At 53.5% G+C, this 57,418-nt stretch carries 54 protein-coding genes (1 of these 54 running past the window's edge); 26 read left to right on the top strand and 28 right to left on the bottom strand.

Annotation, left to right across the window (positions count from 1 at the left end; genetic code table 11):
* Positions 1–304: the 3' portion of a hypothetical protein gene (locus IE092_RS07045; RefSeq protein WP_189356312.1), read on the top strand. The gene continues 92 nt to the left of window position 1, outside the view; only the last 304 of its 396 coding nucleotides appear in the window; its start codon lies off the left edge, out of view; it ends in the stop codon at positions 302–304.
* Between the two features lie 93 nt (positions 305–397).
* On the opposite strand, the gene IE092_RS07040 is transcribed toward IE092_RS07045, so the two are convergent.
* Positions 398–877, bottom strand: a complete 480-nt coding sequence (locus IE092_RS07040) for a hypothetical protein (protein WP_189356311.1) — start codon at positions 875–877, stop codon at positions 398–400.
* Positions 861–1,214, bottom strand: coding sequence for an NIPSNAP family protein (locus tag IE092_RS07035; RefSeq protein ID WP_189356310.1), 354 nt, complete (start codon positions 1,212–1,214; stop codon positions 861–863). The genes IE092_RS07040 and IE092_RS07035 overlap by 17 nt, the downstream gene beginning before the upstream one ends.
* A gap of 116 nt (positions 1,215–1,330) precedes the next feature.
* Here IE092_RS07035 and IE092_RS07030 point away from each other — a divergent pair, with 116 nt between their 5' ends.
* Positions 1,331–1,789 carry an Lrp/AsnC family transcriptional regulator gene (locus IE092_RS07030; protein ID WP_229793074.1) on the top strand — a complete coding sequence of 153 codons (459 nt, stop codon included), beginning with the start codon at positions 1,331–1,333 and terminating at the stop codon, positions 1,787–1,789.
* Here IE092_RS07030 and IE092_RS07025 read toward each other — a convergent pair.
* Complete coding sequence (locus IE092_RS07025) at positions 1,780–2,178, bottom strand: GFA family protein (RefSeq protein ID WP_229793073.1); 399 nt, start codon at positions 2,176–2,178, stop codon at positions 1,780–1,782. The two genes, IE092_RS07030 and IE092_RS07025, sit on opposite strands and share 10 nt — an antisense overlap.
* Before the next feature lie 58 nt (positions 2,179–2,236).
* A complete protein-coding gene (locus IE092_RS07020; RefSeq protein WP_189356309.1) occupies positions 2,237–4,150 on the bottom strand; it encodes a DUF3857 domain-containing transglutaminase family protein in 1,914 nt (637 codons plus the stop codon).
* Between the two features lie 630 nt (positions 4,151–4,780).
* Here IE092_RS07020 and IE092_RS07015 point away from each other — a divergent pair.
* The 3 genes from IE092_RS07015 (at position 4,781) to IE092_RS07005 (ending at position 7,959) form a co-directional block, all read left to right on the top strand.
* Positions 4,781–5,884, top strand: a complete 1,104-nt coding sequence (locus IE092_RS07015; RefSeq protein ID WP_189356308.1) for an acyltransferase family protein — start codon at positions 4,781–4,783, stop codon at positions 5,882–5,884.
* Positions 5,885–6,441: 557 nt separating this feature from the next.
* Positions 6,442–7,047 (top strand): O-methyltransferase, encoded by a 606-nt coding sequence (locus IE092_RS07010; protein WP_229793072.1) that lies wholly within the window; start codon positions 6,442–6,444, stop codon positions 7,045–7,047.
* A gap of 60 nt (positions 7,048–7,107) precedes the next feature.
* Positions 7,108–7,959: a hypothetical protein gene (locus IE092_RS07005; protein ID WP_189356307.1), complete on the top strand. Its 852-nt coding sequence runs from the start codon at positions 7,108–7,110 to the stop codon at positions 7,957–7,959.
* A gap of 216 nt (positions 7,960–8,175) precedes the next feature.
* On the opposite strand, the gene IE092_RS07000 is transcribed toward IE092_RS07005, so the two are convergent.
* From IE092_RS07000 to IE092_RS06990, 3 genes are all read right to left on the bottom strand, one after another.
* Positions 8,176–9,330: a PepSY-associated TM helix domain-containing protein gene (locus tag IE092_RS07000; RefSeq protein WP_189356306.1), complete on the bottom strand. Its 1,155-nt coding sequence runs from the start codon at positions 9,328–9,330 to the stop codon at positions 8,176–8,178.
* Between the two features lie 81 nt (positions 9,331–9,411).
* A complete protein-coding gene (locus IE092_RS06995) occupies positions 9,412–11,568 on the bottom strand; it encodes a TonB-dependent receptor (RefSeq protein WP_229793071.1) in 2,157 nt (718 codons plus the stop codon).
* Between the two features lie 119 nt (positions 11,569–11,687).
* Positions 11,688–13,544, bottom strand: coding sequence for an IucA/IucC family protein (locus IE092_RS06990; RefSeq protein WP_229793070.1), 1,857 nt, complete (start codon positions 13,542–13,544; stop codon positions 11,688–11,690).
* A 309-nt stretch (positions 13,545–13,853) separates the two neighbouring features.
* On the opposite strand from IE092_RS06990, the gene IE092_RS06985 reads away from it, so the two are divergent.
* The 5 genes from IE092_RS06985 to IE092_RS06965 all read left to right on the top strand — a co-directional run bounded on the left by IE092_RS06985 (position 13,854) and on the right by IE092_RS06965 (position 18,726).
* Complete coding sequence (locus tag IE092_RS06985; protein WP_189356304.1) at positions 13,854–14,384, top strand: hypothetical protein; 531 nt, start codon at positions 13,854–13,856, stop codon at positions 14,382–14,384.
* Between the two features lie 109 nt (positions 14,385–14,493).
* Positions 14,494–15,021 (top strand): hypothetical protein, encoded by a 528-nt coding sequence (locus tag IE092_RS06980; RefSeq protein ID WP_189356303.1) that lies wholly within the window; start codon positions 14,494–14,496, stop codon positions 15,019–15,021.
* A gap of 435 nt (positions 15,022–15,456) precedes the next feature.
* Positions 15,457–17,085 (top strand): methyl-accepting chemotaxis protein, encoded by a 1,629-nt coding sequence (locus IE092_RS06975; RefSeq protein WP_189356302.1) that lies wholly within the window; start codon positions 15,457–15,459, stop codon positions 17,083–17,085.
* Positions 17,086–17,216: 131 nt separating this feature from the next.
* Positions 17,217–17,999, top strand: coding sequence for a DUF695 domain-containing protein (locus tag IE092_RS06970; RefSeq protein ID WP_189356301.1), 783 nt, complete (start codon positions 17,217–17,219; stop codon positions 17,997–17,999).
* A 349-nt stretch (positions 18,000–18,348) separates the two neighbouring features.
* Entirely contained in the window at positions 18,349–18,726 is a 378-nt protein-coding gene (locus tag IE092_RS06965; RefSeq protein ID WP_189356300.1) for a hypothetical protein, read from the top strand.
* 9 nt (positions 18,727–18,735) lie between these two features.
* Here the strand turns inward: IE092_RS06965 and IE092_RS06960 are convergent, their stop codons facing one another.
* The 7 genes from IE092_RS06960 to IE092_RS06930 all read right to left on the bottom strand — a co-directional run bounded on the left by IE092_RS06960 (position 18,736) and on the right by IE092_RS06930 (position 27,445).
* Positions 18,736–19,359 (bottom strand): hypothetical protein, encoded by a 624-nt coding sequence (locus IE092_RS06960; protein WP_189356299.1) that lies wholly within the window; start codon positions 19,357–19,359, stop codon positions 18,736–18,738.
* 226 nt (positions 19,360–19,585) lie between these two features.
* Positions 19,586–20,755 (bottom strand): vWA domain-containing protein, encoded by a 1,170-nt coding sequence (locus IE092_RS06955; RefSeq protein WP_189356298.1) that lies wholly within the window; start codon positions 20,753–20,755, stop codon positions 19,586–19,588.
* Positions 20,752–23,067 carry a DUF5682 family protein gene (locus IE092_RS06950; protein WP_189356297.1) on the bottom strand — a complete coding sequence of 772 codons (2,316 nt, stop codon included), beginning with the start codon at positions 23,065–23,067 and terminating at the stop codon, positions 20,752–20,754. Before IE092_RS06950 ends, IE092_RS06955 begins: the two co-directional genes overlap by 4 nt.
* Positions 23,068–23,077: 10 nt before the next feature.
* On the bottom strand, positions 23,078–24,157 hold the full coding sequence (locus IE092_RS06945; RefSeq protein WP_229793085.1) for an ATP-binding protein: 1,080 nt from the start codon (positions 24,155–24,157) through the stop codon (positions 23,078–23,080).
* A gap of 8 nt (positions 24,158–24,165) precedes the next feature.
* Positions 24,166–25,686 (bottom strand): DUF5691 domain-containing protein, encoded by a 1,521-nt coding sequence (locus tag IE092_RS06940; RefSeq protein ID WP_189356295.1) that lies wholly within the window; start codon positions 25,684–25,686, stop codon positions 24,166–24,168.
* On the bottom strand, positions 25,683–27,014 hold the full coding sequence (locus IE092_RS06935; RefSeq protein ID WP_189356294.1) for an SWIM zinc finger family protein: 1,332 nt from the start codon (positions 27,012–27,014) through the stop codon (positions 25,683–25,685). The genes IE092_RS06940 and IE092_RS06935 overlap by 4 nt, the downstream gene beginning before the upstream one ends.
* Positions 27,015–27,106: 92 nt before the next feature.
* The gene (locus IE092_RS06930) at positions 27,107–27,445 is read right to left on the bottom strand and encodes a hypothetical protein (RefSeq protein ID WP_189356359.1); all 339 of its coding nucleotides are present in this window, start codon (positions 27,443–27,445) and stop codon (positions 27,107–27,109) included.
* 116 nt (positions 27,446–27,561) lie between these two features.
* On the opposite strand from IE092_RS06930, the gene IE092_RS18780 reads away from it, so the two are divergent.
* The 3 genes from IE092_RS18780 to IE092_RS06915 all read left to right on the top strand — a co-directional run bounded on the left by IE092_RS18780 (position 27,562) and on the right by IE092_RS06915 (position 29,233).
* Positions 27,562–27,918 carry a transposase gene (locus IE092_RS18780; RefSeq protein ID WP_308427118.1) on the top strand — a complete coding sequence of 119 codons (357 nt, stop codon included), beginning with the start codon at positions 27,562–27,564 and terminating at the stop codon, positions 27,916–27,918.
* A gap of 357 nt (positions 27,919–28,275) precedes the next feature.
* Entirely contained in the window at positions 28,276–28,911 is a 636-nt protein-coding gene (locus IE092_RS06920) for a hypothetical protein (protein WP_189356293.1), read from the top strand.
* Positions 28,892–29,233, top strand: a complete 342-nt coding sequence (locus IE092_RS06915) for a hypothetical protein (RefSeq protein WP_189356292.1) — start codon at positions 28,892–28,894, stop codon at positions 29,231–29,233. Before IE092_RS06920 ends, IE092_RS06915 begins: the two co-directional genes overlap by 20 nt.
* Here the strand turns inward: IE092_RS06915 and IE092_RS06910 are convergent.
* The gene (locus IE092_RS06910) at positions 29,198–30,316 is read right to left on the bottom strand and encodes an acyltransferase family protein (RefSeq protein WP_189356291.1); all 1,119 of its coding nucleotides are present in this window, start codon (positions 30,314–30,316) and stop codon (positions 29,198–29,200) included. The two genes, IE092_RS06915 and IE092_RS06910, sit on opposite strands and share 36 nt — an antisense overlap.
* 672 nt (positions 30,317–30,988) lie before the next feature.
* On the opposite strand from IE092_RS06910, the gene IE092_RS06905 reads away from it, so the two are divergent.
* Genes IE092_RS06905 through IE092_RS06895 form a run of 3 tightly spaced genes read left to right on the top strand, consistent with a single transcriptional unit; the run spans position 30,989 to position 33,943 of the window.
* Positions 30,989–32,011: a phospholipase C/P1 nuclease family protein gene (locus tag IE092_RS06905; RefSeq protein ID WP_189356290.1), complete on the top strand. Its 1,023-nt coding sequence runs from the start codon at positions 30,989–30,991 to the stop codon at positions 32,009–32,011.
* Between the two features lies 1 nt (position 32,012).
* Complete coding sequence (locus IE092_RS06900) at positions 32,013–33,374, top strand: peptidylprolyl isomerase (RefSeq protein ID WP_189356289.1); 1,362 nt, start codon at positions 32,013–32,015, stop codon at positions 33,372–33,374.
* Positions 33,371–33,943: a hypothetical protein gene (locus IE092_RS06895; RefSeq protein WP_189356288.1), complete on the top strand. Its 573-nt coding sequence runs from the start codon at positions 33,371–33,373 to the stop codon at positions 33,941–33,943. Before IE092_RS06900 ends, IE092_RS06895 begins: the two co-directional genes overlap by 4 nt.
* A 152-nt stretch (positions 33,944–34,095) precedes the next feature.
* On the opposite strand, the gene nhaR is transcribed toward IE092_RS06895, so the two are convergent.
* The 6 genes from nhaR to IE092_RS06865 form a co-directional block, all read right to left on the bottom strand.
* Complete coding sequence (gene nhaR / locus IE092_RS06890; protein WP_189356287.1) at positions 34,096–35,004, bottom strand: transcriptional activator NhaR; 909 nt, start codon at positions 35,002–35,004, stop codon at positions 34,096–34,098.
* Between the two features lie 42 nt (positions 35,005–35,046).
* A complete protein-coding gene (locus IE092_RS06885; protein WP_189356286.1) occupies positions 35,047–35,622 on the bottom strand; it encodes a DUF2062 domain-containing protein in 576 nt (191 codons plus the stop codon).
* A 72-nt stretch (positions 35,623–35,694) separates the two neighbouring features.
* Complete coding sequence (locus tag IE092_RS06880; protein WP_189356285.1) at positions 35,695–36,189, bottom strand: tellurite resistance TerB family protein; 495 nt, start codon at positions 36,187–36,189, stop codon at positions 35,695–35,697.
* Positions 36,190–36,197: 8 nt separating this feature from the next.
* On the bottom strand, positions 36,198–36,575 hold the full coding sequence (locus IE092_RS06875; protein ID WP_189356284.1) for an HPF/RaiA family ribosome-associated protein: 378 nt from the start codon (positions 36,573–36,575) through the stop codon (positions 36,198–36,200).
* Between the two features lie 310 nt (positions 36,576–36,885).
* On the bottom strand, positions 36,886–38,157 hold the full coding sequence (locus IE092_RS06870; protein WP_189356283.1) for a sensor domain-containing diguanylate cyclase: 1,272 nt from the start codon (positions 38,155–38,157) through the stop codon (positions 36,886–36,888).
* A gap of 29 nt (positions 38,158–38,186) precedes the next feature.
* Positions 38,187–39,131, bottom strand: coding sequence for a hypothetical protein (locus tag IE092_RS06865; RefSeq protein ID WP_189356282.1), 945 nt, complete (start codon positions 39,129–39,131; stop codon positions 38,187–38,189).
* A gap of 313 nt (positions 39,132–39,444) precedes the next feature.
* Between IE092_RS06865 and IE092_RS06860 the strand changes: the two genes are divergently transcribed.
* Positions 39,445–40,899 carry a 3-hydroxybutyrate oligomer hydrolase family protein gene (locus IE092_RS06860; protein WP_189356281.1) on the top strand — a complete coding sequence of 485 codons (1,455 nt, stop codon included), beginning with the start codon at positions 39,445–39,447 and terminating at the stop codon, positions 40,897–40,899.
* A 291-nt stretch (positions 40,900–41,190) separates the two neighbouring features.
* Here the strand turns inward: IE092_RS06860 and IE092_RS06855 are convergent, their stop codons facing one another.
* The 4 genes from IE092_RS06855 to IE092_RS06840 all read right to left on the bottom strand — a co-directional run bounded on the left by IE092_RS06855 (position 41,191) and on the right by IE092_RS06840 (position 45,662).
* Positions 41,191–41,889 (bottom strand): hypothetical protein, encoded by a 699-nt coding sequence (locus IE092_RS06855; protein WP_189356280.1) that lies wholly within the window; start codon positions 41,887–41,889, stop codon positions 41,191–41,193.
* 297 nt (positions 41,890–42,186) lie between these two features.
* Positions 42,187–43,239: a hypothetical protein gene (locus tag IE092_RS06850; protein ID WP_189356279.1), complete on the bottom strand. Its 1,053-nt coding sequence runs from the start codon at positions 43,237–43,239 to the stop codon at positions 42,187–42,189.
* 577 nt (positions 43,240–43,816) lie between these two features.
* The gene (locus tag IE092_RS06845; protein ID WP_189356278.1) at positions 43,817–44,863 is read right to left on the bottom strand and encodes a hypothetical protein; all 1,047 of its coding nucleotides are present in this window, start codon (positions 44,861–44,863) and stop codon (positions 43,817–43,819) included.
* A 604-nt stretch (positions 44,864–45,467) separates the two neighbouring features.
* The gene (locus tag IE092_RS06840; RefSeq protein ID WP_189356277.1) at positions 45,468–45,662 is read right to left on the bottom strand and encodes a hypothetical protein; all 195 of its coding nucleotides are present in this window, start codon (positions 45,660–45,662) and stop codon (positions 45,468–45,470) included.
* Between the two features lies 1 nt (position 45,663).
* Between IE092_RS06840 and IE092_RS06835 the strand changes: the two genes are divergently transcribed.
* The 7 genes from IE092_RS06835 (at position 45,664) to IE092_RS06805 (ending at position 52,810) form a co-directional block, all read left to right on the top strand.
* Entirely contained in the window at positions 45,664–46,773 is a 1,110-nt protein-coding gene (locus IE092_RS06835) for an S-(hydroxymethyl)glutathione dehydrogenase/class III alcohol dehydrogenase (RefSeq protein WP_189356353.1), read from the top strand.
* 12 nt (positions 46,774–46,785) lie between these two features.
* Entirely contained in the window at positions 46,786–47,622 is an 837-nt protein-coding gene (fghA, locus tag IE092_RS06830) for an S-formylglutathione hydrolase (protein ID WP_189356276.1), read from the top strand.
* Positions 47,623–47,751: 129 nt separating this feature from the next.
* Positions 47,752–48,630, top strand: a complete 879-nt coding sequence (locus tag IE092_RS06825) for an AraC family transcriptional regulator (protein ID WP_189356275.1) — start codon at positions 47,752–47,754, stop codon at positions 48,628–48,630.
* Between the two features lie 11 nt (positions 48,631–48,641).
* Positions 48,642–49,076, top strand: a complete 435-nt coding sequence (locus tag IE092_RS06820; RefSeq protein ID WP_189356274.1) for a GyrI-like domain-containing protein — start codon at positions 48,642–48,644, stop codon at positions 49,074–49,076.
* An 88-nt stretch (positions 49,077–49,164) separates the two neighbouring features.
* Positions 49,165–49,356 (top strand): hypothetical protein, encoded by a 192-nt coding sequence (locus IE092_RS06815; protein ID WP_189356273.1) that lies wholly within the window; start codon positions 49,165–49,167, stop codon positions 49,354–49,356.
* Between the two features lie 195 nt (positions 49,357–49,551).
* A complete protein-coding gene (locus tag IE092_RS06810) occupies positions 49,552–51,816 on the top strand; it encodes a putative bifunctional diguanylate cyclase/phosphodiesterase (protein ID WP_189356272.1) in 2,265 nt (754 codons plus the stop codon).
* Positions 51,817–51,970: 154 nt separating this feature from the next.
* Complete coding sequence (locus IE092_RS06805; RefSeq protein WP_189356271.1) at positions 51,971–52,810, top strand: substrate-binding periplasmic protein; 840 nt, start codon at positions 51,971–51,973, stop codon at positions 52,808–52,810.
* Between the two features lie 225 nt (positions 52,811–53,035).
* Here IE092_RS06805 and IE092_RS06800 read toward each other — a convergent pair whose 3' ends face one another.
* Positions 53,036–54,034 (bottom strand): threonine ammonia-lyase, encoded by a 999-nt coding sequence (locus tag IE092_RS06800; RefSeq protein ID WP_189356270.1) that lies wholly within the window; start codon positions 54,032–54,034, stop codon positions 53,036–53,038.
* 338 nt (positions 54,035–54,372) lie between these two features.
* The gene (locus IE092_RS06795) at positions 54,373–54,858 is read right to left on the bottom strand and encodes a cache domain-containing protein (protein ID WP_229793068.1); all 486 of its coding nucleotides are present in this window, start codon (positions 54,856–54,858) and stop codon (positions 54,373–54,375) included.
* A 40-nt stretch (positions 54,859–54,898) separates the two neighbouring features.
* On the opposite strand from IE092_RS06795, the gene IE092_RS06790 reads away from it, so the two are divergent.
* Positions 54,899–55,123, top strand: a complete 225-nt coding sequence (locus IE092_RS06790) for a hypothetical protein (protein ID WP_189356269.1) — start codon at positions 54,899–54,901, stop codon at positions 55,121–55,123.
* 95 nt (positions 55,124–55,218) lie between these two features.
* Positions 55,219–56,121 (top strand): HD-GYP domain-containing protein, encoded by a 903-nt coding sequence (locus IE092_RS06785; protein ID WP_189356268.1) that lies wholly within the window; start codon positions 55,219–55,221, stop codon positions 56,119–56,121.
* A 62-nt stretch (positions 56,122–56,183) separates the two neighbouring features.
* Here IE092_RS06785 and IE092_RS06780 read toward each other — a convergent pair whose 3' ends face one another.
* Entirely contained in the window at positions 56,184–57,122 is a 939-nt protein-coding gene (locus IE092_RS06780; protein WP_189356267.1) for a CAP domain-containing protein, read from the bottom strand.
* Between the last annotated feature and the right edge of the window lie 296 nt (positions 57,123–57,418).

Here is a 57,418-nt window from a genome sequence, read left to right as displayed (position 1 = left end):
ACAGGGAAAAACCGATGCAACAAATCCGGCTACCCGCGCCTGGTACCTGAATGAAATGCGTCCGGCGTTTTCACGTCTGGTCGGCCCTGCTCTGGTGGAGTGCGTAGGAAAAACCAATTATTCAATGGCGAACGGTATCGGCCTGGTATTCAGCGTTACTCCGACTGGGGAAGCAAAGCAGATTTTCTGGAAAGCGGAAAATAACTTTACCGGTTGTGTCAGCGAAAAAATCAAAACGCTGAAATTCCCTGCAGCACCGGTAGATGAATTCTATTTCGGACTCGAAATCGGTGCGATGCAATAAGCAATGATAAAAAATATCTGCTGGCGCTGATGAATAGCTATCCGTCTGATCACAGCGCCTGCTTCATTTTCAGCGTCCTGAACACACAGCAGATCACGCAGGGCGGCGCATCAGCATTATCCAGTTGGTTTCCCAGCTTTGGCCCTGATCAACAGACATTGCCTGCTCCCAGCGCGGTGTGTCGGTGTGGGTATCAGACCAGATATAGCGCACCAGTATCGGTTTGCCGTCCAGTGTATCTTCGCCGGTGAAAATACCGGTACCATTCTCAAAGCGGCCAACCACCGGCGGTTGTAAATGCCCGCGGGTATCCAGACCGCCGCTCAGATTATCCAGCCAGTAAATGGACCATAACTGCGTGCGCGGGTCAAATATCCTGAGTGACATGCCGGTAAAGCCGGGCTTCCAGTCTTCGGCCACAAAATCATCATAGTTCCCGATACCGCCGGGCAATGCTTTGTTATGCTGTACCGCTGTGAATGTTTCCCATTCCTGACATCCCTGCAGACGCGCTTTCAGGCGCTGATTATGCACCGTCCAGTGGCCCAGAAAAAAATCAAAGTCCTTGCTCATTGCTTTCCTTTGTAAATAACTGATTTAATAAAGAGCGTTGCTGCAAGAAATCAACCGAAGATTCGATACAGTCGAGAATTGCAGCACGTGGTCCCTCGCGCCATGCGGCACTGCTGTAAAACGCTTGCTGGCTTTGTTCCCGGTCTGCCTGATCGTGGTAAGCACGTATCAGCACATAGTGTTCCGGATGATCAAGTGAAGCACCGGCATACACGACTTCGCATCCGCTGCTGCGCAGTAAAGGTAAGGATTGCTCCCGCATCAGTTGATCAAACATCTGCGCTTTGCCAGCGCGCAGCCGGTAACAGCGTATTTCTATCAGTGGTTTTTCATGCATATCTGCTCCCTGTGAAAGCAAACATGGTAAAGTCGGCGGCGGTTTCCACCCATAGAAGAAACAAGGTTTTCGGCGGGTTCAGGCCACAAAAATGAAAGAAAAACAGGAGGCAGACTTTGAATTTTGAACTGGACACGTACGACCGCAAAATTCTGGCGCTGATGCAGGAAGATGCCCGTATCAGTTACTCAGAACTGGGGCGCCGTATTCATCTGACTTCACCCGCTGTGGCAGAGCGGGTCAGGCGATTGGAAGAGCAGGGCGTGATACGTGGTTATGGTGTGCAGCTGAACTTGCGTAAGCTGGGATACAGCTTTGAAGCGCTGATTCAGGTGACGGTGCGCTCGCATGCGGAACTCGATAGCTGGGCAGAAAACCATCCGGAAGTGCTGGCAGTTCATGCCACCACCGGCACGTATTGTGCCTTGCTGCATGTGGCGCTGTGTTCGCCGGAGCATTTACAGTCAGTCCTGAAAGCACTGGGTGAGCTGGGAACCAGCACTACCTCGGTGGTGTTGTCCAGCCAGCATGAAACGCGGCAGCGGTTGCCTGCGGATCAGATTCGCTACGAATGATGTTCCACGTCGCCGGGTATCGTTACCCAGCGATGTTTGCGCTCTTCATACACGGAAAACGCCGGTGGCGGAAATGCCGGATCGGCAAAAGCACCGACCGGTATCGCGATATGCGGATCGTCATCCTGTGCGTAGTAATACACGGTGGCACCGCAGTGCGCGCAAAAATGAAAATCCACGGCATTGCCGTCATCTGAAATCCGCGTGTAAATCCGTCTTTCACCGCAAATCTGCACTTGCGCACGCGGAAACCGTGCTTGCATACCAAATACGCTGCCGGTGCGGCGCTGGCAAGCCAGACAATGACAGACCGATACTCTGACCGGATCACCGCTGGTTGTTACTTGCAATTGCCCGCAACTGCAGGCGGCGTTTCTGGTTGTCATCATCGTTTTCCTTTGAAGGATGCAGCGCCGCCGTGTTGCACGCATCAGCATACTGGCATGCTTACGAAGTCTGCTGTTTTGCCGGTTTCGTTTTGTGTTTATCTGCGTTGCCGGAGCGCAGATACAGTACTCTTGCCTCCAGTGCTTTTTCCACCAGTTTCATGGCATTCTGAAAGCGCGGATATTCTTCCGCTGCACACCATGAGCGCTCGGAATCAATACCAAAATGGCGTTTCGTAATAATGGTTTGTCCGCGTTGCTCGTAACGAATATCTGCAAATACCGGGCCGCTGTTCAGACGCACATTTTTCGGCAGGTAAATCGCTTTCAGCGATGGTGCCAATACCATTTCGGTTTCATCCCTGATTTCAAATGAATTGCATTTGAAGTCGGTAGAGCGCTGACTTTCATTGTAGCGTTTCATAATGCCATCCAGATTCACCGGACCATCCAGTGCAGGCAGCATTAACACAGCTGCCGCTTCCGGCTGAGAAATCATATTATTCAGATTCTCTTCGAAGCGATAATCAAAGCCTGTTTTTTCTGCAGCAGTTTCAGCAATCAGTTCCGCAGAACCGGACAGCGTATTACTGTTCAGATAATTGCGCGCCCAGGTTGCTTCATTGCCGCGTCCTATGCCATCCAGAAATTCGCGGTTAAGCACAGCGGCAAGTCCTTTGCCGCCGATGCGGGTCACCCGTTTCCATTCACCATTGATGCCGACACTTGTCTTTGTCTGGCGAACTGCACTCAGATCGGCTGCGCGTAAGGCAGGCGTTTCCGTGACTTTTTCAAAGCCCTTAGTGATCAGTACCGGATGGCCGCGGTCATATTCCGGCAGCATGCCGAAAGGCGTGGTATCCGACGTGGAATCCAGATACATATGCAGACCCGGCAGATAATTGATCGCGTGGTTAAACCAGAACACCGGCAGCGGTGGCAAAGTGTAGTTGTCATTGTCGGCATCGATTAAGACCTGAGATGCTTCAATACCGGCAGCACCGAGCATCGCTTCCAGCAAGGTCGCGTGGTCTTTGCAATCGCCGTATAAGCGTTCAAGTATCGTATCCGTATCATTCGGCACCATGCCGCCGTCACCGATATAGCTGGCGACGTAACGGATGTTTTTGCGCACCCAGTCATACAAAACACGGGCTTTTTCACGGTCCTCCGTGATGCCCTCCGTCAGTTGTGCTGTCAGTTTTCTGACCTTCTCACTGAGGATGGTTTTTTCAGCGGCGCCCTGTTGATACGCCTGCGCAATCGCTTTCCAGTCAGCGAAAGTCGTCGTCATCAGATGCGGTGTGTACTGCCAGTTATTGACGACACCAAAATCACCCTGCGTCACTTTCGTGTTTTCAAACTGCCATACCAGCTGACGCGTGCCGTCTTTGGTCTGATCCTGCACCGGCTGCAGTTCATGGGTCACGAATTGCAGTTTCAGTGCCGCCGGAAACTCCAGCGTGAACCGGGTGTTTTCACGAATCACATCGCGACCGAAGTAATAAGCGTCGGAATGGCCGCCCGGTAAATCAGATTTTGTGCGCTGATACACATAATGCACATGAATCGCATCGCCCACCGCCAGCTTGGGAAAAGTCATCTGTGTCAGCTGTTGCTCGGGATAGGAAACGCCGCCCAGCATACCCTGTTGCACTTTCCGGTCGGCATCCGGTACCGGAATCACCGTACCATCCGCTTTCAGTGTTTCCGCCGCTGTAATCGTGAGCAGGTTTTTATCTTTGTTTGCGGTCAGATACTGCTGGATTAACTGCTTGACCCCCGTGTCATCAATCGCACGGATAATGAAATCCCTTTCCGTACGTGGCAAGCCGTCGGCATTCAGTCTGATCGTGTAATGGTCTTTCAGATAGCGGATGTGACCCTGATCGGCTGCTTCCTCAGCAGATGCGGTGTTGATGGTGAAAACGTGAATGAGAAGGCTGCCAAGGCATGCGATTCGAATTAGTTGCATGAGGTTGATGAAAACTGTGTTCAGAAAAATGATGATAAGTCTAATGGATGCCGGGTGCAGAAAATTAGTTTGCTGGTATTAATCTGTGATCGCACCTTAACTGTTGTTGATGTGTTCTGCGACCTTTATTGAATTGTATTCTTCATTCCTGAAAAACAGCATGAATTCCAATACACCATTGTGGGGAGAGGTCTGTCGTTGACTCTAACACCTGTTTGTCACTTAATACGTGCTTGTAACCGGTGAATTATGTTGTTTGTCCGCCCGGATTGTATAAGATTGCGTAACTTTATGATAAGAAATATTAAATAGATTCATTCCATAAACTTCTCATAAAACGGTTTATTAAGCATCTTATTGTGCGTTGTTATGTTAACTAATTTGAATTGGCCCCAGAATTAGTGCGAAAATTTCCTTGAGATGGCATTATTTATAAATAATGGAAATATATTTACATTCACAAGAATGTTTCCGTCAAAAAAGTTATAATTCTCATATTATTTACTTTATGTTGCAATTCGACGCATAGAGATACGTGCAACAGGGTCATCTCATCTTCAGTGAACAATATTTGTGATGTGCTGCATCTGATCTCTGTTTTACCGAATGTCGCCGGATTGCTTTCTTTTCATGCGACTTTCTGATTTATCCAGTAGTAAAGACAATAACTACAATCTCATCCGGTTTATCGCTGCATTTGCCGTCTTTTTAAATCACTGTTTCCCCCTGACAGGGCAAGCTGAGCCTTTCGGTGCATGGCTGGGGATGACCGCGGGTACCTGGGCCGTGGATGTATTTTTCATCACCAGCGGATTTCTGGTGACGCAGTCTCTGATGCGCAGCGACAGTGCCAGAATTTATCTGCTGTCGCGAACAATCCGTATATACCCGGCCCTGATTGTCGCGGTTTTGTTCACCACATTCGTGCTCGGATCAGCCCTGACCCGTTTACCTGTCACCGAATACCTGAGGCATCCGCTTAGCTGGAGCTACGTACTCAAAGGCAGCACTTTGCTCGGCGGTATCGGAATGCAATTGCCCGGCGTATTTGAAAATACGCCGTTTCCCGATGCGGTTAACGGATCGCTGTGGACGCTGATTTATGAAGTCAAAATGTATCTGGCTTTGCTGCTGATCTGGGCACTGACCCGGCGCTGGCAAGGGCCCGGACGGGGAGGCATATTCATGGCAGCACCGGTGCTGGCGCTGGTTGTGGCCGGACTCGCTTACTTTTTTGTGCGTTATTTTCAGGGCAGCGCAGAAAGCCATTTAAATCGCCTTAGCTGCATGTTCTTTACCGGCACGGCATTTTATTTGCTGCGTCGACGTATCGTACTGAAAAACTGGCTGGCAGCGGCGTTGGCAGTGCTGATGGCGGTATCTGCATTCGCCGGCGCAAAAGTGTTCACGGTTGTTTATGTTCTGACCTTGCCGTATTTATTATTCTGGTTCGCTTATATTCCGTCAGGAAAAATCCGCTTGTTTAACCGGGCCGGAGACTATTCTTACGGGATCTATATCTATGCTTTTCCGGTACAGCAGACGCTGGTGTCGCTGTACCCGACGATGAGCGCATTCACGATGATGCTGACCGGAACGCTGGTAATTTTGCCGCTGGCGATACTGTCGTGGCACGGTGTCGAAAAACGGGCGCTCGCCCTGAAGCCGCGCTTCAATCTGTGTGCACGATCATCGTCGTCTGCCACGGCTTCCCACGATCAGCGCCCGGTTTAATGATCCGGCAGCTCTGAGAAGTCGTAAAAACCGGTGTCCTGCACACCGGTTTTTTTATTCTTTTTAGCGGTTTTCCCTCTGAAGGTGAGGAATTCGAATAGCTTATTTTTATCTCAGGTGAGGAAAAAGAATACGCTGGCGCAGTATGCAATTTCCGGTCAATTCCGCGCCGGAAAGCAGGTTTCGTATCATCCGTATGCCCGCGAAACCCCGATTTAAACGATTGCGCAGCCATTTTCGGGCTTGGAGAGCGGCTTTTACTCTGCGAATTATTTGCAAAAGGAAGGGAAAGGTTGCGCAGATTTTTTCAAAGGTGAGGAATTTGAATAGTCCGGCGTCAGGTTTTTCGCCGGAAACCCTGCCGGATGGCAAAAAAAGCCGGAATTTGGCCATTTTGCGGATTCCGGCATAGCAATCCGGCTGTCGTCGGCAGAAAGTCTGGCTCTCCGTAAAACGCCAATGCGGTGTTCTGCATACTGTATGGTCAAAAACTGCGCGGCTGTTACTGTTTTTTTAAGTGATTTTCAGGCAAGGTGGATGGCGGATTTGTTCTCACCATGAAAACGAAGGAGCCTGCGATGGATCAGAACCTGAAAGACTTGTTGTCGGAACTTGAGCAGTTTGGCAAAGACAATGATGCGCAACACAGCGAGCGCCCGCGCCGCATGCTGAACATCACCCGCGATACCGGCGAACTGCTGGCGGTGCTGATACGCTCCGTCAACGCGAAACGGATTCTGGAAATCGGTACCTCGAATGGCTATTCCACCCTGTGGCTGGCGTGGGCCGCCCGTGCCACCGGCGGGCGAGTCACCACGCTGGAATATTCTGAAAGCAAAGTTGCCCTTGCCGCCGCCAACTTCCGCCGCGCCGGTTTGCAGGATCTGATTCAGCAACAGCACACCGAAGCCGGTGCATGGTTGCAGGGCATGGCGGATCACAGCGTCGACTTACTGTTTCTGGATTCTGAACGCAGCGAATACACTGGCTGGTGGCCGCAACTGAAGCGCGTGCTGCGCCCCGGTGGTTTGCTGGTGGTTGATAACGCCACGTCACACGCCGCCGAAATGACGGAATTTTTTGCGCTGGTCACCGCGGATACGGAATTTACCTGCTGCACCGTGCCCGTGGGGAACGGCGAGTTTCTGGCGACGCGGGCATAATTGCCAGCCGCATTTGCCTGCGGCAATCGTCTATGTACGGATTCTTATTCTTTCGACCCGATGAATACTTTAGACAAGCGTGCTACCAAAATCCTGTTCGACAGTTTCTGGAAGAATGGCTGGATTGATCCGGCAGCCAGAACCACCACGCCCGACGACTTTGCGTATGCAAAACAAAAAGGCCTGATGTTTGATCCGCTCGATATCTCCCATGATGCGCTTGTTGCGCAGATTCTTTCGCTGAGAAAACAGATACCCGAAGAAAAACCCGCGGCAGCCTTTCTGAGCAGTCTTTCTGCTAATCGCGCAGACTGGCGCTCCGGCATTGCATCCTGGCATTTCGCAGCACAGCTGACAGCGCATGAATACCTTGATACGAGTGCTGCCGGTGCAAGTGCAACGCAAATCGTGTTTCAACGCGCACACACACCGCATCATTGCGCGATTTGCGGTGCTGAGCGTGATTATCAGGCTGAAGATCTGAATGTTCTCAATTTCGAACGTGTGAAGTGGGGTGGCGTTCGGCATGGCGAATTAATGTATGTGCTTCTTGATTTGCAATTACTCAGCCAGTGCGATATCCCGGAACCGTCTGCTGCTGATATTGATATTTTCAGGAAAATACTCGCGGAGATTCAGGCCAGTGCGCCGAAAGATCAGCCCGGTGCTTTGCGTAACCGGCTGACAGACATTGCCGCTTTGAGTAAAGACCAGCGCTCAGTGCTGCTCGAAATTCTGGCAATTATCGGCGTTCTGAAAGCCCGGCGTACAGACAGACCCGCACGCGGCAACGGCGGTGACTGGATGTATGTGGCGGACTGGCGTGGAGAGGATGGATACGATGCCGGTGCGGTAAGCCGGTATTTCGGTCGCTGGGGTTTCGCATCGGATGAAGTGGTGTCACCGGTTTGATGTAATCAGGCAGCTGAGTGGGGTGACGGTGCTGTGCTCTGGATGGCGTAATACAAAGCGCCGTTCGCTTGAATACCTGACAGTGCCTGCAACGGGCGCTGTCATCGCCTGTTTTTGCCCCAAATGCGGCATTCCGCACAGACATGCGCTTGTCGTCGGCAGAAAGTCTGGCTTTCAGGAAATGGCAGGTGCGGATTTTTGCACAGCGATGGGACATCAGCGGCGTGGTTTACGGCGTTTCCACCAGAGATACAGTCCGGACAGAATCAGAAAAGTCAGTGCGATGCCGCTAACGGAAATCAGGACTTTTCCCGCGAATCCGAAGGCTTCGCCGCTGTGCAGCGGGTAAAACCAGCTGACAACGGCTTCTGCACCGCTGGCCAGTTGCGGATCTTTGATGGCGCTGATGCGCTGCTCTTTCAGGCTGTAGCTGATGCGGGTATTGCCTTCGTGCAGGCGCGGTTCTGCCGCTTGTAACACACGCAGTTCAGCTTTACCACTGGCGCTGGCGGGCAGTTGCAGGCGCGTGATGCGGCCTTGCGGGTAGGCTTGCTGGGCCTGTTGCAGCCAGTGTTGTATGTCAGCGGCATTCCAGACGGGGACCGGTTCTTTTACTTTCGCGCGTTTTTCTTTGGCTGCGGCAACCGGTTTGTCCGGCAATATGCCTGCGAACCAGCCGGGCTGGTTGAAATAGCAGCCAGTGATGCCGAGCATGATCAGCACCACTGTGACAATCGCGCCGCTGCTTTTGTGCAGCGAATACAGCAGGGCATGTGTTGAGCCGCGCCAGTGCACGCTGAATGCGCGTCGCCATGCGGAAATGCTATTGCGCGGCAGCCATAACAGCAGACCAAGCAGGCTGCTGAATGCCAGCACCAGTCCGCTGACCGCCATGATGGTTTTTCCGGTATCACCGAGCAGCAGATAGCGGTGCAGTGCAAACAGACCCGGCATCCATTGCGCCTTCTGCCATCCGGCTTCGCCCCAGATCCGTTCGCCCAGAATTTGTTGCCGGTAAGGGTCCAGCATCACTTGCCGTTGTCTTGGTAAACCGGATTCAGACGACGGCAGTTTGTACCACGCCACCATGGCCTGATTCGCATGCAAGGGCAAGCTGACCATAGACGGCGGGCCGTAACCGGATTGTTGCGATAACCACGCAATGCTGGTCGCCTGACAATGCTGATCACAGCCATTCGCTGTTGGTGGCGGTTGCACACGCATCAGCGCCGGAATCAGTACGGCATCCAGTTCATGCCGCCATGCGAGCACGCTGCCTGTCAGTCCGGCCAGTAGCAGCATCAGGCCGAATAGCAGCGCACTCCATAAATGCAATTGCCGCAGGATGCGGCGCAGGGTTGCAGAAATCATAGAAAAAAAGGCCGGCATGACACCGGCCCAAGAGTCAACAGAGTAAAAAATCGATCAATACGGCACGCACTGTGGCTGCATTCAGAAGCGATAACGCAGGCTGGCAGTCAGGCTGCGCGGCGCGCCGGGCATGTTGTAATCATTCGCACCACTGTGAGCGGCAACGAAGTATTTGCGGTTCAGCACATTGCCCAGTGTCAGGCTGACATCCAGTTTTTCTGACTGGTAACCGGCACCGAGTTGCATCACGCCATAGCCCGGCAGCGTCAGCAGATTGTCTGCGGAAGCAAAACGCGCAGATTCTGCACGGCCACCCACCGCCACATACCATTGCGGAGTCAGCTGATGGCGCAGCCACAGATTCATGCTGTGGGTTGGTGTCAGCGAAGCGGTATTGCCCTGAAACGGGGTTTTGGCGGACGTCAGTTCGGTGGACTGATCAATGCGCCCGCGCATCCACGCATAACCGGCCAGCACCTGCCATTCCGGTGTCAGATAGCCGGTGAAGCTGAGTTCCACGCCGCGTGTGCTCTGGCGGCCCACCGGCAGCGAAAAGCTGGCATTGGCCGGATCTGCCACCTGAATATTGGTTTGCGACATATCGAATACCGATGCGGTGATACTGGCTTGCGCATTCCAGTCGTATTTCACACCGATTTCTTTGTTAACTGTTTCTGATGGTTTCAACTGATCGGAATTATTACGCAGCGTGAACAGATCACTGACCGGCTGGAACGAACGGTTCCATGTCGCATATAACGACGTGCTGATTTGCGGTTGCCAGATCAGACCGATACGCGGCGATACGGTTTTATCGGTACGGCGTAAGTCCTGATTTTTCGGAGTCAGATCATCGCGTGACTGGCGCAGCTGATCGTAACGCACACCCGCCATGACTTTCCATTCCGGCGTGATCGTCATCAGGTCTTGCAGATACACACCGGCGATATCCACTTTGTTCAGAACATTCGTGCTGACCGGCGTGTTGTCCGGCAAGGCTGGCAGCGTGACCAGTTGCGGCGCGAACAGGTTATAGGTTGCGGCATTGGCACGGCTGCGTAAAAATTCGCCTTTGTTCTGATAGCCGAGTTCCACGCCGTACAGCATCAGATGTTTCACGCTGCCGGTTTGCAGTTTTTGCGTGAGTTCGTTTTGCCAGTAAGTGCCGTTTTCATTGCGCTGGCGGCTGGCGTGGGCAATCGTCAGCGTTGGTGTGACGCCGTCTTTCACGGTATTGGTGGTGTAGTTGCGGTTCAGCGCAAAATCATAGCTGCGCACTACGCTGTGCCATTGCCAGTTGTCATTGAATTTATGATCAAGTGTTACGCTGGCGCTGTACACATCCGACTGAATGAAGGCGCGTTCTTTCCCGTTGGCGGCACCAAAGTAAGTTTCCACCGGCACATCGACAGGACGACCGCGAAAGCCCGGAACACCCTGATCGGCTAAGCGTTTATCGTGCAGATAATCGGCCTGCAACAGAACTTTCGTATCCGGAGAAATCTGGTAACTGAACGAAGGTGCAATCGCATTCCGTTCCAGAAAATACTGATTGCGGAAATTCGAAGAATCTTCCAGTGCGCCGGTTAAGCGGAATGCGGTACCTTTTTGTGAAGAAGGAATATTCAGATCCAGTTCTGCGCGGCGTTGTCCGGCAGTACCGGCGGTCAGACCGATCTCTGTCAGCGAAGTATCAAACGGTTTTTTTGTTACGCGGTTCACCAGACCGCCGGACGAGCCGCGTCCGTACAGCACCGATGCCGGACCTTTGAGTACTTCTATCCGTTCCGTATTCGATAAATCACGGAAGTACATCGCATCATCGCGCACACCATCGACAAACTGATCCAGAATCGCGGAGAAACCGCGTATCGTCACCTGATCGCGCTGACCATCGCCGACAGAAAAACTCAGCCCCGCCACATTCTGCAATGCATCCTGAAGCGAGGATGCATTTTGCTCACGCAATACCGGCAGATTCACGATATTCACGGTTTGCGGCGTATCGCGCAGTGCAACCGGAATTTTGGTAGCGGTGCGGGTCTGGCTGACTTCATAATCGCGTTTTTGTTCACGTGTGGTCTTGATGTTGATTTCTTCCAGTACCTGATCTGCGGCATGGGCAGCAGGCATAAAGAATGCAGCCAGCATCAGAGCCAGCGGACTCAGGCGGAAAGCGCCGGAAGCAGAAGGTCTTAAATGAAAAAAAGCTACGGTGGTCTGCGGAGGTGTAAACATATTGAAAAAACTAATTAAGAAAAAATGAGGATGTTGCATTCGCCGCAGATTTGTGTGAACGGCAGCCACGGCCAGAAGGGCGCATTACAGGACGTTAAATTCGAAAGCGGGTACATTACTTATGCCGCCGGTACCGGGTTCAGCGGATTCGGCATGCTGCCCGCCGTATCGTCCACGGTGCCTGCAAAACCCGGGCGCAACAGTGGTTTTACCGGCCACGGCGCTTGCAGTATGGCCTGACGCTCGGATTGCCAGAATGCCGGATCGCAGCGCGATTCCAGTCGGGCAAAAACCGCTTCGGTTTCGCTGCGCAGAACGTCGCGGAAAGCAGATTCCGGCAGCTGGTAATGACGCGACAGCAGCAGTACAAATTCCATCAGATGGCAAAGCATGGTGGCATGCAGAAAATTTTCACGGACTGGCTGAATATCGCGGAAGACGGTATGCCCTTCGCGAGCCGGCTTCAGCGACATACCCTGAGAGCTGAGCACAGGAAAATACACCTGCAGATCACTGAAATCCCTGACCTGTAACTGCACCGGACGGTATTGCGCATCCACCCGCAGATAACTGTTTTGCTGATGGGCTTCAAATGCAATGCCGTACAGCAGATAGGCAGACAGGCAGGCTGTCAGCACTACGCGGCTGTATTGCCGGAAATAGTCCAGTACTGCCTGCGCACCCTCGCCGCAGGACAGGCGTATCAGTTCACAGATCAGCGGTTCGCCGTCGAACGGAGAATCCGCATACAGACAGGCAACCGGCAGCGCGAACAGGCCGTCTTCAAGGCGCATGCCCGGATTACTGCGGTACAGCACCGACAAATGACGTGCCTTGTCATCATCCGCATCGATAAAGCAGGCACCGGTGATTTCTGCCGCAATCTCCAGCGTATGCGCAAAACCGGCTTCACGCTGCAGAATCTGACGCAGTAACTGGCTGATACGCGGCCCCATCACGACTGAGGTCGGAGAAACCGTATGCTGCAGACTGGTCAGGCGTAAGCTGACCGGCAATTTGATATGCGGCGCGTCCGCATCATTCAGCGTGCAGAGGGTGCGGAAGGACATGGTCGGTGCAGTCGCGATACTGACATCATCCAGCAATACGATGTCGCCGCGCAGGATTTCTGCTGCAAATTTTTCCGGCAGCACATATTGCAACTGAAACGGATGCACCGGCAGCGGATACCAGTCATTCAGCGGCATATCACGTTTTTGTAAGGACTGACGCCATTGCAGAACAGCATCTGGATAATGATGGCGAAACCATTGCAGATAATCCTGCACGCCCATACCGTCCGCCACGTACAGATAGGATTTGCGCACGGCAATGACTGTTAACTGCAGCACGGGATGAAATTCCGGTGAATACGCTCTGCGTTCTTCATCGCTGAGGCCGTCTGTGCTTGCAAAAGCCGGATCAACCGGATGTGTGTTAGAAGCCCATTGCTCCAGTAACAAGGCACTGTGTTCTTCCTGCTGATGGCGCAGGGCAGCGATGAAAGTGTCTCCATACGAACGGAAGCGGGCGCGCAGTGCGTGGCGCCATTGATGGCGGAAGGTAAGACACTGCAAGTCATTGTGCACGCTGTTATCCAGCTCATTGCTGAGGCGTTCCAGATCTGCCGGATTGATCGCCACTGCTAAGGCTGGCGCAACCGCTTTCAGTAAGTCGCTGCCACTGTGCAACGCACGTACCGGCTGATCATGGCGGTACAGCGTGACTGCACCGTACAGGCTCCAGGCACCTGCGCTATGGCTTTGCAAACCTTCGATGCGCAGCTTGTGCTGTTCAAAGCCGAGCGGATACCAGCTCAATTGGTGATCGCAAATCAGACGCGACGGGTCCAGTAAACCTTCACGCAGCAAGGCTTGTAAGGTTCTGGCTACGCTCCTGTGCTGACACACGGCGGCATCGCGCCAGACTTGTGTCATTTCAGCATCTTGCTGAGTGAAATGGCGAAGGGGAGTCATTGCATTCATCGTCAGGTCTTTTCAAGAGGTCACGACGATATTATCGCAAATGAGAATCATTATCAATCGCATTTTCACAAATCCACGGATTTCTTGCTCCGTATCAGGAAACATGGCTTCTGCAGCACCCGCCCAAATGTTGCGCAGCGGAATCTGCAGACTTGCTTCCGGCGTTTATGCGACATGAATAGACGCCGTAAAGCGAGATTCAGCAACATACGACGGGAATGCCTGCCGTTCATTCCGTTTGATTTGTAACAGATATGTCAAAAGCATCACAATCGCGTTTTTACATAAGGAGAATTCAGCATGCAGCAGGCAGCACAACATGAATACCAGCCTCAGAACAACCAGAACGAAGTCATCGAATACAGTTACAGACCCGGCTTACTGCTGACAACAGTATTTTTTATCGCATCACTTGGCGGAGCCTATTGGGAATTTCATGATGCATCGACCAATACCCGTGGTCTGGTGATTCAGCGCGCAATTCATCTGGATGTGGAATCCGCAACCTGGTTTTTATGGGGCTTGTTCGCGTTTTGTGTGGTGATGGCGCTGATATTTGGCACCATGCTGTTCCGCAGTCTGTTTTTAGGGCAAAAACTGACACTGAATCATGATGTGCTGCGTTTCCCAGCTTCAATGATGCGCAGCACGATCACCGAAATTCCGCTGGCAGGGATTGAAGCGATGGAAGTCAGAACGGAAAACAAAAATACCTTCCTCGCTATCTGGCATGCAAACGGCTATGACGTCGTGTTCCAGGATCGTTTTCCCGGCAAGGCTGCGTTTGAGAACTTTGTCAGCGCGATTTATGAGCGCGCGCCGGCTTTGTGAAACTTTTGAAATTTCTTAAAAGAATATTTTAAAAAGATAAGTATTTCTGCTGCACCGGTTCTCTGCAACTTTGTAATTCGGTGCGGCAGGGCAGACAGGAGAGTTCAGCATGCGGAGGAAAGAGCAGCGTAAGCGCCGTACCTTGCAGTATCCGGGTACGGTGATCTCGTATCCTTACCGGCCTGCGTTGTTGCTGACCTTTCTGCTGTGTGCGGGATTCGGTGCTGGTGCGTACGCGGTTTTTTTCGAAGCACTGAACAACACCCGTGGCATGCTGCTGACGCAGACGATACATCTCGGCGTACATGGAGCAACCCGCGTTTTGTGGGGAGTATTTGCCTGCAGTCTGACGATATCCGTCACGGGTGGCCTGATGCTGTTGCGGGATCTGTTCTTTTGTCCGCTGCTCGAAATGGATCATGCGGTGCTGCGTATTCCAGCTGGCCTTCGCCTGCGTCAGAAAGAAATTCCGCTTGCCGGTATTGATGGCATAGAAATCCTGACTTCCAACAAAAAGACATTTCTGGCGATCTGGCATGCCGGTGGTTATGACCATGTGATGGAAAGCCAATTGCCCGATAAAGCAGCGTTTGCGCAGTTTGTCGATGCAATTTCTGAGCGGATACCCGCGATCTGATCACGCTCGCTTGACGCCGGATGGCCAGCATGCTGCGGCAGCTGGCCATTTTTCTTTGTGATTTTTGCGAAAAACGCACAATCGCCGCCAGCCTGTAGGTTTTCTGACAGGAAGCGGCTGTTATTGTCTGCAGAGGCGATGTGATGCGGATAAAAAGCAACGCGGTTTCCGCGGTCAGGCAACACATATGCACTAATCATGATGTGCCGCAAGCGCGCAGCACACTTTGATAAATATTTCTTATAAGCAATTCACAGCTTGTATGCGCACTGTTATGCTGGTCTTTCCGGCTGCACCCCATCGCTGCCGCTGCAGCAATAAAAAGATTTGACGCAATACTGATAAGGATTCAGTGCGGATCGCACTTGTTGGTTGAGTGAATGCCACCTGTATTTTTTGGGTATGAAAATGCGTTTGTATTTACCTGGAGAAAGTATGAAGTTGAAGCACAGATTATTTGCCCTATGCATGGTGGCGATTGCCGGTTTGCTGATTTCCGGCGGTATTTCGTTGTATGCCATCAAAAAGATCATGGTACATGAGCGCGAAGATCAGATTACGGAACTGGTGCAGCTGGCGCGTGCCGCAACAGAAAAAGCCTATGCGCTGGAGCAATCCGGCAAGCTGAGTCGCGAAGCGGCGCAGGCGCAGGCGAAGCTGGCACTGTCTTCTTTTCAGAAAGGGGACAAATACTTCTTTGTGCGCGATAACACCAGCGATGTTTTGCTGGTACATATTAAGCAGGACAGGATCGGCAAAGCAGATAAAGATGCCAAATCATCCGGTGATGTGTATCGCGCTGCGCTGAAAGGTATGCCTGAAGACGGTATTGCAGTTGCCTATAAGCCCGGTACTCGCCCGGGTGTGGAAGGCAAAGTCAGCAAAGCATACGCGGTGACGATATTTGCGCCGTGGCAATGGCTGATGGGCTTTGGTACGTATACCGATGATATCGAAGATGAGTTCATGCAAAAGCTGATCACATTCTTGCTGATTGGTGGCGCTGCGGCGCTGGTGATTGGTCTGGTTGCGTGGCGGCTGGCGAACACACTGCTGCGTCAGATCGGTGGTGAGCCGGATTATGCGGCGGCTGTGGTCAGAAATATTGCACAGGGTGATCTGAGTACCGAAGTGCCGCTGCAAAACGGCGATCAGGAAAGCCTGCTGCATGAAATCGAAGACATGCGCAAAAAGCTGGCGCAGCTGGTGGAGCAGGTCAGGGCGGGTGCGGAGTCGATCACAACGGCTTCCGGCGAAATTGCCAGCGGCAATCTGGATTTATCGCAACGTACTGAACAACAGGCCGGTGCGCTGGAGGAAACATCCTCCACCGTGGAAGAGCTGACCGCGACCGTGCGTCAGAATGCCGACAATGCACGTCAGGCCAGCCAGCTGGCGAAAACCGCTTCCGGTATCGCCAGCGAAGGCGGTACGGTGGTGAATGAAGTGGTTAGTACGATGGCGGAAATCAGCGATTCTTCCGGCAAGATCGTGGACATCATCAGCGTGATCGACGGCATTGCGTTCCAGACCAATATTCTGGCGCTGAATGCAGCGGTGGAAGCCGCCCGCGCCGGTGAGCAGGGACGCGGTTTTGCTGTCGTTGCCAGTGAAGTGCGCAGTCTGGCACAACGATCTGCCGGTGCAGCCAAAGAAATCAAAGCCCTGATCGATGCGTCGGTGGCAAACGTTGAAAAAGGCGGCGAGCTGGTGGAGAAAGCCGGTAAAACCATGCACGAAGTGGTGCAGGCAGTACAACGTGTGACCGACATCGTGGCTGAAATCAGTTCCGCCAGTCAGGAGCAGGCGGAAGGTATTCAGCAAGTCAATCAGGCCGTGATTGATATGGATAACATGACGCAACAGAATGCCGCACTGGTGGAACAGGCATCGGCAGCCGCCGAAGCGCTGCACGATCAGGCGGACAGTCTGGTGCATACCGTCAATATGTTCCGCGTCTCTCATCTGCAAGTCAGCGCTGCACCGCAAGCCGTACACCGTGCTGCGCAGAAAACCGGCAACACCGGTCCGCGTGCTGCCACCCGCGCACTGCCGCGTAACTGATGCTTCGCCCGTTCTGCGCCATCCTTGCATGGCGTTCTGAACGGGCAAAACCCCCTTACAGCACGATAAATGGCGCTGCCAGTCCGTCAGAGCTGTGCTATCGTGCGCGCTGAATTCTGACGGGAGGCTTTATGCAGGAGCAATGGGATTTTTATTTTTGCCGTGTCGATGATGCACCGGCGTCCATCAATCTGAACCTCGCGCTGGCGCAGACTGCGCCACTGGAGGAATGTGCCGTGATGGCATGGGTCAGTCTGGAAATGCGTGCGCCGCGCGAAGACGGCTTTTCCAGCGCGGAAGAATATCCGGTGCTGGAGCAGCTGGAAGATGCGCTGATGCGCGGTCTGGGTGTGGGCAATGCCACCACACCGGATGCCGGCCCGCTGATGTTTGTCGGACGCAATACCAGCGCGGGACGCCGCGATTTTTATTTCTACACCGGCAGCGGTTACGCATGGCAAAACCGCGTTGCTGCCGCACTGAAAGGCTTTCCGGATTACCGCTTTGAAACCGGTACGCAGGATGATCCGGAATGGCAAACCTATTTTGAATTTCTGTATCCGGGTGAAGATGACTTGCAGCGTATGCAGAACCGCCGCGTATGCCAGCAACTGGAACAGCATGGCGATCCGCTGACGCAGGAACGTCCGCTGTATCACTGGGTCTACTTTGCCACCGCAGAAGCCCGTGCGGCCTACATTGATCAGATTCTGCAAAACGCATTTGAGATCGAACAGGAATTCGAAGCGGATACCGATGAATACCGGTTCGGGCTGCAATTCAGCCAGACCGGCCTGCCGCACTACCGGACGATTGACAGCATCACGCTGCCATTGTTCTTTGCGGCAAGGGATTACAACGGCCATTACGATGGCTGGGAAACCGAAGTCGTTGCACCGGAGCAGACCCACTGACCGCCCGCCTGTTCGCGGGTTGCATTGCGTCAGCTAACAAAAAAGGCCGCTGAGTTGCCCTCAGCGGCCTTTTTTTGCCTCAAATGCGGTGTTCAGCACAGCAACCCCGCTGTCGTCGGCAGAAAGTCCGGCTTTCCGGAAATGGCAGATGCGGAGTTCTGCATCATGGTCATGCCCGCCGGAGATGTGACGGAAAATGAATAAACCGATTCGTGTTTTTCCATTGGTCGGCGTTCCGGAAGTAGCTGAATGCTAATTGAAATATAGTGTGGATCGCATGATGTCAGCCGGTGGTATGCCGCGCTGACAGAAAATTCCGCTGAGTAATGATCCTGAAAGGAGAGTCCGCATGTCTGCAATCGTCCGCTATTTTCATATCACCCCCGTAGAAAATCTTCCGGCCATCCTGCGCGAAGGATTACAGCCACGTTTAGGGGAGCGCAGTCAGATACTCGGTGAACCGGAACCGGCGGTGTATCTGTTCACCAGTGCCGAAGCAGTTGACGATGCCAGTATGAACTGGTTGTGTGATTACTTTGATGAAGAAGAAGCACTGGCGGTGCTGGCGGTGGATGTGAGCGCGGATTTTCCCGGCGATGCGGAAAATGAATTTGAGTTTGTCACGACTCAGCCTGTGCCGCCGCACTGCCTCCGTGTGATGACGGAGGATGTGCTTGGCGAAACCCAGTATTTTTCGACCTTGCCTCAGGTTTGTAACGCCACCTGAAAAGGTTTTTTATGCAGATGCAGCGGCGCTGACCGGATAGCCGATGTCAGTCGCTTCTGCAAATACCAGCGCCGGATCGGCATCCGGATTCAGTGAGCGTATCATGGCTTCGGTCAACGGCTGATGACGGAAAATGGCGGTGGTGATTTCTGCGGAAACCGCAACTTCGTAATAACTCTCCGCCCAGCGCTGATACGCTTGCGGGTCGCCGTTCAGTAAGTGCAGCAGGGTGTCGGCACCGTCCTGCGCCTGTGTGCTGCTCACTTGATGCCATTGCGTATCGCTGTGGCGTCGCCAGTAACAAAAGCTCGCCGCTTCCATCGAAAATGCAGGCTCTTGAAGGAAGGCAGAAAAAGCAGCCGGTACCTGTTGCTGTATGCGCGCTGCCAGCCGGCCGTCATCGGCGCTTTCATGTGCGTAGCCTTTCAGTGTGGCACCGGCACTGTCCAGCAGCAAAAACCAGTCGTCACCTTCGCCATTGCGCATGGAAGCCATTTCCTCACCCGGCCCCCAGTGAGCATCAAAGCTGTAATAGCGGTATTCCCATTCCGGACTCAGGATTGCATCCAGCATCGCCAGTGATTGCGTGATGCGGCGTAGTTGTGCAGGTGGCGGAAGCAGTTCAGGCAGCATCACAGGGTTCCCGTTAAGTGAATGGCAGTTTGCACCGGGCAAATGACGATGCGCCGATAATTTCTACAGAATAAGTGGCAGACAGGCGGCCGTAGCTGCTGTAAGCCACCGTTTCGGGGCTGAATGCAGATTTTCGCACAGCAACCGGCCGCTAGCCGGCGGAAACGCCGGACTTCAGAAAACAGCGTATGCGGATCGCTGCATAGTCTGACCCGGGTTTCACGGCTCAGCCTGCTGCCCGTTGGGTGATCAGTCCCTGTCGTGACGCCCATAATCCGACATCCTGTTTCTGTATGGCTGCCGCCATCAGTGCGGGGAACTGGTCCGGTGTGCAGGCGAAGGTCGGAATATCCATCGCGGCGAAACGTGCTGCATTGCGCGGATCGTAGCCGGGCGTGCCGTTATCCGCCAGCGCCAGAAGGCAGATCAGATTGACACCGGAGGCTTTCAGTTGCGCCGCCCGCTGGAGCATACTTTCCTGATTGCCGCCTTCATACAAATCGGTGATCAGCACCATGATGGTTTGTTCCGGACGCGTAATCACTTGCTGGCAGTAACCGAGCGCCAGGTTGATATCGGTGCCGCCGCCGAGCTGCACGCCGAACAGTAAATCGACCGGATCAGCCGCTGTTTCTGATAAATCGGCGACCGCGGTATCAAACACCACCATGCGTGTTTTCACCGCACGCAGCGAAGCCAGTGCGGCGGCAAACACACCGGCGTATACCAGCGAAGCCGCCATTGATCCGCTCTGATCCACGCACAGCACAATATCGCGCAGCGCGGATTGCTTGCGGCCGTGGCCGACCAGCTTCTCGGCAATGACTGTTTTCTTTTCCGGTAAATAGCGGCTGAGATTAGCCTGTATCGTTTTGTGCCAGTCGATTTCATTCAGACGCGGGCGATAGTTGCGTTCTGCCCGGTTCAGGCTGCCGCTGACGGCTTGCCGCATCGGTTCGCGCAAACGCTTTTCCAGTTCGGTCACCACTTTGCGCACAACCTGACGCGCCGTTTCGCGGGTGCGTGCCGGTAACACACGCGACAGCGACATCAGGCTGGCAACCAGATTCACATCCGCTTCGACCGATTCCAGTAATTCCGGCTCCAGCAGCATTTTGTGCAGTTGCAGGCGGTCGAGTGCATCCTTTTGCATCACCTGCACCACCGATGACGGAAAGAATTCGCGGATATCGCCAAGCCAGCGTGCGACGTTCGGGCAGGACGGGCCGAGATTGCCGCTGCGTTCCTGATCATACAGCGCAGACAATGCGGCATCGGCGCGTTCCAGCTGCGGTGGCAAAGGCCCCGCGCCGCAGGTATCCTCCGCCGGATTGCCGAGGATCAGACGCCAGCGTTGCAGGCGGTCGGTTGCGGTATCGGTGAGAGCTTGGCTCATACAGTGCTTTCTTTCAACAAGTGCTGCAGGAAAGGCAGAACAGCGCTGGCTCTTTCCGTATCAACGCGGATTTCCGCCGGCGTGCGGCGTTTGCCGTCGCTGCCGAGGTGGCGAACTTTATCGCCCATTTGCCGCCGTTCCGACGGCGTGAAGCCGGAAAATGCGCGCCGTAACAAGGCCAGACGTTCCATGAAAATCTCATCCGGCAGGGCGCTCAGCCACTGGTCGATGATTTGCCATAAAGCATCCTGATGTAACAGCAGCAAACCGCTGCCGGATAACAGGCCACTGAGCCAGGTCGTCGCCATCGCGGCCGGTGAACCGGAAGACAGCATACGATGGGTTTGCAGCATCAGTGCCTCATCATCAATGCGCTGTTTGTCATAGCAAAGGCGCAGCGCATAACCCTGTACGCCCGGCGCAATGCTGTCCTGCAGATAGAGTTTTTGCAGGCAGGTAAACCAGCTGTCGGCCAGCGCCTGTTCCGCCAGCGTATCCATGGCTTTTTGCACGCCTTCGATACAGGACACCATGTGCTCCGCAGATGCTTCATCGATGCCGGTGCAGGCCAGCGGCAGACCTAGCATGATGCGTTCGGTCAGCGAATGGATAATCGGTAGCACCTGCACCTGGCTGGTGCCACGCACATCGCCGTAACGCGCAACGCTGACCAGCGGCGGCAAGGCTTGCATCAGATGGGTAATGTCATTCGCCAGTGCAGCCTGATTCTGCAGTAACAGCAGTAATTCCGCGCTGGCTTTCGGCAATTCCGCCAGCACCGCCACATCCAGCAAACCGGTCAGCGCCGGTAAGTCAGCCTGGCGTGCGGTTTCGCTCAGGCAGGCCGCGGCCGCTTCCGCAATACGGTTGCCGTAGCGACTGGTTTCGATCAGGCGTATCGCCATTTCCGGCCGCCATTCCAGCAACCAGCTTTCGCGGAATGTTCCCTGACGATTACTGTTGGACTGACGCTTGCCCCAGTGGATGCCCAGCACCGTCAGCTGATGCAGCAAGCGGCTGCGTGCGCGGCCATTCGGTTCGCGCAAATCCAGTTCGATCAGTTTGCTGACCGTTTCCGGTTTCAGGCGCAGACTCTTTTGCTGCATTTCCAGATCACGCTGCAAGGGCGCTGCCGCAGCTGACGGCGGCACGCTGCCTAAGTGATGACCGATTTCCAGTTGTTCGCGGATCAGTTGCAGCGGCGCTGCTTCGCCATGACACAGCACTGCCAGCATCGCTTCGCGCAGTTCGCGCAAACCCGCCATCGGTAAATCCCGCATGGCTGCGGTGGCTTCTGCCAGCCGCACGGTTTCAATTACGCTGGCAGACGATGCGTCCAGCCCTGCATCGCGCATCAGCCTTGCCGCTTCAGTGACCCAGCGTAATCCGGCCTGATCCGGGCTTTGCCACAAATGCGCGTACCAGCCGGGAGAACTGATCCCGGCGCCGTAACCGCTTTCATATGCCAGCCGGTCGCTGCTCCACGGTACCCATGTGGCGCAAGTCTTTGCCTTGCCTAAACCTTTCAGTAAGGCCTGATCCTGCTTCACACTGTGTTTTCCTGCCAGTGCGGGTACATGCCATGCACCGCAAACCACGGCAATACGCTGATAGCCGGCCTTTTCTGCTTCGCGGATTTTCTGACGCATCGCGGCCTCGCGTTGCTGATCGCGCAGCGATTCCTGCGGTGCATGCTCGCGCAATGCTGTCATCGCTTCCTGAATCGCGAGAAATAAATCATTGCTGTCGCTGCGCTGTTCAATTTCTCTTTCCCACCAGCTTTCCTGATCTTCATAACCGGCAGCGCGCGACAATTCGGCCAGCGGGTCCATTCTGAGTGCGCTGATCCAGTCTGCTTCCGGTGCCGGGTTTTCACCGGTTGCGGTCTGTGTTTCCGCATCCGCATCCGCATTCGAATCCGTTTCTGTGCTCTGTTCGGTACTCAGGCTGTCGGTGTCTGCAGACGCACTGGCCTGCTGATCGGCTTCCAGACAGACGGCAAAGCGGTGCGTCAGCGGCAAATCCATCAGCCGCAGCGGTATTTGCTGCTGCAGCGCGTAACGTATCGCAATCCATTCCGGCGAAAAACCGGCGAACGGATAAAACACGCCGTGCTGCGGCGCTTCCGCCGGATAGACCAGCATTGCTACCGGCGGCACCATGGCTTCATCTGTTGCCAGCGGCAAAATATCTTCCGCTTCCGGCGGACCTTCCAGTAATACGATATCCGGCTGCAGGGTTTGCAGTGCGCGTTGCAGCGCACGTGCGCAACCGGGGCCGTGATGGCGTATTCCAAAAAAATGGAGACTCATCCGTCTGTCCTCAGGCAACTTCCATGCAGGCGCGGTACAGGTCTTTCCAGTCATCGCGTTCTTTGGCGATGGTTTTCAGGTATTCCATCCAGACCAGCTTGTCCTGTACCGGATCTTTGATAATGGCACCGGTCAGGCTGGCGGCGATGTCGGCAGCATGCACAACGCCGTCACCGTAATAACCCGCAACCGCCATGCCGTGGCCAATCACGGAAATCGCTTCGGCGGTGGATAAGGTGCCGGAAGGAGATTTCAGTTTGGTTTTGCCATCTTCGGTGATGCCGTTGCGCAGCTCACGGAAAATCGCCACGACGCGGCGCACCTCTTCCAGCGCCGGTTTTTCGGTTGGCAATTCCAGCGCACGGCCGAGTTCATTGACGCGGCGGCTGACAATCGCCACTTCTTCATCGAAGCTGTCCGGCGTCGGCAGAATCACGGTATTGAAACGGCGCATCAGGGCGGACGACATTTCATTCACACCTTTGTCGCGGTTATTTGCGGTTGCAATCACATTAAAGCCGCGCTGCGCCTGCACTTCCATGCCCAGCTCCGGTACCGGCAGGGTTTTTTCCGACAGCAGCGTAATCAGCGTATCCTGCACTTCGCTCGGTACGCGGGTCATTTCTTCCAGCCTTGCAATCTTGCCTTCGCGCATCGCCACCAGCATAGGGCTGGCGACCAGTGCAGCCTGACTCGGGCCTTCCGACAGCAGACGGGCATAGTTCCAGCCGTAGCGCAGTGCGCTTTCATCGGTACCGGCTGTACCCTGAATCAACAGTGTGGAGTCACCGGCAATCGCCGCTGCCAGATGTTCCGACACCCAGCTTTTTGCAGTGCCCGGCACACCGTACAGCAACAGCGCACGATCAGTTGCCAGTGTGGCGACAGCAATTTCTATCAGACGTGCCTGACCAATGTATTTCGGTGTGATTTCAAAACCGTTTTCCAGCGTGGTACCGAGCAGATACTGTTTCACTGCCCACGGCGAGAGTTTCCAGTTAGCCGGACGCGGCTTGTGATCATGTTTTGCCAGTTCATGTAATTCTTCAGCGTATTGCTCTTCGGCATGCTGGCGTAAAACGGCGTTCAGGGAAGCATTCACAGGAAAATCTCCTTTATCAGATATTGTTTAAACGCAGCCTGTGTCAGCAGGCGCTCTGTGCGCTCCGTCTGGCTGCGGTAGTACCAGTTTTCACTGTCGCTGAAAATATTCAGGCGCTGGATTAACTGCACGATGTCAGCGATGACCTGATCCGGGCAATCCGGAATCAGCCGCTCCAGCATGTTCAGCAGCGCATGCATATCCTGCGCACGTAATTGCTGGTTTTGCAGCTGCTGCAGAAATGCCGGCGTCAGCATGCGGTTCAGCGTTTCTGTCAGCGCCTGCACTGTTTCCGGCGCGGGGCGGGCCGGCAGGATCTGCAGATAACGGACTGCAGCGTCGATATTTTCCTGCTGCAACAGCGTCAGCAGCACGGCAGTCTGTGACGCTGACGGGAGCAGATTGAACAGCGCAATGCAGTTGGATTGTATGTGGCTGACTGCCAAGCGGCTGAGGCTGGCGCTGGCCCACGCGACATCACCGAAGCGCAGCACGGCATCGCAGACACCGGCAATCAGCGCTTCCGACCAGCTGTGCGTGGTCAGCAATTCCCAGCTGTCATCATGGTCGGGGCCGGCGCTCAGCCACTGCTGCGGAGCTATCAGCGCGATCAGCTGACGCAGCCACCACGCTTTCTTTCCGGTGCCGGCGGGCGGTGTCGGATTCCAGCCGTCTTTTTCCCAGTCACGCGGTAATTCTTCCGGCAGGGTGATATGCAGCTGACCCTTGCTGTCGAATTGCAGAACGCTGTCAGCACGTTGTTTTATCCGCTGCGCCAGACTACTTTCAGGACGTTGTGCCAGCCAGCTCGCAAGGCGCTGGCGCACAGGCTGGCTGCGGTCGCTGAGCAGGCTTTCCGTCCACGCAATATCTTCCGCACTGCCTGCATACGGCAGCCAGAGGTCAAGCAGACTCAGGCGCTGCTCTGCTTTTTCTTTCGATAAGTCCGCCTGCAGCCACTGGCGGGCCACTGCGGCATCGGCTTCTGCCTGCGCGCGCAAAGCCTTGCAGCGCATGGCAAAACTCTCTTCCTGCCAGATTCGCAGGCGGGTGTCCGCATCCTGCCATGCCTGCTGATGCAGTGATTGTGCGCGCCAGTCCGGATGCTGTTGCCGCAGCCATTCGGCACGTTCACCCAGTACGCCGGACCACACAGCAACATCTGCGCGGGCCAGAATCGCTGGCAGCATGGCATGCGGCAGCCGCCAGCCGTGTTCAGCAATGCGCTGCAATGCCCACGGGCGCAGACTGTCGAACAGGGTTTCGGTCAGACGGGAAAATACGCCGTGCAACTGCGCTGGTGGTTCGCCGCGTGTTTCCGGCGCGGCCTGCGGTGGCAGATTTGCCTGCAGTGGCAACCAGCCGGCGCGCTGATACGCATGCAGCGCTCCCGCTTTCAGCAGTAATTGCTGTTCAGCAGATGCAGCGTGAACCAGCGTATCAATGGCATCAATACCGGTTTGCGCTGCGGGATGATTGGCGGTGCCGGTCAGGGCAGTTTGAATCAGGGGAATCATGCATGCACCTCAGTTAACAGGGTGTAAGCACCGTTGACCATACATGCCAGCGGCAGAAATTGTTTGCCATCCCATTCACCGGCAACATCCAGTGGCGCACCGCCGGACAAAGCCATCCAGATCCAGTGCTGACGCCCTTGCAGCGGCAGGGCTTGCCCTTCCTGATCGACAGCAAACCAGTTGCCGCTGTCATCGCTGACGGGTGTTAGGGACTGCATAACGACCGGAACTCTGTCTGTCCACGGATTGCGCGCGAGCACCGTACTCATCCGTGTCAGCATCTGCGGAATGGTTTCACTGGCATAAAAAGCGGACTCAGCGGGCAAAGCAAGCGGTGTGCCGCAAACGGCGGCGCGCTGGCTGGCAGCGCCGGGCCAGCACACCAGCTCCGCAGAAAATGTCATACCGGGAATATAGTTGGCAGGCAGGGGCTGTGAAGGCGCGGCAAATTGCAGCAGCAACGCGAACTTACCGCTTTGTTTGCCTTGCAGCCAGTTACGCTGTACCCGTAAATGTCCTTCCTGCACCAGTGTTTGCGCCACCAGCATCCATTGATCATGCAAACGCTGACCGGATTGCAGAACTTCCTCCTCAGACACCGTAAAGCCGACATACTGGCGCAGGCTGGATTGCACATCTTCCGGTAACTCTGCGATGCGTTCCCACGCGTGCATTGCCAGCGCAATACTGCCCAGTTCGCTCAGCACTTGCTGCGGCCAGTCCGGACCTGCACCCACCAGATCGGAAATGCGGCGAACACGTGCTGCCAGCGCGGCTGCCTGTGCATCCACCAGACGCGCCGCCTGCTGTTCCCAAACCGCCGGGCCATCTGCCGGTAAACGCGCCATGCCCTGACGCAAAATGTCTTCCACCCACAGTCTGAATGCGGCAAGTCCGTCGCTGACGCGCTGCTCACGCTTTTCCAGACGCTTCTGACGCGCTGTTTCATCGACTGGCTCGCTGGCTTTCTCTGCAGCTTTTTCTTCTTTTTTGATGGCAGTTGCCGTGCGCTTATCCAGCCAGGCACTGACCCAGTCCGGCGGCGCTGCTTCAGCAATTTTCTGCCCATCTGCCGCAGCAAACAACAGCAAGCCCAGTGCATGCTTACACGGAAATTTGCGGCTGGGGCAAGAGCATTTGCTGGCAAAGTCGCTCAGATCAATCTGTGTCTGATACGGCTTACTGCCGCTGCCCTGACATTCACCCCATAAAGCCTGTGCATTCTTACCTGAGCTGACCCACTTACTGGCCGACATCAGTTTCTTACCATTCGCAGCAGAACTGCTGTCCGGTGCTAACGCCAGCACCTGTTGTTCCGTCAGTTGCATGTTGGTGTTTCAAATCTCAGAAACTAAAATCGCAATTATAGAACTTAATTTATGCAAAACGCTTGAAGGTCCGGTTGAACGGTCGTGGCCGATTAAGCAGCCTTTGAAAGCCTGTCCGGAAGATGCCCTGAGCGGCCGGTTTTTGCCTCAAATGCGCAGTTCAGCACAGCAACCCCGCTGTCGTCGGCAGAAAGTCTGGTCATCAGGAAATGGCAGATGTGGAAAACAGCATAATGACAAAATTTGATATTTAAGTGCCTCAGAGGTGGTACTTTTATAAGGGCGTGTCCTAATTTCATTGCGCCTGCTAACGAGTAGACTTTTTTCCGATTTGCAGGATTCTTCTTTCCTGAATGAAAGGAAATCGGAATGTTTCGGCGCATATTAAATGACGATATCTGGCAGTAATTGAAGACAATCATGCGTGGCAAGGGATGTCCTCGAAGGATTCTGTCCGTGGAAGACGGCGTATAAGCGCTTTTACCGGTGGGCATGCACGGGATTGTGGACGGATATTTTTTGAATTACGAGTCAACATTGATACGGAATAGCTATTCGCCGACGGAAGTTACGTCAGAGCTCACCAGTATGCGGCTGGAGCTCGGACTGGAGAGGAGCGTGTCATTGGCAGATCGCGAAGGGAGGAGTCACTACCAAGATTCACGTGGCAGCCGACGCGCATGAAAATCCGGTGGATTTTGAAATCGCTGGAGGTGAAGTCCAATATGCCAAAGCTGCACGGAAGCTGATCGGCATGCTAAAAGCAGCGCAACATACCATTGCAGACGAGGGCTATGATGCGCAGGTAATTCGTGAACACATCGGACCGAAAGGAGCGATTCCGCTCATTTCGAGAAAATCCAACAGTCGCAAAGCGAAATCGGAATTTGGTGCGCATTTATAAAAGGAACGGCATTTGGTGGAGACGCTGTTTGCCAGACTGAGAGATTTCCGTAGCACTACGACCCTCTTTAAGAAACTGGCGCGGAATTTCAAGGCTATGCTATTTATTGCCAGCACTTTCATCTGAATTAAAGTGAAATGAGGGTACACCATAGATAAAGTTTTAATTTTTTGAAAGTTTTGTTTTTTTAGAGATAAAATTTTTTCTTCGACGTTTCAAACTTCCTGCTGAGAAAAAATAATGAACGCTTTGTCTCCAATCGATAACCAATTCATAGATGGTTTGAAATTTTGTGCATTCGCATATGATCTTTTTGAAAAGATAGCGTCCGATGTAGACGGAGTTTCAAGGATACGAATGCGTAATTCGATCGTAGAAAAGAAGTTAATCGAGGAATTACTACCTATTTGTAAGTATATTCAAGCTAAATACCGTACTGGTCGATATATTTCGGTCTGTTGGAAATCAGGCAATCAAAACCATGATGCGGAGATCATTCAATCGGGCGCATATATTGACCAAGGTTACTACCATCAACAGGCTTTTCTAGAAATCACAAGTGCGGTTCATCCGAAAGACTATCTGAGTCGGGAGTTATTGAATAAACAAGGATTTGCATTCAGTGCAGATGGACTTAAGCGACAAAAAGACGGATCTATAAAATCAGAGCCCATAGTTCACACGAATTATGTGTATATCGAGAGATTTTCTGAAATTCTGTTGGCGCGGATAAAAGATAAAGCGAGCAAACGCTATCCTGACCATACAACATTAATTGTTTGCTGCTGTTTAGACATGCTTTGTACTTCTGAAGAGTGGGAATATTTACGCAGATGCATCGAGAAAAGCCAGCAAAGTCATCAGTTTGAAGAAATATATATATATGAAACTACACATGAATTTAGCTTCAGCTTATGGGGCTCATCAAGTTCAAATAATTTTGAATATCGTACAGAAACAATAGCGAACAATAATGAATACCCTCAGCCGTGATCAGGTACTCGCCATGAGCGCACAGGCGCATGCGTGGACAGAACAGGAATACCGCCGGCATCCCGCAGTACGCGGCGATGCAGAATGGATGGAAAAGCAGCGCCTGCTGTTGGCAGATATGGCGCTGCATTTGTTGCAGACAGCGTTACGAAAGCAGGCGCTGGATACGCAGGAACTGAAGAAAAATCTGTATTCAATACTGACGATTGCCGACGGCTTTTTACCGGATCACGCACTGAAAGCCTTTGCTGATCAGCTGTATCTGCCACCGGCAACCACCACAGCCTCAGAGGATATGCCGCAGCAAAGGCAGGCGACGTAAGCTTGCAGCTATACTGAAACTGATAGCAACGCTGGCACTGCTAGCCAGCGCAAACATTGCCAGCGGATACAGTTGCAATGGCTGTACGCACAACCCGACCGCCACCACGACCGGCGGATGAACGATAAACGCACCGAAGCATTGCGGTGCTATTACCTGCCACAATGCGGACGGCGCAGTGGCGATGCGGGTGCGCCACAGCAGCATCAGCATGATGCCGGTGCCGACGAAGGCTTCCCAGTACGCGTAAAACAAAGCAGGTAGCGTCCAGCCACCATGGACATCAAATTTCTCGCCGCGCAAAGCGCCACTGAGAATGGCATACACCATCAGTGTCGGGATCGTCAGTATGCTGACGACCAGCCATGGCTTTGCCAGTGCCGGTGTGATTTTTTCCAGCAGGCGCTGTTCGGCAGCGGCAGCACCGCCAAAAAACAGCAGAATATACGACGAGAAAAAACCAATTTGCAGATAGGCTATTTCCTGTCCGGTCGGTACCCACAAGCGCAGCAAAAACGCCCCGCATCCCCAGACCGCCATCATCGCCAGCAGATTGCGGTGCGACAAACTGCGTTCGCTCCAGGTTTTGCCGATACCGGTAATCAGCGGATGGATCAGCAAATACACCGCTGAAAAAATCAGTAAAGCACCGGCAAACCACAAAGGCCCTGGATTGATTTCGCCCTCCTGTGTCAGTTGCGCCCAGCGCTGCCAGATTCCGCTGCCGCCGCGGGTATCTGCCAGTGCGATGGTGAATGGCCCGAGGATGAAACTGAAAAACAGCAGCGGGATACCGAGCCGCACTAAGCGGTCCCGTACAAATCCGCCCATGCCTTTACGTAGCAGCGACGCGGGTGTGAAATAGCCTGCCAGCAGGAAAAACATGCCCATGAAAAAAGACTGATCGACGGCACACATCATCGTCAGCAATACCTTGCTCAGCTTGTCTTCATGCGGAAAACGCAGATACCAGCCACCATCGCCGCCATACATGATCGAAGTGTGATGCAGGATCACCAGCATGGTCAGCATCACGCGGATGCGGTCGATGAAATCGCTGCGGATTGGTGCTGTCCGGGACAAGGCAGTCTCCTGTGTAAGGTGCGGTTACTGTGGGGGAATGGCGGAAGAAACATCATCCCGCCGGGACGTCAGCAAACAGAAGCGCAATGGGGCAGGTAGGGCAGCGGCCTGAATGTCTTGCAAATATTAGATGAAATATGAATAACTGCAAGCCTTGTGTTGTGTGCGGAAAACGCAGACTCTTCATATGCACACCTGCACTTAGTCCGCCAGTGACATGCGCTGCTCCGGATCGCGCCCCGTTTACCAGCCAGAGAATCCGGACGCAGCCTGAGTTGGCCGGATAACACGCGGTATCCGTGCTGTCTCGTCATTCAGGAGCAAACCGTTCACAACGCTTTGCATGCGCACAGCTTAATTGGTGAAAGTGCTTAAGCGCTTTCTTACCCGGACAGAGTTCTTCCGGAGACATTCCGTGGCCCTCTTGTGCGCAATCGTTTTCCTCACCGAATCTGCCACGCAACTGTTTCAGGCGTATGAAAAAACCTAGATGTGACAGTCTAGGTTTAATCGTTGATCGCCCCTGCTGAAGCACAGTTCAATAGCGCCTCTGTCTTACCTTCGTGTTTCAGGCAGGGCGCGGAAACTTTGTTTCTGTTTTCGCTGCACGCTGTACTTACCTTGCCGCTGTGATTGTTGTAATTGTTTTCGATTCATAAAAAGGAAAAAGCAATGAAATCAGTCTTCAAAGCGACAGTGCTGAGTCTCGCTCTGTGCGCCAGTTTGCCAGCCATGGCATTTCAGCAGGAAACCCATCGCCGTATCGCGATGGATGCTGTCACCTTCATGAAAAATAATCCGGATAAAACCAATTTCGCCAAACTGCAGGCTGGTTTAGCGAAAGCAGGGATTACGGTCGATCAGTTCGCCACTGCAATGGGGCAGGGTGCTTACGATGTCGATGATTTTGCCGACACCTATCTGTGCGGTGCGACGACCGGCAGCTGTGTGCTGGCACCGGTCTGGGGCGCGGCGCAAAGCATCGTCAAATACACGTCTTACTGGCATTTCCAGAACCATACTTCGGGTCCGGACGTACACGGCAACCCGTTTGGCGGTTACAACTACGCCAAACTGACCGTGGCCGGTGATGTGGATAAACTGGCCGCCACATGGCTGGTCGGTGACTATCTGGATGACGGCCCCGGCGGCATGAAAGGCTGGTTCGGTGACAGCAGTAAGTACAACAGCTATGGCGTGACCGAAGCCCATTACCGTCTGGGTGGTTATTCCACACCGCAAATGTATGCTGACTTTGAAACCGCACCGTTTCAGCCGATTGATAATCTGGCGCAATACTGGTTCCAGCAATTCCTGACCGCGCCAAGTCTGCAAAGTCTGGGTTTCGTCATGCACTCCACCGACTTGCTGCAACCGCATCACACCTGGACTACGTCGGCTAACAACCATTCCGGCTGGGAACAATGGGTGAACGACTATTACTACAGCCAGAAACTGAATGATCCGGCACTGGTTAAAGCAGCGCTGAACGATTTCACACCGGTACCTGCCGGTTCGAATGATATTCGTCCTCTGCTGACGCAGGGCGGCACTTACTCGTACAAAAACGGTGGCATCGTGTTGTCATCCACAGACCAGAATGACCGCGTCCGCGTCGGAAAAATGGTCGTGCCGCACGCCATTGCGATGCTGGTACATGTACTGAACCGAGCTGCTGATCGTCTGGCGAGCTGATATGTTCCGCCTGCGTAATCGTATATTTACGCAGACTAAACAGTTAACAAACTGCCTGCTGCTGGCAGGCAGTTTGTTATGTTTAGGTTTGCCGGACAGCAGCGCTGCGCTACCGCAGCAAACAGCGCTTACCCGCAGTCAGGGACAGCCGCTGTCTCCGTTAACACTGGAAGTGATGACACGCCTGCGTCAGCAGCAGGATAAACAAATCACAGAAACTGCAGTGCTGGAAGAATTACTGACGCAAAAGCATCTGCTGGCAAAAAACGCTGCGCGTTTTGATCAGTATGATGTGTACGCCGGTGCACGCCGCGTCGGTTTTGATCCGTCTGTTGCCAGCGACGATCAGCTGGCTGCGGCCTTACGCAGCGTGTATCAGACGCAGATCGAAGCCAGCCTGAAAGCCTTACCCGGTGGCAGTCTGCAGGGGAAGGTCAGCGCGGAAGCCAGCCTCACCGCAAACGACTGGCAGCAATTGCTTGGCTCCGCCGGTCAGGTGATTGCGGAATACCGCTTCAATGACAAGCAACTGGCGCAGGCAAAACAATGGGTACTGCTGCGCAGCCCGCTGGCACCGGATGGTGTAATCACACTGGCAGATGTATACGCCCGTCAGAATGTGCAGGGCAGAGTGGCGATCTTCAACCGTGATAATCATTTTGTCCGTCAGCAGGCATGGCTGATGCTGGGGCAATTGTATGTGCGCCAGTGGGCCGAACAACAATTCGGGCAAGCGGCTGTGAATGATTTGCGTGAAGCACTGCGCACACAAAACAAAGTGCAGGCAGTGATGGCCTTACACGGTATCGGTGCTGATATCGACAGCGAAAGTCCGGTGCTGAATCAGCTCGCAAAGCAAGTCAGTCAGCGCGAGATTCAGGCTTACTATCGCGAGCACAAAGCGGAGTTTCGCCGTATCGCGTGGATTACGGCACGCCATCTCCGCGTTCCGGATCAGGCGACTGCTGACAAAGTGCTGCAGGCAGCCCGCAGCGGACAGGATTTCGCAACGCTGGCACGCCGCTACTCGATTGCGCCGGATGCGGTTAGTGGGGGCGATCTCGGAAAAATTCTGCACGAAGGCAAACTCAGCTGGCTGCAGGAACTGGCGATGATGCAGGAACCCGGCGTCGTGTCCCCGCCTTTCCGTGCGGCAGTCGCGGCAAATGAACATGCGTATTATGAAATTCTGTTAGTCAGCCAGCGTGAGTATGGTTATCAGCCGGAAAACTCTGAAACCGTGCGCTATCAGGCCAGCCGTGCCATTGCACAGCAAAAAGCCGTGCAGCAAATGCAGCGCATGCAGCAGGAGGCAAGACTGGCAGCGCAACACGACATCCGCCGCAACGGAGATAAGTCATGATGCGCAAATGGATGAAGGCCGGTGCACTGGCGGTGCTGGCAATGCTGACGCTGCGCTGGCTGACAGCGGATGGCGACAGCGAAACCATACAGAATACTCAGCAATCACCGGCCAGCAAAACCGCAGCTGCCGGAACAAAGGCAACGGAAGAGCCGCTGCAGACGGCCAGCTGGCCGCCACCGTTTCCGGAACTCAGACGTGTGCCTATGCCGGACTACGGCCCGCAGCAAGCGGCAGCGCAAAGTCTGGCCGCTACCCGCAACGGCGATCCCCGCAGCCCGCCGCTGCAGCGCGATACGGTTTCCGCAGTTCAGCCGAGCGTTGCTGAACTGGCAGACCCGCAAGCTTATCAGCGTTACGAAGCGAACCAGCATCAGCAATTGCTGGCGTCCTTTGCCAGCGCTGCACAGCAGGAAGTACCGCGTCTGCAAGCCGACATCGAACGCGGCCGTCAGATGGGTATTGATCCTGCTTCCATCGCAAAAATGGAAGACAAAGCCAGACGCCTCGCCGCGCTGGAGCAGGAACTCCGCCAGCAGCATCCGGAATGGCAAAGCAAAGCACGCTGAGCCTTGCAGGAATGGGTTTGATTGTGCAGAAGTCCGCATCCGGCATTTCCGGAGAGCCGGACTTTCTGCCGACGACCGCCGGATCGCTGTGCTGAACACCGCATTTTGGGTAGTTTTGGCGGTTTTCGGGTGGTTTTCAGCCGGTGCCGCAGTTACGCAAACGTATCCTGCTGCGCATGCTTGCTGATCGCCATCACAGCAGGGTCCTGCAGCCTGCGTTCGGTGGTCAGAACATAGATTTCTTCGGTCAGATCCGGGATGTCAAATACCGCTTTAACGCCGTACTGGCTGATCACATCCTGTTTGACGGCAGTGGGTGCAAAGAAGAAACCGGTACCGGCGCGGCCAAAGGCTTTCATCAATGCGCCGTCATCGAATTCACCGATGATCACAGCTTGCAATTGCTGATCCGACATCCAGCGCAGGATTTTGCTGTGGACAGCGGCATCTTCGCCGGGAATCAGAAACGGTGCACCCTTCAGACAGGCCGGATCCTTGCCCGGATATTGTTTTGCCAGCCCCGCTTCGGCAAAGACAGTGAGTCCCGATTTGCCCAGCAGATGACTGAAGGCGCGCACGCTGATCTGATTGCTGACACTGCTTAACGGACGGTCTGCAATCACCGCATCGAGTTTGTGCAAAGCCAGATCGGCCAGCAGCAATTCCAGCCTGCCTTCGCGGCAGTGCAGGCTGACCGGATCACTGATTTGCAGCGCCGGTTCCAGTAACTTATACGCCACCACCTTGGGCACAGAGTCCGCAATCCCGACCCGGAACGGACGCCGCCGCGCCTGCATCTGATTGCGCAATACATCGAGCAACTGATCGCCGGTGGTAAAAATATCGTCGGCATACACCATGATGCGTTGCCCGGCTTCGGTCAGACTCAGATTGCGTCCCGACTTTTTAAACAATTCCACGCCCAGCTGCTGTTCAAATTCTTTGATCTGGCCACTGACGGCATGCGGAGTCAGATGCAATTGCTCTGCGGCTTTGGCAATGCTGCCGGTCTTCGCCACCATCCAGTAATAGCGCAAATGCTTGTAATTTAACGACGCCATGGCATGCCTTTCCGGTGCGGTTGATACTGGAGAGACACTATTTTAACTGTTTGCCGTGCGGTGCCGGCGGCGGGTTTGCAATTGCGTTAAGTGCCAGTAACGGCTGCCGCGCCAGACTATCTGCATCACCATATAACTCAGCAAGGCCAGACTGACCGACAACACCAGCATACCCGTCACCCACGGCATGCCTAAATCCATGATCCACTGCCACCACGCCTGCGCACCGCTGAGCGGCGACTGCCAGTCGGTTTGCGGCAGCGCCGGAATCTGATGCCACTCCGCACCGGAAGCATGGCCACCCGACAGCCACTGGCCGATACCGTAAGCAGCCATGTAAATCGGTACGATGGTGAAAGGATTGGTCAGAAATGTGCCGACCACCGCCATTGGTAAATTCAGCCGGAACAAAAATGCGCAACTGATTGCAGCAATCATTTGCAGCGGTCCCGGTATCATGCCGCACAACACACCCACGGCCAGCCCGCGTGCGATCGCTTCGCGTTCTATCAGCCACAAGCCGGGGCGGTCAAAGCGCTGACTGAAACGACGACTGACCGGAATCCGTTCTATGGTTTGCCGGTCTGGAAGGATGCGGCGTAAAAGTTTTTTCGGCATACGCAATATGCCTGCGACGCGGCATGGTGCCCCCGTTGTTTGCGGGGGCTGTCATGCAGCGTCACAGGGCTACTAATAATGAATTTCGAGAATAGAGTGGTGGCGCTTAGCCGGCGCTGCAGTGGTGAACGCCGGCGCTGCAACAGGTTGGCTTTCGCTCATCCTTGCATCACCCAGCGTTACCAGATCCAGCATCCAGCGTTCAAGCGCCCTTGAAATCAGTACGGCTTCGCCATCGCTGACGCGCTGATCGGCATCCACAATTGCGACCATCCACGCCAGCAATAATTTACGCAATTGCGGGTCTTCAATTTCTTCCAGCAGACTGTCAATCTGATCCAGCGTGATTTCAATCTGGCCGTAACGCGCACCGCAAACCAGAATATCCTCACACAAGATATGCACGATGCCTTCAAATTCATCTTCACTTAATCCCAGCTTGCGGACAATTTCATAGCCCGCCACCAGTTCCAGTTCTGATTTATCCAGACCACCGTCTACCAGCATCGCCAGCGCAACGATTCTTGCCATTGCCTGCGGGCTGTCTTTTTCATAGCGTCGCATCATATCCTCGCTCAGTTATTCGTTTCGGTTGCAGTGTCGCTGTCTGCCTGTGGCGCAGGCCAGTGTTTATGCTGCACATGATGATGTTCGCGTTTGCGGCCTATGCGCTTCGCCAGCAAATGTTCTGCACGGCCTATCGCACGGTCAATCGCAACGTACATATCTGTTTCGGTATCGTGCACCAGAATTTGCTGACGACCCGCCAGAGGAATCTGAATCAGGCAATGCTTGTCTTCCCCGCCGCGCGGCCCGTTCACATCCGAGAGCCGGACTTTCACGGTACGCACTTCGTCCAGCGCCCGGTCGGTGGCAAATTTTAAGCGGCGGAAAGTATGCTCACGCAAACCCTCGGTCAGTTCAAAGCCGCGTGCGTGGATATCGATTTGCATTGCTGATCTCCTGAAAAAATGTCGTACAGAAGTGCGCGACATCCTTAGTGTAGGGATCGTCCAATGCTCTTTCAAATCGATTAATCAGACCGAATTGCTCGAAAATTTCGAGTAATTGAGCAGCTTGAAACTGAGCGGGCCGGCGTCGGAATTTGCGTTGTGCGGAGGCAGCAGCGGGGGTGCGGAAATTGTTTTTTCCGACAATCCGGATTTACCGGAAAACGATGTGAAGAGAAAACACGGGAGCAATAACGGTATCAATAACGGTATCAATAACGGGAGCACTAATGCTGCCCCCGCTGCGAATGCGTCAGGAAATTGCCTGGTCTGTAATGCCTTGCAGACTGGTGGTATCGCGATCCTGCGCAGCCGCCACCTGATTCCGCCCCTTACGTTTGGCTTCATACAGTGCGTCGTCGGCGTTTCTGAGCAGGTCGTTGCTGCTGTCGGTGGCGGTGAGGCTGGCGACGCCGAAGCTGCTGGTTTTATGGCCGACGACGGGGAAGACGTGGCTTGCGATGGTGCTGCGTAATTGTTCTGCCAACGCGCAGGTTTGTTCCTGATCGCTGCCGGGGCAGATGATCAGAAACTCTTCGCCACCCCAGCGCCCGGGAATTGCGGTTGGCGGTATGGTCTGGCGCAGGACGCGCGCAAATTCCTGCAGCAACTGATCGCCGGTCAGGTGGCCATGCTGGTCATTGACCTGTTTGAAATGATCAATGTCGGTCATGATTAGTGACAACGGGCGCTGCGTTTGCCGTGCCTGACTGATGGCAGTTTGCAGGGCTTCATCCAGTCCGGCGCGGTTAAAAATCCCGGTCAGCTTATCGGTCACGGACAATCTGGCCAGTTCCTGATGTGCGAGGCTGAGTTCTCTGGTGCGCGCTTCGACTTCACGACTCAGAATTTCTGCATGCTGCACTTCAAATTCATGGGCTTTTTGTATGCGCTGATAAGCATCGTTCAGTGCATCCACCAGCACGGTTAATTCATCCGGTGATGCGGTTTCGCGGCGGCGCAGGCGGAAAGGGCGGAATAACTGACCGGGCTGAAAGCTTTGTGCGAACTGCGCCATTTGCGTCAGTGGCCTTGTAATCAGCCAGGTCATCAGCACAAAAATACTGAAAGTGGTGATCAGCGATTTGCCAATTTGCGTGCTCAGCACAATCACAAAGCGGTCTACTGTGCGGCGGTACAGCACATCCAGATTCGGCCAGATATAAATGGTGCCGACTATCGCACCGTTTCTGTGTAATTCAAACGAAAACGGTTTGCTGCCGCTGACCGTGCCGGTTTTCAGTTCTGCAGCCTGCTTTGGTCCGTACTGAATGCTGGCACCGGAAACCCACTGCGAGCGGCCGATACCGTCCAGCTGCAGTTGCATACTGGGGATATTGAAATTCCATGCGGCATCAGACAAGCCCGGTAACTGGTTCTGTTCGATGTAATGCATGCCTTGTTCCAGTTCAGACAGGTCACGCCGGTAATCAAAAAACAATTGTATGGACGTAGCGATCAGCGCGGCAACAGCGCTGATCGCGAGAATCCAGGCCAGCATACGACGCGCGAGACGATGATTCATTTGCTGTTGTCCGTGGAATATCAACTGGTTTATTTATGATGACGAAACGGGGAGTGCCGCGCATAAATCACTTCAAAGCGCTTAGCGGCTTCCGGATCCAGAAAGCCCGCTTCCGCGTCAATCCACGGCGGACGTTTTCCGGCCTTCGCCACTACTTCGTTAACACGTTGTATCACTTGCTTGCCCCACGGGCTTTTGGTGCAGCCGACATAGCCTATCGTGTATTCCGGCAAACCGGCAATCGGTACATACGCCAGTTTCAGCGGTGTTTCCAGCTGTCTGGCATACCAGTTGGCTTCGTCGGCATAGGCCACTACATAGCTGACCCAGCCGGTGGCAATCTGGCGGAATGCCGCCTGTCCGTCATCGCTGGTAACGATCACATTTTTTTGTCCGGCGGCCGCTTCAAACGCAGTTAACACCGGCGGCGGATAACCGCGTTTTTCCTGACGTACCGTGGTCAGGCCAGGGTCCCGCACCAGCTTGCTCATATCAACTTCGCCTTTGGCATTGCGATACGGCGCGAGTTTCGGCAGCAGTGCGACCGGCAATACGACATGGTGCGTGAGTACAAATTCCACCGGGCCGCTGAAATCCACGTAGGTTTCGCGTTCCGGCGTTTTGATCAGACTGGGTTCGCACACCAGTTCACCCTGACGCATCAGCCCGAATACCCGCGACATACTGGATGGCTCAATGACGTGTTTGATATCCGGCGTGTGTGCAATGAAATACCGTAAAAAGACCTCAGCATAACCCATGCCTTTTTGCGGACCGCTGGAAATAATGGTTGGCGGAAAATCCGGCATTTGCCATCTGATTGTCATTTCCTCTGCCTGTACCGTGCCGCAGGCAGCCAGCAGCAGCCATGCGGGCAGCACACGCAAAAGACGCGGACGCCGCGCTTTGCGCGCAGGTGCGGATGCGGTGGCGCAGATTGCCGGAAAGGGGTGATTGTTCTCGTGCTTTGCCATCGCGAAAATCCGGATGATATTTGTAAAATTTATATTAAACAGCATGATCGCAGCGCCCGCAGAGGCTGGTTCTGATATGGCGCATATCGGGCGCGGATGATTATAACAGTGCTAATCTTTGCTCTGTGGCATTGTCACACGGCAATAAGACAGAAAGAACAGAAATATCCGGCATTTCTTTAAGAAAATTAATAATTCTTTCATTTTTACGGCATTTGTCATGTCATTGCCATGGCAATTCGTTATCATTTCTGTTTGCTATTTATGCAGAATTGGCAACAAACTTCCCGTTTTTTTGAACAGAAAGCGCTCTATGTGGAAACCAGTGCTGGCAGCCTTACCTGCCATGATGTACGCCTCCTTTTCATTTGCTGCCGGTCCGGTATCCTGCGACCGGGTATTAAAGCAATTGTCAGCGCAGCTGACCGATGCGACATGCGTGGAAAGCCCGGATCTGACAACCCGGAATCCCGATACCACGCCGCGGAACAATGCGATCACATCCTTGCCGCCAATGGCCTTTATGCCGCAGGACGACAGAGCAATTCTGATGCCGAATAAACGCGAGCGCACCCCGATTCTGAAAACCGTCCCCGGTTTGCAGATACAGGCACGCTTCGCCGGCGATCCCTTGCAGCAGGGACGTTTCCTGCTGCGTTTGCCGAAAGACTGGAACGGGCGGCTGGTGATTGCCGGTGCATCCGGCGCACGCAGTGAATTTAACGGCGACTTCGCGTGGAGCGATTATGTGGTGCAGAAAGGTTATGCCTACGCTTCGCAAAACAAAGGTGTACTGAGTGCGCAAGCCAGCAGCGCAGATGATCCGCTGGCTTGCCGCACTGGCCCGGATGCGCAGAGCTACGTGCGTTTCTACGATAATGAAGCAGGGCAGGAATTCACACGCTGGCGCGACTTCATGGTGCTGGCGGCGCAAGTGGCGCGTCAGGGCGTGCAGGCACATTACGGCAAAGCGCCGCGCTATACCTATGCGGTCGGTACATCGAACGGCGGTTATCAGGTACGGCGTGCGGTGGAATCTGCACCGGAACAATTTGATGGCGGCGTGGAATGGGCGGGTACCTATGTCGGCGAGCAGGGCCCGAATCTGCTGACCGCATTACCACCGGCGATACGGAATTTTCCGGCGTACCGTGAATCCGGTTACGCGGCTGACAGCCTTGCTGCGCGTAACTTGCTGGCAGCGGGTTATCCGCCGGATCTGGTGATCGACAAGGATGGCAGGAAAACCTCTTTCCTCGAATATCACTCACAACACTTCTGGGAACCGACGCAATGCCAGTGGCAAAAGCGTCTCGATCCGGACTACAACACCTACGGCGCAGGCCCCGGCAATTACAACTATCTGGCGCGTTTATCGGCTTCTGATGTTGGTAAAAACGTCGCGGCGATTGCAACCACCGGCCATATCCGCCGTCCGCTGATCACCGTGGCGGGCACGATGGATGGCTTATTGCCGATTGATTTGCACGCACGCGCCTATGCGCGTCAGGTGGTGGCGCAGGCAGGCCGTAAGGCACCCGCTTACCGCTTGTATGAAATCCAGAACGGCAACCATGTCGAAAGCCTCGCCGATGATTTCCCGCAGCTGGAACTGATGTGGCCGCACGCCCAGCACGCTTTCGATCTGTTAGTCGCTGCCGTGGAACAACAGAAAACCCTGCCACCCGCACAGTGCGTGCCGCGCGGCGGACGCATCGCAGAAAAACCCGCCCAGACCGGCCACTGCGCGCAACTGTTGCAACCGTAACAGTCGTTCCCGTTGTGCAGAAGTCTGCATCCGCCAATTCCGGACAGCCAGACTTTCTGCCGACGACCGCCGGATTGCTGTGCCAGAATCCGCATTTGGGGTGAAAAGTGGTGTTTGAGGTGTGACGAAGCAGCTGGCCTAAAAAAAATGAACCAGTTCAGACATTCCAACTTTTCATTCCATCGCCCATACAGCCCGACTCGTCGTTATAGAATACACACCAAAATAATCTGTCATTTCAGCCGAAGTATCAGCATCAAATTGAACTGACTCCAATCTTCCTTAAAAATACTAATCCCAAGCGAAGCTGCCGGGCAGCCAGAACCGTGCCTCTGCACTTAACGGTCCAACGCCCCGAAATCCACCCTCTACCTCTAACGCCACTTCAAGACATCTATTCTGAGGATTACTTAATTCCAGTAACAAGAGCGCGAGCCGGATATTTGCCGCTGGTCTTCCAGCCAACACTAAAATATCTCTATCCTGCCAATCTTTTATATTGCGATATATATCAAGTTCATTGCAACGATTGAATACCGGGAAATCCGACGCAAGTAAACCTGGCTCCAGCCACGGATGTTTATGAAGCGAATCAAGTTGAAATTCAATTGAGTCCTCGCTTGAAGGTTTTATATCCTCAATTTCAGACCAATACGAACTATCAATAATGCGTATCTTTTTGATTTCAGAACGTTCGTTGGAGAGATGAACTACTCTATCCAATCTGATTGGATTTAAAACTGCCAGCAATAAAAACAATCCTAACTCTCGATATTCATGTGTATGTCCGAAAAATTCGAACACTTCGGCGCAATATCCAAAACTATATTGATGCTGAGAATTTGAAATATGCAAGCCACTCAAAATAACCTCGGCCGGGAGTTGTTTTATTTCTCCAATCGCTATCTGAACACGTTGGTTACTAAATTTAAAGACTCCAGTAGACATCTGTTGCCTGTACCAATGTGACAAATTAATAATTTTTTCCATATTAATTCAAGGGAGAAAAAGCTTAATCATCTCTGTCTTAAAAAAGAGAGCAGTTCTAAGATATCAACATTTCATTTCATCGCACTCATGGACCGACTAACCGTCATACTTTTGCGATTTACTTTAATCAAAACTCAAGGCCATATGGCGTAATACACTGCGCCGTGCCAGTCTGAACCTTGCGCATAAGCGCTTCGCCTGAGCGTGTGCCTGGGTGGGCAGGGGGTGTGGCTGACTGGTCGTGCGTGCGTCAGGCAACAGGATTTCGCTCAGGTTTAAGCTGAAAAATTGAAAAAATTAATGTTTGCTCTTGCGGCGTTGTTCGTAGAACTGCTGCATTTTCTTTTCTAATTCTGAATGATCAAGCTGCCATAGTCCCAGCGGGCCGTGGACCAGATTGAACTGATGGATGGAGTTTTCTTCAAACTGGTTCCAGTATTCTTTTCGGTTTTTGTAATCAATATTGGGCGGGCCATCGCTGACGGGTGTCAGAAAACCATCATCGCCCAGCCGGTAGGCGTACGATTGCGGACCTTCGGCTGACAGTAACTGATCCACGCGCTTGATTGCCGGAATGTAGGCGAAGCCGAGCGTAATGGCGATTAGCCAGGACAAGGTCAGCGATTCCATGGGCGGTACTTTGGATTTGCTGAGCCACCAGTACACCGGCAAGGCCAGCAGCATGACGATTTGCATGCCCGGCATCAGCAACCATGTATTGCTAGTCGTTCTTACCCATTCGTATTTATTCAAAAATTTTCCGTCGATCAGGGCAAAGGCCAGTAGCAGAAAAAATGTCGTAACGATGATCAGTGATGCCGGATTTTTTTCCAGTGCGAATTCTGATTTTGCGATGTCCGGCAAGAGATAATCCGGATTAATTCTGCGGCACAGATCGGCGGTGGCTTCGCGTGACTGCATGGCGTTAAAACCTTTGTCGGCGCTCAGCATCAGCGGACTGTCAGTCGATCCGATCGCTATCCAGTGCAGCTTGGAACTGGCGATGCCGCCGCTTATGCCGTGCCAGCGTAAATGCATACTGCTTTTCGGAAAAATCTGGTCGATGCGTTCACCGGATGGCCATTCTGCAATCAGACGTATGGCATCCGGTAGGTTAATTAGGATTCCCCGCGTTTCATAGGTGGTGAATTTGAGCCATTTGCGGAAAAACGGTGTTCTGGAAATGTAGATGCGATGCCAGTCACGCAATCCTTCGCGATCTAAAGCGTCAACGATCTGATTCTGCGCGCGTTTGCTGCGGCGGGCTTTTCTGAAGGCGACCCCGCTTACCGAAATCCAGATGAGTAAAAAAAAGACGAATTCCGGTGTGATCAGCGTGCTGATATTCATAAGACGACTATTTAAAAGGAGGTGATATCGTTGCGCCTTCATCAATGGAAGTGCAGCGGGCGGATTGTAGTGCCTGATTCTGGTTCTTCGTGCAGTTTTGCGCTTGCGGCCGGATGCGCTTTGCCATACCTGTATCTGTCTGCCGGATCGCTTAGTCTGATGCGGTATACCATTTCAGCCTGCGGTTCAGATCTTTTGCCTTTACTGAATGGCAATAACCGACCCTAGCACAATGATATGTTTACAGCAACAAATCAGAGATTGCCGCACTTTGCTTGTGCAGACAGGCGATCGAATGCCACACGCATTCTTTACCGGTGATGATGGGTGCTCGTCATGCTTTACCTGAGGGGCGCACGGCACTGCCGGTATCGTGACAATCCGGCTTGACGCTATCCGGTGGCAGGACTGGCGTTTTGATTGTGCAAAATTCATCACCTGCACTTTTGGGAAAGCCAGACTTTCTGCCGACGACCGCGGGATGGATGTGCAGAATACCGCATTTCAGGTAAAAAACACCTGCGGGGGCTATCCGGTGTGGCGCCATCCGTTGCAGTGCAAGCGGGTGGCTGGAAAATCACTGTTTATTCTTGCGGCGTTGTTCGTAGAACTGCTGCATTTTCTTTTCTAATTCTGAATGATCAAGCTGCCACATGCCCAGCGGGCCGTGGACCAGATTGAACTGATGGATGGAGTTTTCTTCAAACTGGTTCCAGTATTCTTTTCGGTTTTTGTAATCAATATTGGGCGGGCCATCGCTGACGGGTGTCAGTGAGCCATAGTCCCCCAGCCGGTAGGCGTACGATTGCGGGCCTTCGGCTGACAGTAACTGATCAACCCGTTTCAGTGCCGGAATGTAGGCAAGGCTGAGCGCGACGGCGATTAGCGTGGACAGGGTCAGTGATTCTCTTGCCGGTACTTTGGATTTACTGAGCCACCAGTACACCGGTAAGGCCAGCAGCATGAAAATTTGCATACCCGGCATCAGCAGCCATGAAGTGCTGCCTGTTCTTAACCATTCGTATTTATTCAGAAATTTTCCGTCGATCAGGGCAAAGGCCAGTAGCAGAAAAAATGCCGTGACGATGATCAGTGATGCCGGATTTTTTTCCAGTGCGAATTCTGATTTTGCAATGTCCGGCAAGCGAAAATCCGGATCCATTCTGCGGCACAGATCTGCGGTAGCTTCGCGTGACTGGATGGCGTTAAAGCCGGTGTCGGCGCTCAGCATCAGCGGATTGTCGGTCGATCCGATTGCCATCCAGTGCAGGTTGGCACTGGCGATGCCGCTGTTGCCGTGCCAGCGTAAATGCATACTCCTTTTCGGAAAAATCTGGTCGATGCGTTCACCGGATGGCCATTCTGCAATCAGACGTACGGCATCCGGCAAGTTAACTAAGATTCCCCGCGTTTCATAAGCAGTGAATTTGAGCCGTTTGCGGAAAAACGGTGTTCTGGAAATGTAAATACGGTGCCAGTCGCGCAATCCTTCGCGATCTAAGGCATCAACGATCTGATTCTGTGTGCGTTTGCTGCGACGGGCTTTTTTGAAGACGACCCAGAATATCGGAATCCAGCTGAGCAAAACAATGCTCTGAAGTGTGGCGAGCGTGCTGATATTCATAAGATGATTATTTAAAAAGTGGTGATATCGCTGCGTCTTCGTTATCGGAAAATCGGAAATGCAGCGGGCAATGGGGTGCTGCCTGATGTTTGCGTCCGGATGATCGTGCAGCAATAACGCAAGCGTTCAGATTGTCAGACTTTGCTGAAAAGTCATGACTGACCTTAGCACATTGATATGTTTGCAGCAATCAATCGGCGATTGGCGCATAAGCCAGCGCGGGCACCGGTTCAGATGCCACAGGCGGGCGGCACGCTGGCTTGCATTCTGTTCGGGGATTCGGCCAGCATTTTAGGGAGGCGTGCTACGAACGGGTCACAGTTCCGGCGTGTTGCCTGCCAGCGCAGGTGTGCAGAACTCCGCATGCGTCATTTACGGACAGCCAGACTTTCTGCCGACGACAGACGGGGTGCTGTGCTGAATACCGCATTTTGCACAAAATTGGTGCAATTTTGGCATGTGTAAGCATCCCGACGTCGCCAGCGCAGCTGACGGGCTAAACAGGCTTGAAACCGACTGCAATGCTGAAGCGAAAGAATCTGCCAAATCTATACTGCCCGTGCAATCTGCCGAGCCTGCCAAAGCGGTCAAAGCGACAGGCACGTTAATGACGGTAATCACGGTAAAAATGCCGAAACGGGGGCATGGCCGGAGCGCTGATACCAGTTCTGCTATACTTTTTGGAATCAGGTTTGCGCTGGTCTTGGTAATCGCAGCGCAGACGGAGAACAGCGGTGACGCAGCCTGTGGCCAGCGTCACCGCTTTCTTATTTCCTCTTTTTTCTTCAGGAGTCACCATGCTGAAATCCCGTGCTGCCGTTGCTTTTAAAGCTGGCGAACCATTGCAAATCGTTGAGATTGATGTCGCGCCGCCGCAGAAAGGCGAAGTGCTGGTGAAAATCACGCATACCGGCGTTTGCCATACCGACGCATTTACGCTGTCGGGTGAAGATCCGGAAGGTTTGTTCCCGGTGGTGCTGGGTCACGAAGGCGCAGGCATTGTGGTGGAAGTGGGTGAAGGCGTGACCAGTGTCAAGCCGGGCGACCACGTGATTCCTTTGTACACCGCAGAATGCGGCGAGTGTCTGTTCTGTAAGAGCGGCAAAACCAATTTGTGCGTTTCTGTGCGCGCAACCCAGGGCAAGGGCGTGATGCCGGATGGCACCAGCCGTTTCTCGTATCAGGGACAGCCGCTGTATCACTACATGGGTTGCTCTACTTTCAGCGAATACACCGTGGTGGCGGAAGTCTCGCTGGCAAAAATCAGTCCGGATGCGAATCCGGAGCAAGTCTGTCTGCTGGGTTGCGGCGTGACGACTGGTCTGGGCGCAGTCAAAAATACTGCCAAAGTGCAGGAAGGTGACAGCGTTGCGGTGTTCGGCCTCGGCGGTATCGGTCTGGCGGTGGTGCAGGGCGCACAAATGGCGAAAGCCGGCCGCATTATTGCGGTGGATACCAATCCGGATAAATTCGAACTGGCGCGTAAATTCGGCGCGACCGACTGCATCAATCCAAAAGATTACGATAAGCCTATTCAGCAAGTGATTGTGGAAATGACCGGCTGGGGCGTGGATCACAGCTTTGAATGTATCGGTAATGTGAATGTGATGCGTGCGGCGCTGGAATCGGCGCACCGTGGCTGGGGCCAATCCGTGATTATCGGCGTGGCCGGTGCGGGTCAGGAAATCTCCACGCGTCCGTTCCAGCTGGTGACTGGTCGTCGCTGGCTCGGTACGGCGTTCGGCGGTGTCAAAGGCCGCAGCCAGTTGCCGGGTATGGTGGAAGATGCGATGGCTGGCAAAATCCAGCTGGAACCGTTTGTCACGCACACCATGCCGATCAGCGAGATCAATGAAGCCTTCGATCTGATGCATGAAGGCAAGTCGATCCGCTCGGTGGTGCATTACTGATCGGGGCGGTTTATGCAACGTACAGAACGTCACGCCAGCTTTGGCGGCTGGCAGGAAGTCTGGCAGCACCGCTCTGAGATATTGTCCTGCGACATGAAGTTCGGCATTTATCTGCCACCGGCAGCGGTGCGCGGTGAGGCATGTCCGGTGCTGTACTGGCTGTCCGGTCTGACCTGCAACGAGCAGAACTTCATCACCAAAGCGGGTGCGCAGCAGTACGCCGCGCAGCACGGCATTATTCTGGTGGCGCCGGATACCAGTCCGCGCGGCGCCGCTGTGGCGGACGATGCGGCTTACGATCTGGGGCAGGGCGCGGGCTTTTATCTGAATGCCACGCAAGCACCGTGGGCCGCGCATTTCCGCATGGAAGATTACATCGTGCAGGAATTGCCAGCCCTGATACAGCAGCATTTTGCGGTGACGGCAGCGCGGAGCATTTGCGGGCATTCGATGGGTGGACACGGCGCGCTGACACTGGCGCTGCGCCATCCGGGGCGTTACCGCAGCGTGTCGGCATTCTCACCGATTGTGGCACCGTCGCAAGTGCCGTGGGGCGAAAAAGCCTTCAGCGCTTATCTGGGCGCAGACCGCAGCCAGTGGGCAGCGCATGATGCCTGCGCGCTGATTCAGTCCCCCCTTAGCGAACGCCTGCCTTTACTGGTGGATCAGGGCGAAGCCGATGATTTTCTGGCAAACCAGCTACAGCCGCAACGCTTGCAAGCCGCGTGCGACGCAGCCGGACACCCGCTGACCCTGCGTCTGCATCCTGGCGCTGATCACAGCTATTACTTCATCGCCAGCCTGATCGGTGAGCATATTGCGCATCATGCGCAAGCCTTGCAACGCTGAGTAATATTCGGCTGATTGCCGTCTGCAGCCTGCCCGTGCGGGCTGCAGCAGCTTCCGGCAAGTCCGCAAGATTTGTAAAACAGCTTCGTGGTAGTCTGCATGTTATCCGAACATCATGCATAAAACACCATGACCAGCCTCAGCCCCGTGCAGCAAAGTTACGAACGCCGCTTAATCCGCGTCACGCAGTATCTGCATGAACATCTGGATCAGCCGCTGGATTTGCAAAAGCTGGCGGATCTGGCCTGCATGTCACCGTATCACTGGCACCGCATTTATCAGGGCATACACGGCGAAAGCGTGATCGCCACCTTAAAGCGTTTGCGCTTACAAAAAGCGGCCGCCTTACTGCTGCGCTCAGATTTGCCGGTGAAGCAGATCGCGGTACAGGTCGGTTATCCGAATCTGCAATCGTTCACCCGCACTTTCACTCAGACTTATGGTCTGCCGCCGGCACGCTTTCGTGAAACCGGCAATGCACTGTCGTTGCCTGCCGCTGGCTGCGCCGACACCCGCTATCCGGTACGTCTGTGTGAGCTGCCAGCACAACGCCTGATACAGACAGCACATCTGGGTTCATATATGGAGATCGGCAGGGCATTTGATGTACTGAATGCCTGTGCGGGTCAGCGCGGCTGGATCGGTGCAGAGACCGAATGGATGGGGATTTATCCGGATGATCCGGCCATTACCGAAGAAGCGGCGCTGCAATCGTATGCGGCACTGAGTGTGCCTGCTGACTGGCAGGAAGTGCTGCCAGCCCCGTTCAGCATGCGCGAACTGCCCGCCGGAACTTACGCCATTCTGCGTTACCAGGGGCCGTATTCCGCAATGCAGCCTGTGTATCAGTGGTTTTGCGGAAAGTGGTTGCCAGCATCCGGCTACGAAGTTGCTGCTTATCCGCCATTTGAAAAATATCTGAATAATCCGCGCCAGACCGCACCGGCTGAATTGTTAACAGATATTTATTTGTTACTTAACCGTGTATCGAAAGATACTGACATCTGAAGGAAGACATCATGCAAGCACAATACAGAGAAGCGATCACCATACACGGCATCAGCGTCCGTACCAATAACCGCACAGAAAGCGCGCCGGGCGGTCATATTCCGGCTTTGTGGCAGCGCTATCTGACAGAGCATCTGCAGCCGGATGCGCAGATTGTTGCCGTGTATTCGGATTACGCCTCGGATGTGAACGGTGATTACACGCTGACCATAGGCAGCGCGCGGCAACAGAATGCTGAAGCGGTAGCGGAACTCGTTGCGGGTCATTATCTGGCATTTGAAGTGCAGGGTGCGATGCCGGAAGCCGTGATTCAGGGCTGGCAATCGGTGTGGGCATATTTTGCTGATCCTGCATCTGAACCACGCGCTTACCGCAGTGATGCAGAGGTGTATCACGGTCCGGATTCTGCAACGATTTATATCGGTATTCTCCCGCCTGCAGCCTGACATTCGTTTTAACAGAGAACACGCATGACGGAATGCATCCGCATGCGTGTTTTCTTTTGCATTCTGCCTGCACAAAGTTCTAACGATAATGTGTCCTGAAATCAGCGCCGCCAGCAGCGAGCAAAGTAACAGCGTGGCACAAGGTGGTATTGCGATTACGGAAATGGATGATGTGACGCAGCAAAATGCAGTGCTGGTGGAGCAGAGTGCTGCCGCCGCAGAGAACTTAAAGCGGCAGTCGCATGAGTTAGTTGCCACCGTTTCCATCTTTAAAATCTGATCCGTACTCTCTGTGGGGAAAGTGAATTAAAAAATTTCCACGGGGAAATTTTATGCGGTTTTTGTAAGATAATATCGGGGTTTTGAGCGCTTGTTCCGGTGAAAACTGGTATCTTGTGCGGCAAATTAGCTCCGGATCCATTGCTGCCATCCTGGTGATTGCCGGTTTCTGTTTTTTCTGATTCTTTTGATTGCCGTGGAAACACAATCTTTCATCCTGTTATCGCTGGCAGTGGACGTGGTACTGATCGCTGCGCTATTGCTGCCGTGGCTGCATGAGCGCAAGGAATCGCATGCCTTGTTCTGGGCCGCAGGTCAGGCCGCACTGACGGCAAATACTGCGCTGCTGTTTATCGGCAGCGATCCGCGTGCCAGAGCAGTCGAGTCTGCTTTGCTGCTGACCATCAGTGTCAGCAGTTTTTTATTGGGAACCGGAAAGTTCATTCGACAGCGCGTTATCTCGCGTCGAATCATGCTGGCGATTGCTGCCTTTGGGTTACTGCTTCAGGGTATCTATTTTGCGTTTCCGGCAATTATTCAGCATGCGACCGCATTGTTGACGGGGGCTACTTTCCTTGTCAGCGGCATTCTGATCGTCAAGTTTACGCGGCGTTATCCGGTGCTCAGTACGCTGCTGGTCATACGCGGCATCATCAATCTGCTGACAGCGAAGGGCTGGATGCCGGAGAACATGACGCTCTGGTTTATGGAATCGTTCACGATTAAGACGCTGTCAATGTTGTGCCTGATTTATGCCGTTATTGAACGCATACGCGACAGATATAAATACACGATTGACAGTTTTGGCAGTGGCCTGATTATTCTTGACGGGCATGCCAGAGTGCAGATGGTGAATGAGCGCGCTGCCAGTCTGATCGGTAAAAGCAATACCCGCACAGCACGTGATCAGCATGTATCAGAAGTGTTCGCACGACCGCACGGTGCTTCGCTGAGCGCATTCCTGCAGCGAATCACAGAGAATCAGACACCGGGCACGCTGACCGATGAAATTACCGTCACTGCGGCGGATGGCCGCAGTATTCCGCTGGAAGTGATCGTGTCGCCTTACTATGAACGTGAGGAACGCTTTTATTTACTGCAGCTGATTGATATTTCCGAGCGTAAGGAAAAAGAAGGCTTGCTGTACAAAGTGGCGCATTTTGACGACCTGACAGGTTTGCTGAACCGTCACGGTTTTCTGCGTGCCTTAAGTGCGCTGATGCAGGTAGCTTCGCAGCCGGGCGATGTCAGTGTTGTGATACTGATGGATCTGGATAAATACAAGCGTGTTTATGATTCTTACGGACATGTGTATGCCGAGCAGTTACTGAAACAGATTGCCGCGGATCTGAACCAGCATATCCCGGCACATGCGATTCTGGCCCGTTTTGGCGGTGACGAATTTGCAATTGGTATTACCGGTATTTCCGCTGCGCAGACCGCTGCACTGGCGCAAAATGTCGCAGCAGCGCTGGCGGCTTCGCTGGCAGCCGGTTTCACGGTGCAGCATCACCATCACTATCTGACAGCGAGTATCGGCATTGCGTCTGCGCCGGAATTGCAGGCAAATGTAGACGGGCTGATCCAGAATGCGTATCTGGCGATGTATGACGCCAAAAAAGCGGGTAAGGGCCAGATCCGTACATTCTCTCCGGAAATGCTGGGTTTGCCGCGAGAAGCGATACTGGACAGTGCATTGCGACATGCACTGCACACGGATGAACTGTATTTGCTGTATCAGCCGATTGTGGATGTGCAGTCCGGCGAAATTCGCAAATTTGAGGCGCTGATACGCTGGTCCAGTAAAACGCTGGGACAAGTGCCGCCGGATCAGTTTATTCCGATTGCAGAAGACAGCGACCTGATACTGGAGATCGGTGAGTGGGTGATTGCAACCGCCTGTGCGCAGTTCGCAGAATGGAACTCACGCTTCGCCATCGGGCATTGTGTGATGAGCATTAATATTTCAGCGGCGCAATTAAAGGATTCCCGCTTTGCGGCAAAACTGCAATCCGTCTTGCAGCAACACGGACTGCAGCCATCGCAGATTGAGCTGGAGCTGACAGAAAGGGTACTGATTGATGACGGTGATTACGTACGCCGTTCGCTGAATGAATTAAACCAGCTTGGTGTCCGCATTTCGCTGGATGACTTCGGTACCGGATATTCCGCCCTCAGCTATCTGACCAAGTTTCAGATTCATACACTGAAAATTGACCGTTCCTTCGTCATGCGCCTTACCGAAAACGATAAACTGCAGCAACTGGTGTCATCCATCATTATGATGGGGCAAAAACTCGGTATGTCACTGGTCGCAGAAGGTGTGGAAACGCCTTATCAGGCACGTACTTTGTCCGCGATGGGATGTGATTTCCTGCAGGGATATCTGATTTCAAAGCCAATCGCTGCGCAGGATATGCCCGCGTTTGTGCTCAGCCATACCGGACGCCAGACCTCTTAGGCAACACTGGCCGGTGTGTCAGGATCAGGTTTTCCGCGCAGCAAGGCTTGCTAATTTGCGCTAATCGGCGGTAACCGCATTTAACACAGCAGACTTGCATAGCATAGCCCTGTCGCCTAATTTGAATCATGTGTGGACTGTACAGGAGAACGGCATGAAGCAAAGTGTCTTGATGTGTGCAAAAAGGTTTTTCTCCCGCAATGTCAGTCAGTTTGCTGCGACTTTACTGCAATGCCTGTTCATGATTTCTCTTGTACAGCCATTTTCTGCCCATGCCGGTAATGAGTTGACAATTTACACCGAAGACTGGCCGCCGGTGACGTTTAAGAGTGGCGATAAACCGGATGGTATGGCGGTGGAAGTGGTACAGGAACTGCAGCGACGGGTTGGTAATCAGAACAGCATTCAGGTAGTTCCGTGGAACCGCGCCTACAAAGCGCTGCTCGATGAACCGAACGTGATGATCTTCACCGTTGGCTGGTCAGAAGAACGTGAGCATCAGATGACGTTGATCGGGCCGGTCGCCGTATCCCGCACAGTGCTGTACACCCGCAAAGGCAATGCCGCCCGCCTGCTGGCACTCAAAGACGATATCAAACACCTTTCCGTCGGCGCTTATCGTGGCAGCATTTTCGCGGATGCCGCCACCCGCAAAGGTTTTCAGACGCTGGATCTGGCGGCTACGCCTCAGGTGGTGGCAAAAATGCTGATGTCCGGACGGTTTGATTTATGGTCGGAAGGCAGCGTGGTTGTTTCATCGGTGCTGAAAGAGATCGGTTACAGCGCAAATGATGTTGAGCCTGTCATGGTGCTGGAAAGTCTGGATCTGTATCTGGCATTTTCTGCCAAAACCCCGCTTGCGCAAATACGGCAATGGGAAGATGCACTGATACAAATGAAAAAAGATGGCAGCTTCCGAAAAATTCACCAGAAATGGTTTCCTAACGAGCCAGTGCCTGCGGAAGTTAACCGCAAAGGGCTGACGGCACAGTGAATTCACAGCCCGCAACAGCGGGCGTTTGTGCAGAGATCGTCATTCGTGATTTCCGGAGAGCCGGACTTTCTGCCGACGACCGCCGCATAGCTGTGCAGAACACCGCATTTCAGTCAAAAACAGGCAAAAATCAGGTCAAAAGCAGGCCAAAATGCAAAATCCGGCGTTTGCTGATGACACTTCCCTGAGTGGCCTGCAGTAAGTACAGGCCACTCAGTCTGCATTTCAGGACTTTTCTGCCAGTGTTTGTCCGCGCGCCAGTAATTCGCTGTAGCGGCCGGCGTCAATATTGGCACCGCAGACGATCAGCCCGACTTTTTTCCCGTTCAGCCTTGCTTTCAATGGCCCGAGCAGTGCCGCGGTACTGGCTGCGGTTGCCGGTTCTGTCACCAGTTTCATGTCACGGAACAGGTAGTACATGGCGCGGCAAAGTTCATCATCACTGACCGTGACCACTTCATCCACAAAGCGCTGACATACACCAAAACTGTAAGGCAGGGCGAACGGAGCACCGAGGCTGTCTGCTACCGTGCTGACACTTTCCAGCTTTTCCGGCTGGCCGGCTTGCAGGCTGCGCGACATCGAATTAGCGCCTTCCGGTTCGATACCGTAGACAGCACAGGCCGGATTGATTTGTTTGACCGCCGCAGCAATACCAGCGCACAGCCCGCCGCCGCCAATCGGTACGAGTACCGCATCCAGCTGCGGAACTTGCTGCATCAGTTCCAGTCCGACTGTTGCTGTACCGAGCGCTGTCAGCGGTCCTTCAAACGGATGAATCATCGTACGGGACTCATCTTCTGCAATCTGCTTCGCCCACGCAAACGCCTGATGAATATCCGGTGCAAGTAATATTTCGGCTCCGGACGCTTTGCAGGCCGCAATGCGTGCCGGGCTGGATTTTTCCAGCATCACCACTTTGGCATGAGTACCGGCCACAGCAGATGCATACGCCACTGCAATCGCGTGATTTCCCGCGCTGACTGCAACCACGCCCCGGGCCTTTGCTTCCGCATCCAGCACTTCAATGCAATTCAGCGCACCGCGCAGTTTAAACGTACCGGTCTTTTGCAGCATTTCCAGCTTCAGCCAGACTTCTGTCTGCGGCAGTAATTGCTCCGCAACGATTCCGGTCTGCCATTGCCATACCGGCGTTTGCAACACCTTGCCATGCAGACGGGCGGCGGTTTCATGAATAGTTGATAACTCCGGATATGCAGACATACTGGCGGGCTCCCTGATGGTAGGTCATAAAAAACGCTGCGCATTCTGCCGCGGCAGAAGATGGCAGCGGATATGTTGCTTTTCAGGAATGTATCACAGCTGGGTTTTGAACATGCGTCGGGGTGGCGCAGCCCGCCTGTCGCTGCCGGGCTTGCGGAGGAAGTGTCAGTCCGATGGATCTGTCAATGCTTCGGCGTTGCACCGATGATCGTGGGAGCGGGCTGTATTGTGAGGAAAGCTCGTTGCGGCGATTGCCCTGTGTGATATCTCTGCAGCGATCAGGACGCAGGAAAGCGGGTAATGGATAATACCCGCCTTTAAACCTTACTGACTCCTATTCAGCCTTTTCCGGAATAAATGCCGGTGCAAATCATGGTGTCACCGGCACCGCGTTCGCAGTAGGATTTTTTTAATTCATAGGACTGGGTTGCCGGGTTATTGAATTTGTAGGGGCCATACCAGCCTTTTGACGAGGCTTTAACCATATCGATCATGCCTTTGATAAAGGTATTACCATCCACATCCCGCATCGCCAGCAGATTTTTTCCGACCATCTTAGGATTGGCGCCCTGAGCCAGGCAATTTCCGTCAAAGTCATAGACGAAAACATATAAATCTTTTAATTTAAAGCTGTTGTCCGGATGATCGGTGAATGATTTGTAAGCTTTTTCCGGGCCAGCCGACTTAACCAGTGCAACCGCATCTTTGACCATTTTTACTGCTTCGGCTTCGCTGCCGTGGTCGGATGCTGATGCGGACAGATGCATACCTGACATCATTACACTCGCAATGATGACCGCCATCTTGATGGTTTTCTGATTCATTCCTGTTCACCTATGATTTTGTTGTATAAAAAATTACACGATGACTGCTGTCGAACCGTTGTTTAAGGTTTTAGCACATGAATCACTTGTAAACAGGAAATTAACAATATTTCAGGAATCGTTGATTCTTTATCAGGATAATTCATTGTTTATTTTTCATAAAAATGGCAGAGCAGAAGCGTCAGAAATACAGCATTTCCCAGTTTGCGCAGCCTTCGCTGAAGTTGCGCAATGGCGGAGAAATTTTTTGAACCTTTCAAAATGATGTATCAATTTCAGCTACACTGAACCATCGCATGCGAGCTGAATTTCTAGTTCCGTGAAACACTAACTTTATTTTTCAAAGATACCGAGGCGCGGATGAGTCTATTAAGTACAGTTGCCAAATTACTTGGCGGTGCAGAACCGGAAAATCGTCTTCGCCATCATGAAGACTTACTGACCAGCCTGCTGGTGATGGCATGGATGGTGGAAGCACGTGATGCCTATACAGGCGGACATTTGTGGCGGGTTTCGCAGTTTTCCCGCTTGCTGGCGCAGGAGGCCGGACTGGCAAAGCAGGATGTCGCGCGCATCCTGGTTGGTGGTTTTTTACATGATCTGGGCAAGATCAGTATTCCCGATCATATTCTGGGCAAGAGAGACCGTCTGACCGATGAAGAATATGACGTGATAAGAACCCATCCGGAAGTCGGCTGGCGTATGCTGGCAGGTCATCCGCTGGCAGAACTGGCAGAAGCCGCGGTCAGGGCACATCATGAGACGCCAGATGGAAAAGGCTATCCGCGCGGCCTTGCCGGCGAACAGGTACCGGTCGACGCCCGTATCGTCGGGATTTGCGACGCGTTTGATGCGATGACCAGCACCCGCCCTTACCGGCGCGGAATGCCGGTAGAAAAAGCCTTAAGCATCATTGAAGACAATCTGGGCAGGCAATTCGATCAAAAGTTTGGCGAACTGTTCGTCAGTATGGGCAGACAGGCGAAGTTTGATCATATTGTTGCCCACAGTGACGAAGGTATTCCTTTGCGTGAATGCCTGCAGTGCGGCCCGGTAATCGTACTGAGGAAAAAACATCAGCATGGCGACAAAGTGTATTGCCCGTCCTGTACCGGAGAATATACGCTGGTGTCACAGGGCAGCTCACTGAGCATCGCCCCAACCGGTGCGAAAGGCAGCCCGAAACAGCTGGAACCGGAAGCCGACACAGAACTCATAGGCAAACTTGTCAGGGACTCTGCACGGGCATTGCTGGTTGAATAACCCGGGGATGTTGACGTTTGTGTACGGCATGCCGCCTTATTTCAGGCAGCATGCCACTGAGTTTACCGGGTCGAAAACGAAAATTCTTTCTTGATCTGTGCGCCGGATACCACGGCATTGACCATCACTTTGTAAGATGACTTTGGTTTGAATGGCTGATAGCCGACCAGATATGCGATGTGTTTATCGCGATGCGGATTCGGGTACTGACTGCTTTTCCACCAGAAAAGACGCACAGGCAACGCCTGTCCGCTCCTCATCTCTGTGACGCTGCTCTCAATTTGTTCAATTGTGGCAGACCGTTCAAATCCGAAAATCACCACAGCGGATGTGCCACGCATCCAGTCATCATGACCCGCAGTATCTTTGGGTAAATCCGGAACAGGATTCGGGTCTTCCGGTGTCATAGACAGCGGAACATTGATCTGGCCATCATAGGGATAGTGGAAGTAAAAACGTTCGCTGTTTTTCTGACATATCGTATGGCCTGCACCACTGAATAAATTTCCAAAGTTCAGCACCAGTGGATCGAGCTGATTACCACGATCACTGATCGCCGCATAACCGATACCGATGTTTGTTGCACACTGGTCGAGCATCAGGCGAGCATGGCTGATTGTATTCAGGAAGTTAAAAGCAGGTGATAAATGAAATGCCGCATTGGCTCCACCGAGATTTTCGCCTGCAGTGCCGGGGTAACCGGCAAATTGCGCACGCTCTGTTGGCCCGATTCCGGTAAATTCCGGTTTGCCGGGCAGCTCAGCATGCCCATAGGCATTGGTGTCGGCAGGCAAATTCCTGATGATGTAACGCAGATGGTTCCGTGCAGCATTGTCCAGTTGCGCATGCTGTGCCAGCAAGCCAAGCCCAAGTTTACGGCGAATCGCATTCAGTTCATAAAATGCCTGCAGCTCCGGCGAAAGCGGCAGGTAATCCGGCTCTGGCACATACTCTTGCAAAGGCAGTTGTGTGCAATGTGGATAGTCGGTGGCATTGTTCATACATGTACCCGCATGACGGTAGCTGTTGCAGGCGGTTAAAGCGGATATCAGTGCGAGAAATGCAATGCAAATTTGATTGCGTTTCATTTTCAGATGAACTGTTTCATTTTTTCTGAAACAGAAAATATTTAAAAATGACATTTTACGCAATATTGCCAATTCGCAAAGCACTCTGCTTTTTGTGATTCCCGCAGGTATTTAATTCAGAAGCAACTTCAGCTTTTGTTTAACATGCAGGAGAATCGCTGCATGAATCACCCGAGCGGAATAAACAGAACAATTGCTACGCAGTTGTC

The organism is Cognatundibacterium squillarum (genome assembly GCF_014652435.1).
Classification (GTDB): Bacteria; Pseudomonadota; Gammaproteobacteria; order Burkholderiales; family Burkholderiaceae_D; genus Undibacterium; species Undibacterium squillarum.
The sequence above is the reverse complement of the archived record's forward strand: the minus strand, read 5'-3'. Positions and strand labels throughout refer to the sequence as shown.

What these genes read in the sequence shown, in the direction of transcription:
- IE092_RS07040 (WP_189356311.1), bottom strand. Translation starts at nt 877, where the DNA reads ATGAGCAAGGACTTTGATTTTTTTCTGGGCCACTGGACGGTGCATAAT.
- IE092_RS07035 (WP_189356310.1), bottom strand. Translation starts at nt 1,214, where the DNA reads ATGCATGAAAAACCACTGATAGAAATACGCTGTTACCGGCTGCGCGCT.
- IE092_RS07025 (WP_229793073.1), bottom strand. Translation starts at nt 2,178, where the DNA reads ATGATGACAACCAGAAACGCCGCCTGCAGTTGCGGGCAATTGCAAGTA.
- IE092_RS07020 (WP_189356309.1), bottom strand. Translation starts at nt 4,150, where the DNA reads ATGCAACTAATTCGAATCGCATGCCTTGGCAGCCTTCTCATTCACGTT.
- IE092_RS07015 (WP_189356308.1), top strand. Translation starts at nt 4,781, where the DNA reads ATGCGACTTTCTGATTTATCCAGTAGTAAAGACAATAACTACAATCTC.
- IE092_RS07010 (WP_229793072.1), top strand. Translation starts at nt 6,442, where the DNA reads ATGAAAACGAAGGAGCCTGCGATGGATCAGAACCTGAAAGACTTGTTG.
- IE092_RS07005 (WP_189356307.1), top strand. Translation starts at nt 7,108, where the DNA reads ATGAATACTTTAGACAAGCGTGCTACCAAAATCCTGTTCGACAGTTTC.
- IE092_RS07000 (WP_189356306.1), bottom strand. Translation starts at nt 9,330, where the DNA reads ATGATTTCTGCAACCCTGCGCCGCATCCTGCGGCAATTGCATTTATGG.
- IE092_RS06995 (WP_229793071.1), bottom strand. Translation starts at nt 11,568, where the DNA reads ATGTTTACACCTCCGCAGACCACCGTAGCTTTTTTTCATTTAAGACCT.
- IE092_RS06990 (WP_229793070.1), bottom strand. Translation starts at nt 13,544, where the DNA reads ATGACTCCCCTTCGCCATTTCACTCAGCAAGATGCTGAAATGACACAA.
- IE092_RS06985 (WP_189356304.1), top strand. Translation starts at nt 13,854, where the DNA reads ATGCAGCAGGCAGCACAACATGAATACCAGCCTCAGAACAACCAGAAC.
- IE092_RS06980 (WP_189356303.1), top strand. Translation starts at nt 14,494, where the DNA reads ATGCGGAGGAAAGAGCAGCGTAAGCGCCGTACCTTGCAGTATCCGGGT.
- IE092_RS06975 (WP_189356302.1), top strand. Translation starts at nt 15,457, where the DNA reads ATGAAGTTGAAGCACAGATTATTTGCCCTATGCATGGTGGCGATTGCC.
- IE092_RS06970 (WP_189356301.1), top strand. Translation starts at nt 17,217, where the DNA reads ATGCAGGAGCAATGGGATTTTTATTTTTGCCGTGTCGATGATGCACCG.
- IE092_RS06965 (WP_189356300.1), top strand. Translation starts at nt 18,349, where the DNA reads ATGTCTGCAATCGTCCGCTATTTTCATATCACCCCCGTAGAAAATCTT.
- IE092_RS06960 (WP_189356299.1), bottom strand. Translation starts at nt 19,359, where the DNA reads ATGCTGCCTGAACTGCTTCCGCCACCTGCACAACTACGCCGCATCACG.
- IE092_RS06955 (WP_189356298.1), bottom strand. Translation starts at nt 20,755, where the DNA reads ATGAGCCAAGCTCTCACCGATACCGCAACCGACCGCCTGCAACGCTGG.
- IE092_RS06950 (WP_189356297.1), bottom strand. Translation starts at nt 23,067, where the DNA reads ATGAGTCTCCATTTTTTTGGAATACGCCATCACGGCCCCGGTTGCGCA.
- IE092_RS06940 (WP_189356295.1), bottom strand. Translation starts at nt 25,686, where the DNA reads ATGATTCCCCTGATTCAAACTGCCCTGACCGGCACCGCCAATCATCCC.
- IE092_RS06935 (WP_189356294.1), bottom strand. Translation starts at nt 27,014, where the DNA reads ATGCAACTGACGGAACAACAGGTGCTGGCGTTAGCACCGGACAGCAGT.
- IE092_RS06920 (WP_189356293.1), top strand. Translation starts at nt 28,276, where the DNA reads ATGCGTAATTCGATCGTAGAAAAGAAGTTAATCGAGGAATTACTACCT.
- IE092_RS06915 (WP_189356292.1), top strand. Translation starts at nt 28,892, where the DNA reads ATGAATACCCTCAGCCGTGATCAGGTACTCGCCATGAGCGCACAGGCG.
- IE092_RS06905 (WP_189356290.1), top strand. Translation starts at nt 30,989, where the DNA reads ATGAAATCAGTCTTCAAAGCGACAGTGCTGAGTCTCGCTCTGTGCGCC.
- IE092_RS06900 (WP_189356289.1), top strand. Translation starts at nt 32,013, where the DNA reads ATGTTCCGCCTGCGTAATCGTATATTTACGCAGACTAAACAGTTAACA.
- IE092_RS06895 (WP_189356288.1), top strand. Translation starts at nt 33,371, where the DNA reads ATGATGCGCAAATGGATGAAGGCCGGTGCACTGGCGGTGCTGGCAATG.
- nhaR (WP_189356287.1), bottom strand. Translation starts at nt 35,004, where the DNA reads ATGGCGTCGTTAAATTACAAGCATTTGCGCTATTACTGGATGGTGGCG.
- IE092_RS06885 (WP_189356286.1), bottom strand. Translation starts at nt 35,622, where the DNA reads ATGCCGAAAAAACTTTTACGCCGCATCCTTCCAGACCGGCAAACCATA.
- IE092_RS06880 (WP_189356285.1), bottom strand. Translation starts at nt 36,189, where the DNA reads ATGATGCGACGCTATGAAAAAGACAGCCCGCAGGCAATGGCAAGAATC.
- IE092_RS06875 (WP_189356284.1), bottom strand. Translation starts at nt 36,575, where the DNA reads ATGCAAATCGATATCCACGCACGCGGCTTTGAACTGACCGAGGGTTTG.
- IE092_RS06870 (WP_189356283.1), bottom strand. Translation starts at nt 38,157, where the DNA reads ATGAATCATCGTCTCGCGCGTCGTATGCTGGCCTGGATTCTCGCGATC.
- IE092_RS06865 (WP_189356282.1), bottom strand. Translation starts at nt 39,131, where the DNA reads ATGGCAAAGCACGAGAACAATCACCCCTTTCCGGCAATCTGCGCCACC.
- IE092_RS06860 (WP_189356281.1), top strand. Translation starts at nt 39,445, where the DNA reads ATGTGGAAACCAGTGCTGGCAGCCTTACCTGCCATGATGTACGCCTCC.
- IE092_RS06855 (WP_189356280.1), bottom strand. Translation starts at nt 41,889, where the DNA reads ATGGAAAAAATTATTAATTTGTCACATTGGTACAGGCAACAGATGTCT.
- IE092_RS06850 (WP_189356279.1), bottom strand. Translation starts at nt 43,239, where the DNA reads ATGAATATCAGCACGCTGATCACACCGGAATTCGTCTTTTTTTTACTC.
- IE092_RS06845 (WP_189356278.1), bottom strand. Translation starts at nt 44,863, where the DNA reads ATGAATATCAGCACGCTCGCCACACTTCAGAGCATTGTTTTGCTCAGC.
- IE092_RS06840 (WP_189356277.1), bottom strand. Translation starts at nt 45,662, where the DNA reads ATGGTGACTCCTGAAGAAAAAAGAGGAAATAAGAAAGCGGTGACGCTG.
- fghA (WP_189356276.1), top strand. Translation starts at nt 46,786, where the DNA reads ATGCAACGTACAGAACGTCACGCCAGCTTTGGCGGCTGGCAGGAAGTC.
- IE092_RS06825 (WP_189356275.1), top strand. Translation starts at nt 47,752, where the DNA reads ATGACCAGCCTCAGCCCCGTGCAGCAAAGTTACGAACGCCGCTTAATC.
- IE092_RS06820 (WP_189356274.1), top strand. Translation starts at nt 48,642, where the DNA reads ATGCAAGCACAATACAGAGAAGCGATCACCATACACGGCATCAGCGTC.
- IE092_RS06815 (WP_189356273.1), top strand. Translation starts at nt 49,165, where the DNA reads ATGTGTCCTGAAATCAGCGCCGCCAGCAGCGAGCAAAGTAACAGCGTG.
- IE092_RS06805 (WP_189356271.1), top strand. Translation starts at nt 51,971, where the DNA reads ATGAAGCAAAGTGTCTTGATGTGTGCAAAAAGGTTTTTCTCCCGCAAT.
- IE092_RS06800 (WP_189356270.1), bottom strand. Translation starts at nt 54,034, where the DNA reads ATGTCTGCATATCCGGAGTTATCAACTATTCATGAAACCGCCGCCCGT.
- IE092_RS06795 (WP_229793068.1), bottom strand. Translation starts at nt 54,858, where the DNA reads ATGAATCAGAAAACCATCAAGATGGCGGTCATCATTGCGAGTGTAATG.
- IE092_RS06790 (WP_189356269.1), top strand. Translation starts at nt 54,899, where the DNA reads ATGACTGCTGTCGAACCGTTGTTTAAGGTTTTAGCACATGAATCACTT.
- IE092_RS06785 (WP_189356268.1), top strand. Translation starts at nt 55,219, where the DNA reads ATGAGTCTATTAAGTACAGTTGCCAAATTACTTGGCGGTGCAGAACCG.
- IE092_RS06780 (WP_189356267.1), bottom strand. Translation starts at nt 57,122, where the DNA reads ATGAACAATGCCACCGACTATCCACATTGCACACAACTGCCTTTGCAA.